56 protein-coding genes (1 of these 56 cut by a window edge) are annotated in these 57,308 nt (G+C 51.0%); 36 read left to right on the top strand and 20 right to left on the bottom strand.

The window, feature by feature from the left end; genetic code table 11:
* Window positions 1-360: the 3' portion of a DUF938 domain-containing protein gene (locus Q7T66_RS05370; RefSeq protein WP_304932285.1), read on the top strand. It extends 246 nt beyond the left edge of the window; 360 of the gene's 606 nt are visible here — the last part of the coding sequence; its start codon lies off the left edge, out of view; the stop codon is at window positions 358-360.
* Between the two features lie 6 nt (window positions 361-366).
* On the opposite strand, the gene Q7T66_RS05365 is transcribed toward Q7T66_RS05370, so the two are convergent.
* Complete coding sequence (locus tag Q7T66_RS05365) at window positions 367-1,056, bottom strand: YbaY family lipoprotein (RefSeq protein WP_304932284.1); 690 nt, start codon at window positions 1,054-1,056, stop codon at window positions 367-369.
* Between the two features lie 326 nt (window positions 1,057-1,382).
* Between Q7T66_RS05365 and Q7T66_RS05360 the strand changes: the two genes are divergently transcribed.
* Complete coding sequence (locus Q7T66_RS05360; RefSeq protein ID WP_304932283.1) at window positions 1,383-2,453, top strand: lipid A deacylase LpxR family protein; 1,071 nt, start codon at window positions 1,383-1,385, stop codon at window positions 2,451-2,453.
* An 83-nt stretch (window positions 2,454-2,536) separates the two neighbouring features.
* Here Q7T66_RS05360 and Q7T66_RS05355 read toward each other — a convergent pair whose 3' ends face one another.
* The 3 genes from Q7T66_RS05355 to Q7T66_RS05345 all read right to left on the bottom strand — a co-directional run bounded on the left by Q7T66_RS05355 (window position 2,537) and on the right by Q7T66_RS05345 (window position 4,557).
* The gene (locus tag Q7T66_RS05355; protein WP_304932282.1) at window positions 2,537-3,166 is read right to left on the bottom strand and encodes a carbonic anhydrase; all 630 of its coding nucleotides are present in this window, start codon (window positions 3,164-3,166) and stop codon (window positions 2,537-2,539) included.
* A gap of 330 nt (window positions 3,167-3,496) precedes the next feature.
* The gene (locus Q7T66_RS05350; RefSeq protein ID WP_304932281.1) at window positions 3,497-3,760 is read right to left on the bottom strand and encodes a zf-TFIIB domain-containing protein; all 264 of its coding nucleotides are present in this window, start codon (window positions 3,758-3,760) and stop codon (window positions 3,497-3,499) included.
* 113 nt (window positions 3,761-3,873) lie between these two features.
* Window positions 3,874-4,557, bottom strand: a complete 684-nt coding sequence (locus Q7T66_RS05345; RefSeq protein WP_304932280.1) for a Bax inhibitor-1/YccA family protein — start codon at window positions 4,555-4,557, stop codon at window positions 3,874-3,876.
* Window positions 4,558-4,760: 203 nt separating this feature from the next.
* Here Q7T66_RS05345 and nhaR point away from each other — a divergent pair, with 203 nt between their 5' ends.
* On the top strand, window positions 4,761-5,660 hold the full coding sequence (gene nhaR / locus Q7T66_RS05340; RefSeq protein ID WP_304932279.1) for a transcriptional activator NhaR: 900 nt from the start codon (window positions 4,761-4,763) through the stop codon (window positions 5,658-5,660).
* A gap of 66 nt (window positions 5,661-5,726) precedes the next feature.
* Here nhaR and Q7T66_RS05335 read toward each other — a convergent pair whose 3' ends face one another.
* On the bottom strand, window positions 5,727-6,638 hold the full coding sequence (locus Q7T66_RS05335; RefSeq protein WP_304932278.1) for a LysR family transcriptional regulator: 912 nt from the start codon (window positions 6,636-6,638) through the stop codon (window positions 5,727-5,729).
* Between the two features lie 110 nt (window positions 6,639-6,748).
* On the opposite strand from Q7T66_RS05335, the gene Q7T66_RS05330 reads away from it, so the two are divergent.
* A complete protein-coding gene (locus tag Q7T66_RS05330) occupies window positions 6,749-7,507 on the top strand; it encodes an SDR family NAD(P)-dependent oxidoreductase (protein WP_304932276.1) in 759 nt (252 codons plus the stop codon).
* Between the two features lie 229 nt (window positions 7,508-7,736).
* On the opposite strand, the gene Q7T66_RS05325 is transcribed toward Q7T66_RS05330, so the two are convergent.
* The 6 genes from Q7T66_RS05325 to xseA form a co-directional block, all read right to left on the bottom strand.
* On the bottom strand, window positions 7,737-7,931 hold the full coding sequence (locus Q7T66_RS05325; protein WP_304932275.1) for a hypothetical protein: 195 nt from the start codon (window positions 7,929-7,931) through the stop codon (window positions 7,737-7,739).
* Window positions 7,932-8,311: 380 nt separating this feature from the next.
* A complete protein-coding gene (gene cysW / locus Q7T66_RS05320; protein WP_304932274.1) occupies window positions 8,312-9,163 on the bottom strand; it encodes a sulfate ABC transporter permease subunit CysW in 852 nt (283 codons plus the stop codon).
* Between the two features lie 10 nt (window positions 9,164-9,173).
* A complete protein-coding gene (cysT, locus tag Q7T66_RS05315) occupies window positions 9,174-10,010 on the bottom strand; it encodes a sulfate ABC transporter permease subunit CysT (protein ID WP_304932273.1) in 837 nt (278 codons plus the stop codon).
* Window positions 10,011-10,203: 193 nt separating this feature from the next.
* Window positions 10,204-11,214 (bottom strand): thiosulfate ABC transporter substrate-binding protein CysP, encoded by a 1,011-nt coding sequence (gene cysP, locus Q7T66_RS05310; protein ID WP_304932272.1) that lies wholly within the window; start codon window positions 11,212-11,214, stop codon window positions 10,204-10,206.
* A 269-nt stretch (window positions 11,215-11,483) separates the two neighbouring features.
* Window positions 11,484-12,062: a superoxide dismutase [Fe] gene (sodB, locus tag Q7T66_RS05305; RefSeq protein ID WP_304932271.1), complete on the bottom strand. Its 579-nt coding sequence runs from the start codon at window positions 12,060-12,062 to the stop codon at window positions 11,484-11,486.
* A gap of 369 nt (window positions 12,063-12,431) precedes the next feature.
* Window positions 12,432-13,793 carry an exodeoxyribonuclease VII large subunit gene (gene xseA / locus Q7T66_RS05300; protein ID WP_304932270.1) on the bottom strand — a complete coding sequence of 454 codons (1,362 nt, stop codon included), beginning with the start codon at window positions 13,791-13,793 and terminating at the stop codon, window positions 12,432-12,434.
* Between the two features lie 292 nt (window positions 13,794-14,085).
* Here xseA and Q7T66_RS05295 point away from each other — a divergent pair, with 292 nt between their 5' ends.
* Window positions 14,086-15,774, top strand: coding sequence for a methyl-accepting chemotaxis protein (locus Q7T66_RS05295; protein ID WP_304932269.1), 1,689 nt, complete (start codon window positions 14,086-14,088; stop codon window positions 15,772-15,774).
* A 47-nt stretch (window positions 15,775-15,821) separates the two neighbouring features.
* On the opposite strand, the gene rarD is transcribed toward Q7T66_RS05295, so the two are convergent.
* Complete coding sequence (rarD, locus tag Q7T66_RS05290) at window positions 15,822-16,709, bottom strand: EamA family transporter RarD (protein ID WP_304932268.1); 888 nt, start codon at window positions 16,707-16,709, stop codon at window positions 15,822-15,824.
* Window positions 16,710-17,099: 390 nt separating this feature from the next.
* Between rarD and Q7T66_RS05285 the strand changes: the two genes are divergently transcribed.
* Window positions 17,100-18,725 (top strand): AAA family ATPase, encoded by a 1,626-nt coding sequence (locus Q7T66_RS05285; RefSeq protein WP_304932267.1) that lies wholly within the window; start codon window positions 17,100-17,102, stop codon window positions 18,723-18,725.
* Between the two features lie 59 nt (window positions 18,726-18,784).
* Here the strand turns inward: Q7T66_RS05285 and Q7T66_RS05280 are convergent, their stop codons facing one another.
* From Q7T66_RS05280 to Q7T66_RS05265, 4 genes are all read right to left on the bottom strand, one after another.
* Entirely contained in the window at window positions 18,785-20,494 is a 1,710-nt protein-coding gene (locus tag Q7T66_RS05280) for a carbon-nitrogen hydrolase family protein (RefSeq protein ID WP_304932266.1), read from the bottom strand.
* A gap of 146 nt (window positions 20,495-20,640) precedes the next feature.
* On the bottom strand, window positions 20,641-21,624 hold the full coding sequence (locus tag Q7T66_RS05275) for an ABC transporter substrate-binding protein (protein WP_304932265.1): 984 nt from the start codon (window positions 21,622-21,624) through the stop codon (window positions 20,641-20,643).
* A 27-nt stretch (window positions 21,625-21,651) separates the two neighbouring features.
* Window positions 21,652-22,437, bottom strand: coding sequence for an ABC transporter permease (locus tag Q7T66_RS05270; RefSeq protein ID WP_304932264.1), 786 nt, complete (start codon window positions 22,435-22,437; stop codon window positions 21,652-21,654).
* Complete coding sequence (locus Q7T66_RS05265; protein ID WP_304932263.1) at window positions 22,434-23,252, bottom strand: ABC transporter ATP-binding protein; 819 nt, start codon at window positions 23,250-23,252, stop codon at window positions 22,434-22,436. The genes Q7T66_RS05270 and Q7T66_RS05265 overlap by 4 nt, the downstream gene beginning before the upstream one ends.
* A 560-nt stretch (window positions 23,253-23,812) precedes the next feature.
* Here Q7T66_RS05265 and Q7T66_RS05260 point away from each other — a divergent pair.
* The 16 genes from Q7T66_RS05260 (at window position 23,813) to Q7T66_RS05185 (ending at window position 41,324) form a co-directional block, all read left to right on the top strand.
* Window positions 23,813-25,459 carry a sigma-54-dependent Fis family transcriptional regulator gene (locus tag Q7T66_RS05260; protein ID WP_304932262.1) on the top strand — a complete coding sequence of 549 codons (1,647 nt, stop codon included), beginning with the start codon at window positions 23,813-23,815 and terminating at the stop codon, window positions 25,457-25,459.
* 353 nt (window positions 25,460-25,812) lie between these two features.
* The gene (locus Q7T66_RS05255) at window positions 25,813-26,424 is read left to right on the top strand and encodes a MotA/TolQ/ExbB proton channel family protein (RefSeq protein WP_304932261.1); all 612 of its coding nucleotides are present in this window, start codon (window positions 25,813-25,815) and stop codon (window positions 26,422-26,424) included.
* A 31-nt stretch (window positions 26,425-26,455) separates the two neighbouring features.
* Complete coding sequence (locus Q7T66_RS05250; RefSeq protein WP_304932260.1) at window positions 26,456-26,890, top strand: biopolymer transporter ExbD; 435 nt, start codon at window positions 26,456-26,458, stop codon at window positions 26,888-26,890.
* A gap of 100 nt (window positions 26,891-26,990) precedes the next feature.
* Window positions 26,991-28,052, top strand: coding sequence for a tetraacyldisaccharide 4'-kinase (gene lpxK, locus Q7T66_RS05245; protein WP_304932259.1), 1,062 nt, complete (start codon window positions 26,991-26,993; stop codon window positions 28,050-28,052).
* A complete protein-coding gene (locus Q7T66_RS05240) occupies window positions 28,033-28,215 on the top strand; it encodes a Trm112 family protein (RefSeq protein WP_304932257.1) in 183 nt (60 codons plus the stop codon). Before lpxK ends, Q7T66_RS05240 begins: the two co-directional genes overlap by 20 nt.
* Before the next feature lie 29 nt (window positions 28,216-28,244).
* Window positions 28,245-28,997, top strand: coding sequence for a 3-deoxy-manno-octulosonate cytidylyltransferase (gene kdsB / locus Q7T66_RS05235; protein WP_304932256.1), 753 nt, complete (start codon window positions 28,245-28,247; stop codon window positions 28,995-28,997).
* Window positions 28,998-29,166: 169 nt separating this feature from the next.
* The gene (gene adk / locus Q7T66_RS05230; protein WP_304932255.1) at window positions 29,167-29,823 is read left to right on the top strand and encodes an adenylate kinase; all 657 of its coding nucleotides are present in this window, start codon (window positions 29,167-29,169) and stop codon (window positions 29,821-29,823) included.
* A 286-nt stretch (window positions 29,824-30,109) separates the two neighbouring features.
* Window positions 30,110-32,257: a sodium-translocating pyrophosphatase gene (locus tag Q7T66_RS05225; RefSeq protein WP_304932254.1), complete on the top strand. Its 2,148-nt coding sequence runs from the start codon at window positions 30,110-30,112 to the stop codon at window positions 32,255-32,257.
* Between the two features lie 156 nt (window positions 32,258-32,413).
* Window positions 32,414-34,201 carry a gamma-glutamyltransferase gene (gene ggt / locus Q7T66_RS05220; RefSeq protein WP_304932253.1) on the top strand — a complete coding sequence of 596 codons (1,788 nt, stop codon included), beginning with the start codon at window positions 32,414-32,416 and terminating at the stop codon, window positions 34,199-34,201.
* Between the two features lie 104 nt (window positions 34,202-34,305).
* Window positions 34,306-35,532: a patatin-like phospholipase family protein gene (locus Q7T66_RS05215; protein ID WP_304932252.1), complete on the top strand. Its 1,227-nt coding sequence runs from the start codon at window positions 34,306-34,308 to the stop codon at window positions 35,530-35,532.
* Between the two features lie 135 nt (window positions 35,533-35,667).
* Entirely contained in the window at window positions 35,668-36,042 is a 375-nt protein-coding gene (locus tag Q7T66_RS05210) for a ribonuclease domain-containing protein (protein WP_304932251.1), read from the top strand.
* Between the two features lie 69 nt (window positions 36,043-36,111).
* Window positions 36,112-36,510 (top strand): barstar family protein, encoded by a 399-nt coding sequence (locus tag Q7T66_RS05205; protein ID WP_304932250.1) that lies wholly within the window; start codon window positions 36,112-36,114, stop codon window positions 36,508-36,510.
* Between the two features lie 163 nt (window positions 36,511-36,673).
* Complete coding sequence (purN, locus tag Q7T66_RS05200) at window positions 36,674-37,303, top strand: phosphoribosylglycinamide formyltransferase (protein WP_304932249.1); 630 nt, start codon at window positions 36,674-36,676, stop codon at window positions 37,301-37,303.
* Window positions 37,304-37,388: 85 nt separating this feature from the next.
* Window positions 37,389-38,651: an RsmB/NOP family class I SAM-dependent RNA methyltransferase gene (locus tag Q7T66_RS05195; RefSeq protein WP_304932248.1), complete on the top strand. Its 1,263-nt coding sequence runs from the start codon at window positions 37,389-37,391 to the stop codon at window positions 38,649-38,651.
* 15 nt (window positions 38,652-38,666) lie between these two features.
* A complete protein-coding gene (locus Q7T66_RS05190; protein WP_304932247.1) occupies window positions 38,667-40,007 on the top strand; it encodes a mechanosensitive ion channel family protein in 1,341 nt (446 codons plus the stop codon).
* A 123-nt stretch (window positions 40,008-40,130) separates the two neighbouring features.
* Window positions 40,131-41,324, top strand: coding sequence for a fatty acid desaturase (locus Q7T66_RS05185; protein WP_304932246.1), 1,194 nt, complete (start codon window positions 40,131-40,133; stop codon window positions 41,322-41,324).
* Window positions 41,325-41,424: 100 nt separating this feature from the next.
* On the opposite strand, the gene Q7T66_RS05180 is transcribed toward Q7T66_RS05185, so the two are convergent.
* On the bottom strand, window positions 41,425-42,096 hold the full coding sequence (locus tag Q7T66_RS05180; protein ID WP_304932245.1) for a GntR family transcriptional regulator: 672 nt from the start codon (window positions 42,094-42,096) through the stop codon (window positions 41,425-41,427).
* Window positions 42,097-42,404: 308 nt separating this feature from the next.
* Between Q7T66_RS05180 and mdcA the strand changes: the two genes are divergently transcribed.
* Genes mdcA through Q7T66_RS05145 form a run of 7 tightly spaced genes read left to right on the top strand, consistent with a single transcriptional unit; the run spans window position 42,405 to window position 48,556 of the window.
* Window positions 42,405-44,072 carry a malonate decarboxylase subunit alpha gene (mdcA, locus tag Q7T66_RS05175; RefSeq protein ID WP_304932244.1) on the top strand — a complete coding sequence of 556 codons (1,668 nt, stop codon included), beginning with the start codon at window positions 42,405-42,407 and terminating at the stop codon, window positions 44,070-44,072.
* A gap of 8 nt (window positions 44,073-44,080) precedes the next feature.
* Window positions 44,081-44,395 (top strand): malonate decarboxylase acyl carrier protein, encoded by a 315-nt coding sequence (gene mdcC, locus Q7T66_RS05170; protein ID WP_304932243.1) that lies wholly within the window; start codon window positions 44,081-44,083, stop codon window positions 44,393-44,395.
* Entirely contained in the window at window positions 44,392-45,303 is a 912-nt protein-coding gene (locus Q7T66_RS05165) for a biotin-independent malonate decarboxylase subunit beta (RefSeq protein WP_304932242.1), read from the top strand. Before mdcC ends, Q7T66_RS05165 begins: the two co-directional genes overlap by 4 nt.
* Window positions 45,300-46,016 (top strand): biotin-independent malonate decarboxylase subunit gamma, encoded by a 717-nt coding sequence (gene mdcE / locus Q7T66_RS05160; protein WP_304932241.1) that lies wholly within the window; start codon window positions 45,300-45,302, stop codon window positions 46,014-46,016. The genes Q7T66_RS05165 and mdcE overlap by 4 nt, the downstream gene beginning before the upstream one ends.
* Window positions 46,000-46,665, top strand: a complete 666-nt coding sequence (gene mdcG, locus Q7T66_RS05155) for a malonate decarboxylase holo-[acyl-carrier-protein] synthase (protein ID WP_304932240.1) — start codon at window positions 46,000-46,002, stop codon at window positions 46,663-46,665. The genes mdcE and mdcG overlap by 17 nt, the downstream gene beginning before the upstream one ends.
* Complete coding sequence (gene mdcB, locus Q7T66_RS05150; protein ID WP_304932238.1) at window positions 46,662-47,570, top strand: triphosphoribosyl-dephospho-CoA synthase MdcB; 909 nt, start codon at window positions 46,662-46,664, stop codon at window positions 47,568-47,570. The genes mdcG and mdcB overlap by 4 nt, the downstream gene beginning before the upstream one ends.
* Window positions 47,571-47,611: 41 nt before the next feature.
* Window positions 47,612-48,556 (top strand): ACP S-malonyltransferase, encoded by a 945-nt coding sequence (locus tag Q7T66_RS05145; RefSeq protein ID WP_304932237.1) that lies wholly within the window; start codon window positions 47,612-47,614, stop codon window positions 48,554-48,556.
* Between the two features lie 111 nt (window positions 48,557-48,667).
* Here Q7T66_RS05145 and rpmG read toward each other — a convergent pair whose 3' ends face one another.
* The 3 genes from rpmG to radC form a co-directional block, all read right to left on the bottom strand.
* Window positions 48,668-48,835, bottom strand: a complete 168-nt coding sequence (gene rpmG / locus Q7T66_RS05140) for a 50S ribosomal protein L33 (RefSeq protein ID WP_009667251.1) — start codon at window positions 48,833-48,835, stop codon at window positions 48,668-48,670.
* A 23-nt stretch (window positions 48,836-48,858) separates the two neighbouring features.
* Complete coding sequence (rpmB, locus tag Q7T66_RS05135; protein WP_011871857.1) at window positions 48,859-49,095, bottom strand: 50S ribosomal protein L28; 237 nt, start codon at window positions 49,093-49,095, stop codon at window positions 48,859-48,861.
* Window positions 49,096-49,354: 259 nt separating this feature from the next.
* Window positions 49,355-50,029, bottom strand: a complete 675-nt coding sequence (gene radC / locus Q7T66_RS05130; RefSeq protein WP_304932235.1) for a DNA repair protein RadC — start codon at window positions 50,027-50,029, stop codon at window positions 49,355-49,357.
* A gap of 161 nt (window positions 50,030-50,190) precedes the next feature.
* Here radC and Q7T66_RS05125 point away from each other — a divergent pair, with 161 nt between their 5' ends.
* The 7 genes from Q7T66_RS05125 (at window position 50,191) to oxlT (ending at window position 57,279) form a co-directional block, all read left to right on the top strand.
* A complete protein-coding gene (locus Q7T66_RS05125; RefSeq protein ID WP_304932234.1) occupies window positions 50,191-50,646 on the top strand; it encodes a peptidylprolyl isomerase in 456 nt (151 codons plus the stop codon).
* A gap of 98 nt (window positions 50,647-50,744) precedes the next feature.
* A complete protein-coding gene (gene ispH / locus Q7T66_RS05120; protein WP_304932233.1) occupies window positions 50,745-51,674 on the top strand; it encodes a 4-hydroxy-3-methylbut-2-enyl diphosphate reductase in 930 nt (309 codons plus the stop codon).
* A 202-nt stretch (window positions 51,675-51,876) separates the two neighbouring features.
* On the top strand, window positions 51,877-52,806 hold the full coding sequence (locus Q7T66_RS05115) for a branched-chain amino acid ABC transporter permease (protein WP_304932232.1): 930 nt from the start codon (window positions 51,877-51,879) through the stop codon (window positions 52,804-52,806).
* Window positions 52,807-52,815: 9 nt separating this feature from the next.
* Window positions 52,816-54,030, top strand: a complete 1,215-nt coding sequence (locus Q7T66_RS05110) for an ABC transporter ATP-binding protein (RefSeq protein WP_304932231.1) — start codon at window positions 52,816-52,818, stop codon at window positions 54,028-54,030.
* 10 nt (window positions 54,031-54,040) lie between these two features.
* On the top strand, window positions 54,041-54,814 hold the full coding sequence (locus tag Q7T66_RS05105) for an ABC transporter ATP-binding protein (protein ID WP_304932230.1): 774 nt from the start codon (window positions 54,041-54,043) through the stop codon (window positions 54,812-54,814).
* Complete coding sequence (locus Q7T66_RS05100; protein ID WP_304932229.1) at window positions 54,814-55,539, top strand: ABC transporter ATP-binding protein; 726 nt, start codon at window positions 54,814-54,816, stop codon at window positions 55,537-55,539. Before Q7T66_RS05105 ends, Q7T66_RS05100 begins: the two co-directional genes overlap by 1 nt.
* Window positions 55,540-55,959: 420 nt before the next feature.
* Window positions 55,960-57,279 (top strand): oxalate/formate MFS antiporter, encoded by a 1,320-nt coding sequence (gene oxlT, locus Q7T66_RS05095; protein WP_304932228.1) that lies wholly within the window; start codon window positions 55,960-55,962, stop codon window positions 57,277-57,279.
* Window positions 57,280-57,308 lie beyond the last annotated feature (29 nt).

Genomic DNA, 57,308 nt, shown 5'->3' with positions numbered 1-57,308 from the left:
TTGGATATGTCGAAAGCCGCTTGGGAAACTGAGGTGCTCGATACAGGTATCGATGCCGTATTCACGGCGAACACTTGTCACATCATGGCGTGGAGCGAAGTCGAGCGGATGTTTGCTGGCCTTGCCCGCGTGCTGCATTCAGGCGGGAAATTATGTGTGTATGGCCCGTTCAATTACGACGGCCAATTCACGAGTGCGGGGAATGCGCAATTCGATGCAAGCTTGCGCGCGCAAGCGGCGCATATGGGGATACGTGATATCGAAGCAATGCAGAAACTGGCGGCGCAACATGGTTTTGTCATGCTGGCCGATCATGCGTTGCCAGCGAATAATCGCTTACTCGTATGGCAACGCAGCTGAGAATTTTTATTTGGCAGGCAGCGGATCAGTTTTGCAGCCTGTGTAGCTGACACCATTGAGTTCAAGTAGCGCGGTGTTGCCTTTGTTCCAGAAAGTATTGTTGCCATCGCTGTAACGCGCACCGGAACCTGAGACCACATGCGGCAATGTCAGGGTTCTGCCAGCCAATAGAATTTGCACTTGGTTGGCAGCAAATTTTGCAATAAATTCCAGTTCATCACATTTGAATGCCATACCGGTATTAACAGCAGGCGGTGCGATGGCATTCGGATTGATGGCACGTTGCAGCAGGATGGCGATCGGTTTTTCTGGCTCGTTGAACGAGATCGCAACGGGCTCTTCGGTGGCCCAGATCACGCCGTCTTGACTATCCAGTATGGATGCCGTGATGGCGTAGCGATGGCTGCGATCGATCGCTTCCGGGATGTAGCGCAAGTTGAAGGCGATAGGGACTTGGGTGCTGGGACGTATGTTTTGTTGGGCGACAAAGCTGCCGCTTTTGCCGCTGCGGGTCACGTCTTCCAGATTGACGATCACTTTTGCATCTGGCGGCAAGGCGATGCGTTCACGGTAAGCAACGGTGCCGCTGACATTGCCGGAGAGGGCGGGCAAGTTGTCTGATTTGAGTTTTTTTGCACAGCCGCTGGCGAGTACGCATACAGCGAGCAGTGCGATCAATGAATGACGAGATTTCATCTGGCGATCCTGAAAATGGTTGGATGGTCTAGTGTAACGTGCAGAACGCGTGCAAAACAAACAACGCCGACCGACATATTATTGGCTTACGTGCAGTTTATGTGCGCCAGCGCATAGATCAGCATATAAACTGAAATTAATGTGCAGCAGAGTAAATTAAAAGCAAAGTAGTAACAAAGTAATACAAGTAGTCAGGGAGTGGACAGCGCAGCGATATTTGCGTTCGATCCGATTTATATAAAAATGATTTCAAAGTTCTCTCAATGCCGATAGCTCGTCTTTCACATAAAAACTCGATACTCTTTTCTTTATCGCTATCCTGCCTGATGCTGAGTGCTGGCGCATTCGCAGAGGAGGCGATTGGTGATCTGAAAGCAGAGCTAAGCAAGCAGCCTATCGAGGACACCTGTGCCGCCAAGCCGGGCATACGTGAACTTAAAAATTATCCCGAGGTATTCAATCTCTATTACGAGAACGATCTGTTTGCCGGCACCGATAATAATTACACCAACGGTATAAAGCTGTCGTGGGTTTCGGCGAATCTGGCGGATTACATCAATGATCCGTGCTTGCCAAAATGGGTACGGCAGCTGAATCGTTTTTCTCAAGCCTTGCAACCAGGTGCGTTTGACTCGCGCAATATGGTCATCAGTTTTGGCCAGTCCATGTACACACCTACTGATAAATATCGCACTGATCTGATCAAGGATGACCGGCCTTATGCGGGTTGGTTGTACATGGGCTTTGCCTACAATGCGCGGACCGCAAACGTCATGGATACGGTCGAGATTGATGTCGGTGTGGTTGGCCCTGCGTCATTGGCTCGACAAACACAGAACACGATTCACGACTGGCGCGGGATTGATCGCTTCAACGGCTGGGACAATCAACTCAATGATGAGTTGGGGATTCAGTTTGTGAAGGAAAGAAAAAACAAGGTGCTGGTGATTAACAAGGCCGATGGTCCGAAGTTCGATGCGATCACGCACTATGGTTTCAGCCTGGGCAATGTGAAGACGTATCTGAACGCCGGTTTTGAGATGCGCCTCGGGACTTTTTTACCTGATGATTTTGGTACTTCGCCGATTCGTCCGGCCAGCGACAGCAACGCGCCCTTACCTATCAATGCGACGCGACGATTGTCCGGCGGTGGCATCCATACTTTTGTCGCAGTAGATGCACGCGCTGTCGCGCACAATATTTTCCTCGACGGAAATACCTTCTCGGATAGCCATAGCGTCGCCAAGGAATACTTTGTCGGTGATGTGTCAGCCGGTATCGCCTACCAATGGGCCGGCGGGAAAATAACTTATGCGCAGGTTTTGCGTAGCAAGGAATTCCGTCAGCAGAAGGATGCGCAGAGCTTTGGTTCGATTACGATTAGTCTGGAATATTGATTCCAGCAGTTCGCTTTAATGAGCGTGAAGATGATTGTGAGTGCTTAAGAAGAGCCGGCCTTGAGCAAGGCCGGCTTGGTGTTTCAGCTATTGCTCGGTAGGCCATCAAAAAATTCTACAGCGCCGGTTTCCAGCGAATACTCGGCACCAACCACCAGCAAGCCTTCATTTTGAATCAGGTTTTCGAGCAACTCGGAGCCATGACGCAAGTGATTAGCGGACGCTCGAATATTCGCACGTATTGATTGGTGTACCAATGCATCGTGGTCATGTTTCAAATCTGTTTCGAGCAAGGTTTCTACAGATGGGCGAATACGATCAACGATGGATTTCAAATTGCGCGATTGATTTTCATTCGGTCGCTTTAATTCTTCCAGTGTCGCCACAATCGCACCACATTTCGAATGCCCAAGTACAACTACCAATTTTGTCTTGAACTGAGCCGCTGCGAATTCGACGCTACCAACTTGCGACGGTGCCACGATATTGCCGGCGACGCGAATCACAAACAAGTCGCCTAAGCCCTGATCAAACACCATTTCTGCCGGTACGCGTGAGTCTGAGCAACCGAGAATAATCGCAAATGGCTCTTGTCCATCCGCCACTTCTTTGCGGCGCGCGAGCGCAGATTGATTTTCATCGTTACGGGTATCGGCGACGAAACGGCGGTTACCTTCGCGCAGACGTTCCAGTGCTTCTTTTGCTGTAGTCATTGTTTTTCCCTTACGTTTTGATTCTTTTTCCGCATGGTTGATACAGAAAAAGTGGCGCTTGCGGCCGGACGTTCGCTACTTTAAAGCATTCGCTGAAGGTTTGCAGGGCTAAAGTTTTCAAGTGAAATGGGAAGTTCAAGCTGGCGTAAGCACCTGCAAATGCACCTTTCAACGAGATTTCATTGGATGTAAGGGCGGTGTTGCTAAGGGAAAATGAGAGAGAAGACGGAGATCTAAATGCAGTAAAGTAGTGCGAATGCCTCAAATTAAAACGGCCGCAACTTGTTGAGTTTGCGGCCATTTTGCATCTATTGCATGAGAATTCAGAGATTAATAGTCGAATAACTCGCCTATTAAATCCTTTTTATTTTTCTGGCCGTACCCTTCTTTGCTGTAGCCATGCAACTTCTGTTTTCCATCGCCGTTTTGTTTAGGTGGGGCATCACCTACCAATGCCGTGGCGGAACGCTCTATCAATTTGTCGAACTCGCCTCTATCCAGCCAGACGCCGCGACATAGCGGGCAGTAATCGATTTCAATTCCATGCCGATCGGACATAATAAGATGCATATCGGTACAGATTGGGCATTTCATGTTTGCGCCTTGGATGTAGACGCGCCATCCGAAGATGGCGCGGAGCTTACTTGAACGTCATAAGAACATCAGGGAAACAATCCGACCTAGCTTGGCCGGTTTTCAACTAGTGCTTAGTCGTTGCTATTCACGAAGCCCAGCAATTGCAACAGGCTGACGAACAGATTGAAAATCGCCACGAACAAGGTGACGGTCGCCATCACATAATTGGTTTCTCCACCGTGGATGATTTCACTGGTTTCGTACAGGATCAGACCCGACATCAGCAGCACGAACGCAGCAGAAACCGCCAGCGACAAGGCCTGGATTTCAAAGAAGTAAGCGCCCAGCGAAGCCAAAAATGCAACCAGAATGCCGGCTGTCAAAAAGCCGCCCATGTAGTTGAAGTTCTTGCGGCTAGTGAGTGCGTAAGCCGACAGCGCGATGAAGATTGCAGCGGTTGCGCCGAACGCCATCATTACAGTCTGACCACCATTCGGCAAGCCAAGATACATATTCAACAAAGGTCCGATGGTGTAACCCATGAAGCCTGTCAGTGCGAACACGCAAGCGATGCCCAAGCCCTGATTGCGGAATTTATTAGTCAGGAACAGCAAGCCGAAATAGCCAACCATCGTGATGATGAAACCAGGTGGTGGCAGATTCAACGCCATCGTGGCACCGGCTGTCATCGCGCTGAACAGCAAGGTCAGGGAAAGCAATAAATACGTATTGCGAATGACCTTGTTGGTCGATAGAACGGACGTCGAGAAACCTGCCGTTTGTGGGGAACTGCGTAGTTGGTCAACTGGGTTCATGTTAGCTACTCCTCAAGTGTGTGTGTACTGCCATCATGCTGGTCACGCAAAGTAAGATGCATTTATGCGTCTGCAGTTCTACTTTGTCTGGTTTTATTTACCGTGTTCCAATATGAGGCAGTTTAAATGTACAGGCTTTTTATTCTATTGAAAATTCGAATATAATCAATTTTTGGTTCGTAAAAACTGAGTATAAAAACGCCATGAGCACAATGAATTACAAGCATTTGCATTATTTTTGGGTGGTTGCCAAAGCAGGGGGCATAGGCCGCGCCAGCGAGCGTTTGCATCTTACGCCGCAAACCATCAGCGGTCAGATCACCTTGTTTGAAGATGTGCTCGGATACAAATTATTCAACCGTGTTGGTCGACGTCTTGAGCTCAACGATGCCGGGCGCGTGGTGTTGGGTTATGCGGATGAAATTTTTACGCTGGGCGAAGAGTTGCAAGAGGTTTTGCGTTTCCGTCCGGGCGGATGGCCTTTGCAATTCAGAGTTGGTGTAGCTGATGCGGTGCCAAAAGCAATTGCGTATCTGCTGCTGGAGCCGGCGATGGAATTGCCCGAGTCCTTGCGTATCGTTTGTCGCGAAGGCAAGTTGACCAGCCTGCTGGCCGATTTGGCGGTGCACAGATTGGATATTGTGATTGCCGATAGCCCGATGCCTGCGAATATCGATGTGCGCGGCTATAACCATTTGCTGGGCGAGTGCGGCGTGACTTTCTTTGCAACGGATGAACTGGCGAAAGAATACGAGAAGGGTTTTCCGAAAAGTCTGGATGGAGCACCTTTCTTGATGCCGGGTGAAGATGCAGCAGTCAGACCGCGTTTGATACGCTGGTTTGAAAAAGAAAAAGTCCGTCCACGCATCATTGGTGAATTTGACGATGGCGCGTTGCTGCAAGCTTTCGGCGCAGCGGGCAAAGGTATTTTTGCCGCACCATCGGCGGTGGCGGAGCAAATCAAGAAGCAATATGGCGTAACCGAAATTGGTCGCACGACTTTGGTCACCGAACAGTTTTATGCTATCTCGGTAGAGCGCCAGTTGTCGCATCCTGCGGTGGTAGCGATCAGTTCAGCAGCGCGTGAAAGTCTGATTCGATAAGTAGATTTAAATCAAGCAAAGAATAAAAAGAGAGCGACGAATCTTATTCTTTTATCGTTCTCTTTTTTATTGGAACGGATAATGCCGTTCCATCAAGTCGGCCAGCCAATCCATAAAAATCCGCACGCGTTGCGGCAGATGACGTCGATGTGAATAGAGCAGTGAGACTGTCATGGGCGCTGGCAGATATTGCGGCAAGATGCTGACCAGCCGACCTTGCTTAATATGATCGCGCAAGCCGGATAGCGGCGACTGTACGATCCCTAATCCACCTAAACACGCTGCTTCGTAGGCTTCGATATTGTTTACGCTGACGGCGCCTGACATCGCGATCGCGATGGTTTTGCCATCGACAACGTATTCAAAACCAGATGAACGCATACCGAGTACCGGCGTGTAATGCACGAGTTGATGCGAAGCTAAATCTTCCAGCGATTGAGGTGTGCCATATTGCTTCAGGTAGGCCGGGCTGGCGCAATTGACCATCTGAAACGCGCCCAACTTGCGCGCAATCAGAGAAGGATCAACGGTATCGCCAACGCGCAACACACAATCAAATCCTTCGCGCACGACATCGACACGCCTGTCGGCGCTGCTGATCTCGATTTGTACGTGCGGGTACTGCGCTACAAATTCTGCCAGATGCGGCATGACGACTTTATGCGCCACCGCGGTCGGCATATCCACCCGCAAACGTCCCGTCAATGCAGCGCCATCACGGCGAAACATGCCCTCCAAATCATCCATATCGGATAACAAATCCTTGCAACGTTCGAACAGTGCAATGCCGTCATGCGTGGGTTGAACCTTGCGCGTCGTGCGGTGTAAAAGTCGCGCGCCAACCAGTTCTTCCAGCGCTCGCACATGCTCAGAAACGCTGGCCTTTTGCAAGCCAAGACTGCTAGCTGCCTGGGTAAAACTGCCGACTTCAGTTACGCGTACAAAGCTTCTTAAAAGGTCAAATTTGTTAGCTGCCATGGCGATCTATTGGTTTGTTTAGTCCGAACAGTATATTCATATTATTGCTATTTATCTGCAATTGGCCGAACAATATACTTCGTTCATCCATTAACCAAAGAGGAAATGACATGACACAGAAAATCGCCATCATCACCGGAGCAAGCCGCGGTCTGGGTAAAAATACGGCACTGCATCTTGCCGCACAAGGCGTCGCCATCATCGGCACGTATCACAGCAATACGGTGGAGGCAGATGCCTTGATCAAGGAGATCGAAAGCAAGGGCGGACGTGCTGCAATGTTAAAACTTGACGTAGGCAATAGCGGGTCGTTTGGGTCTTTTGTCACCGCGCTGAAAGATGTCTTGCATACCAAATTCAATGCGGAAGACTTCGACTATTTGGTGAATAACGCAGGCATCGGTCTGGGCGCCAGCATTGCGGAGACAACGGAAGAGCAGTTCGATCAGTTGATGAATATCCATTTGAAAGGGCCGTTTTTCCTGACGCAAAAACTGTTACCCGTGATCGCGGATGGCGGCCGCATCGTCAACATATCGACTGGCCTGACGCGCTTTAGCTTTCCTGATTATGCCGCTTACGCAATGATGAAAGGCGGGGTCGAAGTGATGACACGTTATATGGCAAAAGAGTTTGGCGCACGCGGTATTGTCGTCAATACACTGGCACCAGGCGCGATCGAAACAGATTTCCGTGGCGGCGCCGTGCGTGACAACGCGCAAATCAACGGGCACATCGCGGCCATGACTGCATTGGGCCGCGTCGGCCTGCCTGATGATATCGGTGGTGCGATTGTAGCTCTGCTGTCAGATGGTAGTCGTTGGGTCAACGCACAGCGCATAGAAGTGTCAGGCGGAATGTTTATTTAAGCGCGTGCTGGCACCCTCGTGAGGGAACAAGATCGTGATGAAAAATTGCGTTCTGTTTAATGAGGGAATGCAGCATCAGCTTTTGCGATGATGCAAAAACGACGGTGGGAAAATTTACGGAAGAGTGTGAAGCAGAGTGGGGATCAGTTTTGCGCAATCTAGCTACTAAGGTAGTAACTAGGTTTATAGCGAGGCTATAAGGCGCAAAGCTGATCCGACTTAAATAATTTTATTGAAACGAGCCGACCTTGGTCGTGCTGAATGGAACTGTGGTGATATGCGCAGGATCTGCATCTTCTTCCAACTCGGTCGATGCATTATCGTTATTATCCTGGTCATCAGCCTGGAATTTAAAGGCATCCGGAATAGGGCGAACGTGCGTCAGGAAATATGGATTGTTGATCTCGTCGTGATTGCTGTACATATCGTTTTCCTTATTTAAGGCGGCTTGCAGAATTGCCAAGCTGCTGGTTGATATCGCATGCCGCGTATTTACTCTTTGGCAAATTGTGTTTGCGACCTGAGTTGCGAGAATAGATGAGCCATCCGTGAATAGCGATCAGAAATCATCCCAAAAGTTTGTAGGAATGCACTGACGTTGTGACAGACATATTCGTTTTTTACGACGGGGTGCAATGAGCGCGCGAGGCGCCTTGCGAACGAGGTCAAAACTAAAAGTTTTAACTAAGTGGAAATGCTGGCCGCAAGCTGTTCTGCAGCGCAGCGCGATGATAGTGGATTTTGGGGAGGGGAAGGGCGGCAGCGCGAAATTAACTCCGAATACTGCACATCCCGAAATATTATTTAGCTTGTGACAACATCTTGTGATTCTGCTTCGCGTCTTTCCTGACGCCATTCCATGATGGTTTTCAGGATCAGCGTCAGCAAGGCCATACACGCCAGCAAGGCGGCCGCGGTGAAGGCTGCAGCGGTCTTGTAATCGTTATTCAATTGCTCGACCAGCAGAGGCAGCGTCAGGGTTTGATTCATGATGGTGCCGGATACCACGGCCACCGCGCCGAATTCGCCGACTGCACGCGCATTAGTGATGACCGCGCCGTACAACAAAGCCCATTTGATATTCGGCAAAGTCACACGCCAGAAAATCAGCCAGCCAGTCGCGCCCAAAGACAAGGCAGCGATTTCTTCTTCTGTGCCCTGTTTTTGCATTAATGGCATCAGGATGCGCGCGATATAAGGCGCAGTAATAAACAGGGTGACCATGATGATACCCGGCCACGCAAACATCAATTGCACGTCATGTGCATACAACCACTTGCCGATAGCGCCTTCGAGTCCATACACCACCAGATAGCAGAAGCCGGCAACCACAGGTGAGGTTGCATATGGAATTTCCACCAGTGTGATCAACAAGCGTCGGCCGAAAAAATCGTAGTGCGTGACGCACCAAGCGAGCAGAATGCCGAACACCAGATTGATAGGTACCGTCATCACTGCTGCCAGCAGCGTCAAGCCAAACGCATGCCGCATGTAATCTTCATTCAGGTTTTGCCACAGCAGCTGCAAGCCGCCGCTGAATGCCTGCGTAAAAATCAGGACTAGAGGGACGATCAGTAACAGGATCGTCATCGTGATGCCGAGACCGATCAAGATCCATTGATGTGGTTCTGAAGGACGTTTGATTGCTTTTGCCATGATGATGTCCTTAGCCTTTCTTGAAGAAACGGCTCTGCACAATTTGCAGCAGGAACAGCAGTGTCAACGAGGCCAACAGCACGACCGATGCAATTGCAGCCGCAGCAGGGTAGTTATATTCCTGCAGGCGGACGAACAACATCAGTGAGGTGACTTCGGTCTGGAATGGAATGTTCCCGGCGATCATGATGACCGCGCCGAACTCACCGAGGCTGCGGATGAAGGCTTGCGACGAGCCGGTGATCAAGGCGGGGATCAGCGTCGGTAAAATCACGCGCCAAAATATTTGCCATTTATTTGCACCTAGCATCAGCGCGGCTTCTTCCAGTTCCTTTTCCATGTCTTCGAGTACAGGTTGTACTGAACGCACGATGAAGGGCAGGCTGGTAAAGATCATTGCCACGACAATGCCGGGAAATGCATAAGAGATTTTGATGCCGAATATTTCAAACCACTGACCCAGCCAGCCGGTAGGCATGAACAAGACCGACAGCGTTACGCCAGCGACCGAGGTTGGCAGCGCAAACGGTAAATCAACCAGTGAATCAATCAGGCGACGTCCAGGGAAGTCGTAGCGCGTAATAATCCACGCCAGCAGAAAGCCGATGAAGGTCACGATCACGGTGGAATAAAACGCACCCAAGGCGGTGACTTTGTAACTCTGCAGCACGCGCGCATCAGTAATCGCAAACCAGTATTGATCCCAGCTCATGCCGCTGACATAGACCAGCAATGCCGAGATCGGTAGCAGAATAACCAGACTGATATACAGCGTCGAGAAACCGAAGCTTAAAGAAAAGCCCGGCAAGATCGGTGTACTGCGGAAGAAGCGGAGAGACAGATTCACAATAGGTGCGGGTTCAGAGGCAGTGCGGCGCCACTGCAAAACGTTATGCCACAAAAACAAACGACCATCCAGTTACAGATGGTCGCATGGATGGCGGCATTGTAAACCACCCGTCCAGAATGACAAAGACGATGCTGACGAAGGTTAAATTCTGAAGCTTGAATTTGCGTCGTCAGCGATCTTGATCAACTACTTAGTTACGTTGACCCAGCAATTGATCCAGTGTCGCGCCGCTCGCAAAATGCGCCGCTTGAATTTGATCCCATGTGCCGAGTACTTTGGTTGGATCGATCAAACGCACTTTAGGATAGCGGTCAGCAACAACTTTCGCGATATCAGGGTGATGTACGCGATAGTTGAAGGTGGTCAGCAGCAATTGGATTTCGCGTGAATATTCATAGTTCAAATAAGCAGTAGCGACTTTGCGTGTGCCTTTTTCATCAACGACTTTATCGACCACAGCAACCGGGAACTCAGCCAAGACTGAAACTGGTGGGGTAACGACTTCGTAAGCACCGGATTTGAATTCATCGCTCTTGGAAATATTGATCACTTCCGATTCAAAAGTCAGCAATGCATCGCCTTGATTGTTTTGAGCAAATGCAACCGTTGCACCGCGACCGCCGGTAGGGAAGTTCACAACATTGCGCAGCAGCTTGCCAACGAATGCCTTGGTTTGCGCTTGGTCGCCTTTGTATTTTTCATTCGCATACAACCATGCGCCCAGGTAGGTGTAACGTGCGTTGCCCGAAGTTTTTGGATTAGGGAACACAACTTTTACGTCGTCACGTACCAGGTCATCCCAGGTTTTAATGTTCTTTGGATTGCCTTTGCGCACCAGGAAAGAAATGGTGCTGTAGTAAGGCGATGCATTATTGGGAAAGGCTTTTTGCCAGTCTTTGCGTATCAGGCCGCGTTGCGCCAGGATGTCGATGTCGGTCACTTGATTGAAGGTGACCGTATCTACTTTTTTACCCTGGATGATGTCTTGTGCTTGACGTGAAGTACCGGCAAAAGATTGATCGATCTTCAGATCCTGGCCGGTTTCGGCTTTCCATTTAGCCTGGAATTTAGGATTGATCGCAGCGAACACTTCACGCGCAACGTCGTACGACGCATTCAGAATCGGTTTGTCTTGAGCTTGTGCCGCACCCGATAGCAGGGTGGCAGCAACGGCTGAGAGTAAAACAACTTTTTTAAACATAACTACTCCATGTTTTCGTAAAAATTCGAGGATGCGGTGCAGTGCGTGGCTCAAAGCAACTGAGTGCAATTAAGTAACTTACCGAATGGAAAGGAATATATCAAAATTCCTTATGCGATCAAACGATACTTTTCACATGTGTACATGCGGAAAACGAATAAGGAAGAATGCAGTACTAATATGACAATATATATCGCGTTCTGCAAATAAAAAAACGCCCCGAATAAATCGAGGCGTTTTTATTAATACTTGGTGCTACTCAAAATAAATTAAGCCAAGTTTTTCGCAACGAAATCCCAGTTCACCAACGCCCAGAACGACTCAACATACTTCGGACGCGCATTGCGGTAGTCGATGTAGTAAGCGTGTTCCCAAACGTCGCAGGTCAACAATGGTTTGTCAGTGCCGGTCAAAGGGCAGCCTGCATTTGAAGTGTTAGCCAGATCGAGCGAGCCGTCAGCTTTTTTAACCAACCATGTCCAGCCGGAGCCGAAGTTGGTTACGCATGATTTGGTGAATTCTTCTTTGAACTTGTCGAACGAACCCCACTTGGCGTTGATCGCGTCAGCTACGGCACCAGTTGGTGCGCCGCCGCCTGCTGGCTTCAAACCGTTCCAGTAGAAGGTGTGGTTCCAGACTTGAGCTGCATTGTTGAATACGCCGCCTGAAGATTTTTTGATGATTTCTTCGAGGGATGCGTTTTCGAATTCGGTACCTTTGATCAGGTTGTTCAAATTCGTCACATAGGTTTGGTGATGCTTACCGTAATGGAATTCAAGAGTCTCTTTCGAGATGTGTGGAGCAAGTGCATCCAACGCATAGGGCAGTGCCGGCAGGGTATGTTCCATGGTCGTCCTTTGTGAAGTTAAAAATAAAATATTCTTTTTGAAGGGCTTATTGTAAAGCGGTTAAGCATTGCTTGCACACGACGTAGGTCAATTTATGCGAGCCTAAATAATAAAGTAACGATAGGCCGGAGAGCTAATGTTCATCAGCATCTTGAGAATTTGATGAATATATTTTTAATGCGAATTGTTCTCATTATTATTGGTGGCATGACGCGTCTGAACGGATGCCTGATGGTGAGCGCAAAATTCGGATAGCCAGATCATCTGCAAGTTGAAACGCAATGCGCAAGCATCAAGATGATTTGAATTTACGCGACAAGTTCTGATATTGGATGGCTTGACGCATGAAATGCAGTCTCATCCAAATATTTAATCCAGAGTTTGCTGGACGGTGGCAATTCCAATTTGCGCGGAGCCTTCTGCCAAGCGCACTGTCACATTTTTCTGTGGACGAAGTTCTTGCGGCGCGCGCACGATTTCCCCTTTTTCATTCGTCACAATCGCGTAACCACGTTCCAGCGTGCGTTGCGGATTGAGCATTTCCAGTTGCGCAGAAAGCGCATGCAGGTTTTGACGTTGTGTGGCGATGCGCGTATTCATTTGATGTGTCAGACGGCGCGCGTGATTAACCAAGTTGGATTGATGTACGCGTGTATCCGGCAATTGCGCGACCCAGCGATTACGCAAATGGGCGAGCGCAAATTGTGCTTTGCTTAATGGAATACGCGTCGCATGGCCGAGCCGGGTTTGCAGCGCTTGCAACTTCATTCGTTCATGTCCGATGTAAGCCGCAGGGCTGATCAAACGGCGCGATAGCCAATCCAGTGTTTGGGTTGTATCCGACAATTGGCGCTTCATCGCGCGGCGCATGTCTTCCGCTTGTCCAGACAGTTGCGCGAGCCAATCTGCACGCGGCAGGGTCGCCAGTTCTGCCGCAGCAGTCGGTGTCGGCGCACGTAAGTCAGCGGCGAAATCAGCAATCGTGAAATCGGTTTCATGACCAACGCCAACAATCACTGGCATGTCGCATCCGACGATGGTGCGCGCTACCAGCTCATGATTGAATGACCACAGATCTTCAATACTGCCGCCACCGCGACATACCAACAGCACATCGCATTCGGCACGCGCTGAAGCGGTGGCGATTGCCTGCGCTATTTTCATCGCTGAACCTTCGCCTTGTACTGGCGTTGGGTACAGCACGACACGCACATGCGGCGCACGACGTTTTAGCGTAGTCAAAATGTCACGCAAGGCTGCTGCTTGCGGACTAGTGACGATACCGATGGTGCGCACGAAGCTTGGTAGCTGGCGCTTACGATCTGGATCGAACAAACCTTCTGCCGCCAGCTTTTCCTTCAACTGCAAAAACGCTTCATACAAATTGCCGACGCCGGCACGCCGTATTGCTTCCACACTTAACTGATAGTCACCACGCGGCGCGTACAGCGTGACGAGTGCACGCACTTCAACCTTGTCACCTTCGCGTGGCATGAAATCTGCGTATTGAGCACGACCGCGGAACATCACGGCACGTACCTGAGCTGCATCATCTTTCAGTGTGAAGTACCAATGTCCCGAGGCTGCGCGCGTGCAGTTTGAGATCTCGCCGGATATCCAGGACAAAGGAAAGCTGCGCTCCAGCATGCGCGATACCGCTTGGTTCAAAGCAGAAACGCTAAGAACAGTCGGCGCGGATGATGTATTTGCGAGTGGGCGATCAGAGGGCATCGTTGTGTTTTTTAAAACAGTGCATGGTGCAAGGTAGTACAAAAAAGGTGCGCGTGTCGTGCTTGCCCGTCAGAAATTGGTGCGTATCAATGATGTGTAAACGTAAGTGCTTGGTTTGCACATCAGTAGTGCGCGGCAATTCGAGCAGCAAAGAATAGATGGTAATGGAAATACGCTTTGAAATGCGGCGACTGGTGAAATCTGCAAGAAATTTCACACGAATGAGTGTTAACCATCTCGTCGGAAAAATATCGTCGAAATAAGCATCAGAATTTTGTTGAGGAATAGAAAAATGAATATCAAAAATTTAAAAATTGGAACACGTTTGGGTCTGGGCTTTGGGCTGGTCTTTGTATTGATGGCGATCTTGATTTCGCTGGCCCTGGCGCGCTTTGACGGCATAGGAAAAATCAATAGCGAAATGATAGACACGGATTGGGTCAAGGCCGAAGCGGTATCGACCATAGGCGCAACCATGCGCGCCAACGCACGTCGTAATATGGAATTGTTCATTGAAAGCGATCCAGCCAAAGTCGCGGTTTTATTTGAAGAAATCAAAAATAATAAAAAAATCATTGATGACGAAGTGGTCGTGCTGGATAAACTGATCAAAAGCGACGCGGGCAAATCCCTGATGGTGGAGTTCAAGGATTTGCGCGGCAAATATGTCGCCTCGTTTGGCAAAGTCGGAAAAATGGTTTCCGCCAATGAGCGCGACGAAGCGATCAAGGTCATGTTGAATGAAACTCTGCCTGCACTTGATCGCGTGCAAAAGACAGTTGCCGATTTAGCGGACCTTCAAAAGAAAATAGTTGAACAAAGCGGTGCACAAGCGAAAGCGCATATCGATTCAGCGACAGCTTTGATGGTTGGTCTGGGTATCGCCGCTGTGATTCTTGGCGTTGGCTTTGCGTGGTGGATCACGCATTCAATCACCAAGCCTATGAACGAGGCAGTCAAGATTGCGCAGACGGTTGCCAGCGGCGATTTGAGCAGTGTCATCGAGATCAAATCGAAAGATGAAACCGGTCAGTTGTTGCAAGCTTTGAAAGACATGAATACCAGCCTGGTCCGCATAGTCGGCGAAGTGCGTTTCAGCACCGAAGCGATCGCTACTGCGTCAACCCAGATCGCCAGCGGCAATCTCGATTTATCTTCGCGTACTGAAGAGCAAGCCAGTTCGCTGGAAGAAACGGCGTCGTCGATGGAAGAGTTGAACAGCACGGTTAAACAAAACGCAGACAACGCACGTCAAGCTAATCAGTTGGCATTGACCGCATCGGAAGTCGCGATGAAAGGCGGTAACGTCGTTTCGCAAGTGGTGGAAACCATGGGCTCGATTAACGATTCCTCCAAAAAGATAGTCGACATCATCGGTGTGATTGATGGCATCGCTTTCCAAACCAATATCCTTGCATTGAATGCTGCGGTAGAAGCTGCACGCGCTGGCGAGCAAGGTCGCGGCTTTGCGGTTGTGGCCGCAGAGGTGCGCACGCTGGCACAACGTTCAGCTGCGGCCGCGAAGGAAATCAAACATCTGATTGGCGATTCTGTCAGCAAGGTCAACGACGGCGCACGTTTGGTCGATGATGCAGGCGCAACGATGAAGGAAGTGGTTGCCAGCGTACGTCGCGTGACGGATATCATGGGCGAAATTACTGCGGCTGGACATGAGCAAACTGCCGGCATCGAACAGATTCATCAAGCCGTGATGCAAATGGATCAAGTCACACAACAAAATGCCGCGCTGGTGGAAGAGGCTGCAGCCGCTGCCGAATCATTGCAAGATCAGGCGCGTAACCTGGTGCAGGTCGTCAGCGTGTTCAAATTGGACGATGCGAATACCTTGCAGCGTGGTGCATCGACGGCATTGCCAGCGACCAAAAAACCGGCGCTCGCGCAGCCAGCGAACAAGCAAATGACATCGAACCAAAGAAATGTCGCGCTGGCCGGTGTAGGCGCGGAGTGGGAACAGTTCTAGATTGTTGTGATGCCTTGTAGTTCTTCCTCATGCGAGGAAGAACTACTTCAAGATCTGCGATCAGCTTTTGAATAAACAGACAGCGATCCTTCTATGATCAGCAAAAAGACGGCCATCCAGATTGGAATATAGGTCAACCATTCGTGGCTCTTGATTTGTTCGCCCAGCAGTAAAGCAACGAACACCAGCAATACTGGCTCCACATATCCGAGCAAACCAAACAGACTCAAACTCAGGGTTTGGCTCGCGACCATATAAAAGATCAAAGCTGCCGCACTTAAAATTCCCAGCAAAGGAATCAGTAAATAAAGCGCTGCATGATCATCTATGCCTGCAAAGCCGACTGTGCCCGCGTACACAAACCATACGCCCGCAGGCAGCAGCAAAGCCATATCAAACCAAAGTCCGCCTAGATTGTTGCTGCCAATTTTCTGCCGCAAAACAAAATATCCCGGATAGCCGAACGCGACCAACATGGTTTCCCACGAGAAGCTGCCGACCTGAACCAACTCATTGGCCACACCAAATGCAGCGCAGATCGCAGCCAGATTTTGCCAGCGTGATAAACGTTCTTTGTAAACGATGCGACCGGTCAGCAACATGGTCAGGGGCAGCAAAAAATAACCTAGCGAAACCTGCAAAGCGCGACCATGCAAAGGCGCCCACATGAAGAGCCACAACTGCACGCCGAGAAATGCGGAGGTCGCCAGTGCGCCAACAATGAGTAAAGGCCGCTGACGCATTCTTTGCGCCCACACGTGTACGTGCTGCCACTGATTACTGCGCCAGATAAATACTGTGAGGAAGGGAATCGTCAGCAGCGTGCGCCAGCCGAATATTTCTTCGCCATTCAGCGGCACCAGCAGCGTGGAATAAAAATAGAGAGTCGCAAACAGCACGGAGCTGATGACTGAAAATAAAACGCCCTTGGACACTACGACTCCGTCATGAATGATTTGCGTGGTCGGCTAGTATAAGGACTTCCTTGTCATCACGAGATTATTCGGTAAGTTGCCAGCAATAGCCTTAACAAAACAGCGGGTTTTGCTGCGATGTCCGGATTTGCATCTAGTATGGCCGGATATGCACGTCGCCTGTCCGTATGGCGGGGTGGCCGCGGCTTCACATGATCAGATTATTGCTTTATGATGGCCGGAGAACCAGGAGACGATCTCGCCAAAAAAGCAGAGAGCTGCTTTTGACGAAGATGCATGTAGGAATGGCCGCCAAGTATCGATTCCGGCCGTGGTCACCAATAGATATGCGGCTTCCAGAGATGGAGGCCGTTTTCATTTGCGACGGTACGAAATTAGCATGGAGTTGTGATGGATTTTGAAATACCTGAATCACTGGTAACCGTTTTGCTCGGCATGATAGAAGCCAACTCGCCGCTGGCAAACCGGCTCAATGAGCATGGCGTTTGTCACGGCAAAATGCTGGTTCCTAGCCGCCTGTTCGATGCCGCGGCTTTGAACACTTTGTACGATTTGTGCAAGGCACAAGACGAGCGCGCGTTGATGTTCCAGATGCTAGCGCAAGACAATATTCTTGGTGCGCCGCAAGCGCGCAAAATCCCTAGCCTCGATATGTTGGTGCCTGGTTTGGCTGCTTATTTCTCGCGTGATGTCATCGACGGCTGGCTCTACAAGCGCAATAAAGATGGCGTGTTGTTGCCGTGGCTGGTGCATAGATTGCGTCACATCGTGCCCGATCAAGGCGCGCCGTATGTCGTCATCGATCTGTTGGCAAATACCATGCAGGCCGCCAGCAAAGAGGCGTCGCCAGATCACCGCATGCGTCGCTCCGGCATGACCAATGCGATCGTGATCAACGCCAACGATATTGCGAATCGTACGATTCCCGAACTGCTGATCGACCAGGGCTACTTTAAAGAGTGCGCTGAATTCAAGCAGGAATACGAAGAACAGTCTAAACGCTTCCTCAAATATCAAGCTCAGTTCGGCGCGCAGTTTATTGCGCGCAAGTCGGCTTTCATCATGGATGAAAAGTCGCGCTTCAATCTGATCCGCATCAAGGATGGCGTGATTGCGAAATGCGTCAACGATGAAGAAAATCTGGATCGTCGTTTTGAAATGAGCGCCGATGCGACGTTCTGGCGCGAGAGTGGTTTTGAAGTCGGCTTCGAAAAAATTCCGCTGCACTGCTATATGTACATGTTCCATCTGGAACTGCATCAAGACATCTGGGTACATGTACAGAATCTGAGCGAATATCAATACAAGCCGGAACTACGCGATAAGCTGATCTTGCCCGAGCATCATCGCGATCTGATCGACATCTTGACCGCTGACATGACGGTCTTGATGGAAGATATCGTCGAAGGTAAATCCGGCGGCACCACGATTCTGTGTAAAGGCGCGCCGGGTTTGGGCAAGACGCTGACAGCAGAAGTGTATTCAGAAGTTGTCGGAAAACCTTTATATCGAGTGCATTCCGGCCAGCTCGGCATTACGGCGGAATCGGTAGAGCAAAATCTGTCACAGATATTGCAGCGCGCTGCGCGTTGGGATGCGATTCTGTTGCTGGATGAGGCTGACGTTTACATTCGCTGCCGCGATAACGACTTGCAGCACAATGCGATCGTGGCTGAATTCCTGCGTACGCTGGAATATTTCAACGGCTTGTTGTTCATGACGACCAACCGTATTCAAGACGTGGACGATGCGATTCTGTCGCGTTGCATCGCGACGATACAGTATGAAACGCCATCCAAAGAAGATGCCGTGCGCTTGTGGAAATCCTTGGCAACCCAATTCAACATCGATCTGTCAGATGAGTTGATCGATTCTCTGAGCAACACGTATTCAAAATCGAGCGGACGTGACATCAAGGAATTGTTGAAGCTCACGTCCAAATTCTGCAAGAGCAAAAAGATCCCGTACTCTGAAGAGACCTTCAGACAATGTGCGATGTTCCGCGGGATTAATTAAAGCGTTCTTCATTCAATTGAGCGGTGGCATTGCAGTTGCAATGCCACCGCTTTTTTCGTTTACGCGGCTACTTTTACTGCGTCAGTGCTGATTCCTGTGGTCGATGTAATCGGTTCGTAGCTGGACACGATACGGTTGCGCAGCATATTCACTTTCGGAATCATGAATTTTTGGCGACTGAGTGCCAGATTCATGAAGCCCGGCATGACAGCACCGTGACGACCGGTAGCGGGTGCGGCAAGATCCAGATTCCATTGCGGGAAGCCGTTAGGCGGTACGATGAAAGAGCCACCTGGATACGGGCAATCACTGCGATTGGCCGCGATCAGGAATATGCGATTGTCTTCTGCTTTAGGCACAGTCAACAATGCGCGATCATGTGGGCGACGCCATGTACTGCACCATGCAATCATGTCGGCACCTTGTAGCGCGAGCACGCGGCTGGTTTCGGGGAACATGCCGTCGTAACCCAGCAAGACGCCGATGCGACCGAAGGGCGTATCGAATACCGGCAGCAGGTCGCCGGGCACACACCAGGCTTTCATTTCTGGCTCGACATGGGTTTGCTGATAGCGACCCAGCAGTTCGCCATCGGTGCCGATAATCACTGCCGCGGCGCTTATCTTGCTGCTTTTTGCTTCCAGTACTGGCAAAACGATTACGCAGCCATATTGTTTGGCGATAGCCGATATGCGTTTGATATGCGCATCGGTATGCTGCGCTTCTGCATGTGCTTCGGCCAGACTAGGCAGCCATGTCGAACAACCAAAATGCTGCGGCACCACTATGACTTTTACACCGAGTTTGGCGGTGTGATCAATCATGTCGTAGGCATCTTCCAGACTATTGAGCTCTTGTGTTGCATGGGCTTGCACGGCAGCTGCTTTGGCGACAGTTTTTTCAGGGATCAATGGCTGATCTAGGATCGCGGCCAGTGGTGTTTCGCTGACCGGTTTGCCTATAAGTTGATACAGGTCAGGGCGTCTATCCAGCACGCGATCGCCTTCGTGATGCCATGATTTATTTTGGGCACGTGTCACATCGATTTCGGCAGTGACGACACCATGCGTGTCATAGGGGATTTTCGCAACGACATTGCCGTCTGGCGCAACGATCATGCTGCCGCCTGGATAATAGATGCTGCGCTCGACGCCGGCTTTCGTCGCAGCGACAAACCACAAGCCATTTTCGTAGGCGCGTGCTGGTACCCACATGTCGGCTTGATCCATCGCAAAGAAGTTCGCCATGTCGACGATGATTTCCGCGCCTTGCAAAGCAAGGCTACGCGTGATTTCCGGGATGCGACCGTCGAAGCAGATCAGCAAACCTATGCGTCCCAGTTCTGTATCGACGACGGGACATCCATTTTCGCCAAGTTCAAACCAGTTTTGATCGTGGGTCGCGAGGAATTGCTTGTGATAGTGGACGATGATGTCGCCCTTGGGATCAAGTAGCAGGCCGGTGTTGAAGATCTTGTTTTTCTCTTCGTTTTTTTCGGTAAAACCGCTGGCGATAAAAATATTATATTCGCGACACAGGTCGGCCATCGCTTGCACAAAACGGCCGTTGACCGGCTCTGCCAATTCGGCGCAATGCTCGGCCGAGTCGAATAGATAACCGGTGTTCATGCATTCAGGGAAAACGACCAGGCGTGCACCTTGGCGCACCGCTTCTTCGGTATAGCTGCGCAACAGGCCGATGTTGATGTCGAGGTCGCCGAGTGTGGCGAGGGTTTGAACGACCGCAGCGCGGAATGGTTTGGTTGTCATGCGATTACTCCTTCAATTAAATTTGGACAATGCAGCGGCCCGGGGAGGCTATGCCATCGCGTTTTTCTACACTGTGTGAACTTGTCCCCGACGCCGGGGGGTATGCTTACGATGCGCGCCACTCAAGGCGCGCATCGATTACGTCGTTATTTGAAATCGGTCGGTTTCAACATAAGCTTTTGCACATCGAAAGGTGCTTTCAAGACGCCTTCTTTTTCAAACACATTGACCAGTGCTTGATAGGATTTGATGTCAGTCGCGGTCAGATCCTTGTTGGCGCGCAGATAAGGTTGCGCAACGTATTGCACCTGATCCGCTTGAATCGCGGTGTACTTGGCGATGATAGGACGGTACTTGTCAAAATTCTCGTTCGCCATCTTGGTGGCCTGATCCAATACTTCAACCACTTTTTTGGCGACGGCTGGGCGCTCTTTCATGAACTTGGTTGAGAGCACCGATACGCCCGAGTAAAACGGATCAGCGATAAACGTCGCCACCGGATTCGTCATCGCACGCTTGGCTTCTTTCGATGCGACGGCGATCGAGCCTACCGGTTCCAGTGACAGTGTTGCATCGACAGTACCTGCGACAACAGATGGAATGTGCATAGGAACCGCAATCTCATTGATCTGTACATCCTTGTCTGGATCGAGACCATTTTGACGAATGATGTAGCGCGTAATGGTCTTCCATTGAATGCCCGGCAAGGTGCCTATGCTTTTGCCTTTCAGATCCTTGAAGGATGTGATCGTCGATGCATTCGATACGATCAAACCATCGTTGATCATGCCAGCCTTGATGCCGCCACCTTGCAAGCCGAATACTTTGAAAGTGCCTGGATAGCGTGATTCAGCCAGCACCGTGATACCTGCAGCAGCGCCCGGTGGACCGAAGTCGGCTTGACCGGAAACAAGTGAGTCAATGATTTGATTTGGATTTTGAAATTTAACCGAGTTGATTTCAATCCCGGCTTTCTCAAACAGTTTTTCTTCCAGCGCCACGTAGTACGCCATCGTCTGCATGATAGGCAGCCAGGATGCGGTTACTTTTTCCATTTTTGCCTGCGCCATTGCGACTGTTGTGTTGAGCAACAGACCGCCGACCAGGGATGCCAATACGAGTTTCTTCATGTGATTCTCCAAAGATAAAGTTAAGCCTTAGCGGCCTGCCCAATGCACTACCCATTTTTCCAGTGCGATGAATAAAACGTTGAAGCCGTAACCGACACCGCCGGTCATCAGGATCGACGCATACATCTGCTGCAAATCGAATACTTGTTGCGCATCGATGATGCGATGGCCCATGCCATTCATGGAGCCGATAAACATTTCGGCGACGATGATGACCACCAATGCCAGCGAGACCGCCATACGCAATCCGACGAAGGTTTGCGGCAGCGATTCGAAGAACAGCACATCGCGGAATACACGCCATCTGGATGCGCCCATTACCTTTGCCGCCAGAATGCGTGTCTTGCGTGAATTCATGACGCCGTAGGCAACGTTGAACACGACCACTAACCATGCGGAGAAACCTGCGACAGCAATCTTGGCGAAATCACCTATGCCGAAAATCAAAAGGAACAGCGGGAACATCGCGGTCGCTGGTGTGGAGCGGAAGAAATCAACCAGAAATTCCACCGAGCGATAGATGCGATCGTTGGAGCCGAGTGCGATGCCGACTGGTATCCCGAATATTGCGGCCAAGCTAAAGGCATACAGCGTGCGATACAAAGTCGCGCCCAGATCTTTCATCATCGAGCCGGATACGATGCTGTCCCACAGCGAACCGAAAGTTGCGAACGGGCTAGGCAGCAATTTGTTGCTGACCCATTCCGAATCGTTGGCCAGCCACCAGATACCGATCAAGGCAACCGGTCCGATCAACGAACGGCCTATGCGCATTGCAGTTGGTGCAAGCGAAGGAAAAGTAGCGGCGCTCATCGACGTACCTCTTTCTGAAAAATATCAAGACAGCGCGCCTTGGTTTGTACAAATGCATCGCTGGATAAGGTCGCGATGTCGCGTGGTCGTACCGCGTCGAATACAACGGTGTCGGCCACGCGCGTCGGGCGCTTGGTCAATAAAAGTATGTTGTCGGCCAGATAAACCGCTTCTTCCAAATCGTGCGACACCACGATCATGGTCACGCCGGTCGCCTGAAAAATTTCCTGCAATTTCTCGCGTATGAACAATGTCATTTCGTAATCGAGAGCAGAGAAGGGCTCATCCAGAAATAGCACTTCCGGATGTGGGGCCAACGCGCGCATGATGGAAATCAGTTGTTGCTGACCACCAGAGAATTCATACGGATAGCGATTCAAATCGAATTGCACATCGAAGGATGCAATCAGTTCCTGCACACGTGCATCGCAATCCGCTTTGCTCATGCCCATGATTTCCAATGGATATTTGATGTTGTCGATGGCGCGCATCCAAGGGAAGAGTGCTTCGCGATAATTCTGAAAGACATAGCCGATGGTTGTTTGCTTCAAGGTTTTGCCATCGAACAGAATGTCGCCTTCGTCATAAGGAACCAAGCCTGCAATCATGTTGATCAAGGTCGATTTGCCGCAACCATTTGGACCGAATACGCAGGTCACTTTTCCTTTCGGCAGATCAAGATTGAAATTTGAATAGACCGGTACGCCGCCAAATGTTTTCGTCAAGCCACGCACGGTGATGTGCGTGCGCTGCGGCGCTGCCTGGTCCCTTACTTCTTCGCGTAGCTGCGAAGAAAAATCGACGACTGAATTCATTCTGGTTTCCTTGTGATGGCTTTTTGTCCAGTTGCTGGATCGAAAGCGAACTGCAAATTACTTGCTAACGACCCTCATAACGCAATTGATGTGCCAGCAAAAAATCCGAGCAGATTTTGATAATTAGAATTTTCAGAAATCAGATGAAATTCATGTAGGGATACGCGTTCGGATAAATCATATTTTTCATAGGAGAATTCATTTATAAAAGACGAAGGAACAGTAATTTTTGAATGATGAAAATCGCAACAAATCCCGCGATTTTGAGATGGAATTTGAGCCTGACTTGGGGTGTTAAGTGCGCGAATCAAACGCGCATAGTGTTAACAAAATTGTTAACAATGGTCGGCTTTGTCAACACGCCCCTAAATTGTTCTTTGATGGAAATGTTGTGTTTTTGATGCCTTGGTTTAGCGCAAAGCACGAATGATTTCCATATAACAAGCTGGTTTTGCACGAGCATGGCGCAAATGCTTGCTGCTCTACAAATGATGATGCTGAATTCTGTTGGCAGGGACATTGCTTACACATTGTCAAATGTGTAGCGATGCGAGGTGGTTATGAAAGCAGAATCAAAAGAGCAGGGCATAGTCGGCGAGCGACTAAGACCTTCGACTGCGCAAGCCGAGTTGCAGAAGAACGTACACGGCATTGTCGATTGGTCCGAAGCGCAACTGTTTGTCACGCGCGAAATATCCAAGCAGATCGGCAAGAGCATTGATCCAGCGGTGGCGATTCGTAACATGCTGCATTTGCTGTCGGAATTTCTTGGCCTGAATCGTGGCCGGCTTTTTCTATTTGAACCACAGAAGCAGCGGCTGGTGATTCGATATTCCTACGGGCTTAGTGAGGAAGAAATCAAGCGTGGTGTATTTCGTCCAGGCGAGGGTGTCACCGGCAAGGTTTTTCAATCAGGTGAAATGGCGATCATTCAAGACATTGATGCGGAGCCGAATTATCTGGCGCGTACCGTTGATCGCGATACGCTGCCGAAAGGCATCATCTCGATGTTCGCTTTGCCCATCATCGTCAACGGTACGGTGCGTGGTGTATTAGCTATTAATCGTTTCCGCGGATTGCATAGACCGCTCAGCGATGATCTGGTCACGGTCAGATTGGTCGCGGCGCAAATTGCACAGTTATTGCGTATTGAACATCTGGTTAATGAACAGGTAGAGCGACGCACCGCTGCGTTGACTGTGGAAAATCGCGAGCTGAAAAAAGCCCTGAGTCAACACGCACAGAGCGGCGGCATTATCGGCGAGTCGGTGGCATCGCGCGCAGCTCTGCGTCAGATCACTCAAGTTGCACGGACCGTCGCTACCGTTTTATTACTGGGCGAATCAGGGACCGGCAAAGAACTCTTTGCACGCGCGTTGCACATGGCGAGTGACAGACGCGACGCACCTTTCGTTAAGGTGAATTGCGGCGCGATTCCAGAAAATCTTTTTGAGTCTGAATTATTCGGCCATGAAAAAGGTTCGTTCACCGGTGCCCATGCCACCAAGCCGGGACGTTTTGAAGATGCGGACGGCGGCACACTTTTCCTGGATGAGGTAGGCGACTTGCCTATGCTGATGCAGGTCAAGTTGCTGCGGGCTTTGCAAGAGCATCAAATCCAGCGCGTCGGTGGACGCAAGGAGTTGCCGGTGAATGTGCGCATCGTTGCAGCCACCAATCGCGATCTGCAGCAGTTAGTTGCGGCAGGGCGTTTCCGTCTCGATCTGTTTTATCGGTTGAATGTGGTGCCGGTCAAATTGCCGGCACTGCGCGCGCGGCCCGAAGATATTCCAGCCTTGGCGCGTCATTTTATTCATCTGGCGAATGAGACCTTTCAACGTCATGCCAGTTTGACCGCTGGCGCGATGGAGAAACTGCTCAAGTTTCAATGGCCGGGCAATATCCGCCAGCTGCAAAATATCATCGAACGTCTGGTCTTGTTGGCTGAGCAGCCCGAGATTGAAGCCGACCATGTAGTAGCGGTGCTGGAGTCAGAGCGCGCTGTCGATGCTGCATTGTCTAGTCTGCATGTAGAGTCGCGGGCCGTAAGAACCACGCAGCCGGTGCGATCAGACGAGCGTGAACAAATCGTTGCCGCGCTGGCCGAATGCGGTAATAACAAATCGCGTTCTGCGCAGTTACTCGGTTTGACGCTACGCCAACTCAACTACCGCATCAAGATACTGAAGATCGATCTTGTTACTTGAGCGAATATTCAATTTCGATGGATATCTTCAGGCTGGTTTGTCTGGAAGCGCAAGATGTGCACAGCCTCATTTGTATGCAGTGAAAAAATCTTCTTTGAAATCAAGCGCTTTGATCACTTAAACACAGTTGCACACAATGTTATCCACAGAAATTGTGCACAACCTTTGGTCCCCACATCGCACATAAGCCAAAGATTTTCCGGGCGTCTTGCCGATGCCGGTTAACATTGAGCATAGTCATCTTGTGAATACTGGCTAAAGCGTGACAGGCGAATGCAGGCATAACTTGCTCTCCCTGCGCCAAACCGTTACATTCTCCATCCATCATCATTGAACCAAAGAAGGAGCTTACTTTGCTCGCCATTATTCAAGCAGCAGGCTGGCCAATCTGGCTGTTGCTGATCGCATCTGTTATTGCTCTGACCCTGATTATTGAACGTTCTATCTACTTGCGTCGCGCCCGTATTTTGCCGCCCAAGCTGCTGGACGAAGTCGTGCGGGTTTATCACAACGGCAAGATCGATGCGAATGTGATCAATACGCTGGAACAGAATTCGCCGCTGGGACGTGTACTGGCAGCAGGTTTGCGCAACGTCGATGCACCGCGTGATGTGATGAAAGAATCGATAGAAGAAGCGGGTCGCGGCACGGCGCATGAGCTGGAACGCTTCCTGACCACGCTCGGTACGATCGCTACGCTGGCACCGTTGATGGGTTTGTTCGGCACCGTGGTCGGCATGATTGAAATCTTCGGATCGCAAAACGCGACTGGCACAGGCGCGAATCCTACGCAACTGGCGCATGGTATTTCGATTGCCTTGTACAACACCGGTTTCGGTCTGGCGATCGCGATGCCTTCGCTGGTTTTCTATCGTCACTTCCGCGCGCTGGTTGATAGCTTCATCATCGACATGGAACAGCAAGCTGTGAAGTTCGTCGACATCGTGCACGGCGCACGCAAGTAAGTCCCTGAAAAATCACTGAAAGAAGCCTCTCATGAATTTTCGCAAAGGGCAGGGTCGCGAAGATCCCGAAATCAATCTGATCGCCTTCATCGACGTCTTGTTGGTGATCCTGATTTTTTTGATGGTCTCGACCAGCTATAGCAAGTTCACTGCGCTGCAAATTACCTTGCCGACTGCGGATGCAGAAAAGGCGATGGAGCGGCCATTTGAAATCAACGTCATCGTTGATGCGCAAGGTCGTTATGCGATCAATAACACGCGTGTTGCGGTACAAAATCCGGAAGCCTTGGCTGCCGAATTGATTGCGGCTGCAGCGGCATCCGGCAAAGCCAATGTTGACCCTGTTGTGATCATTGCAGCTGAGGCGACTGCCACGCATCAAACCGTGATTAATGTGTTGGAAGCGGCGCGCATCGCCGGTTATTCCAAGGTGACATTCGCAGCGCAAACCAGCGGCAAGAAATAGTTTTATAGCAGCGAAGTTTTATCTCAAAGTAAGCGCGTAATGGCGCGGTGTTTGATCGCCGCGTCTTTCCTGCAACACCTTCATACACGGAAGCTGGCTCTTGGCTGAACGTTCCTCTCTAGAAGATTTTCTGACACGAACATGGACGCATCGCGGCTGGTCTGCGCGCATGCTGTTGCCAATCTCCTGGCTATTTGGCGGATTGGCTGGTGTGCGTCGCTGGTCTTATCGTGTCGGTATTTCCAAAGCGCAGCGCGTTCCTGTTCCGGTTGTGATCGTCGGCAATATTTTTGTTGGGGGCACTGGTAAAACCCCATTGACGATCTGGTTGGTGCAAACCTTGCAGCAAGCTGGCTATACACCGGGTGTGATTTCGCGCGGTTATGGCGGCAAGAATTCGTTGCCGCAAGAAGTGACGGCATCATCGCTGGCGCAAGATGTGGGTGACGAACCCTTATTGATTACATACAGAGCGCAGTGCCCGGTGGTGGTGGGACGTGATCGCATCGCTGCGGCGACGGCATTGCTGGCGGCACATCCGCAAGTCAATGTGATCGTTTCAGATGACGGCTTGCAGCACTACCGTTTGGCGCGCGATATCGAGATCGTTTTGTTTGATGCGCGTGGTGTTGGGAATGGCTGGTTGCTGCCGGCTGGACCATTGCGCGAACCTGCATCGCGTCGCCGTGATTTCACCGTGCTGAATGGCTCTGCAGAAAAAACACGCATGCCTGCTGATGTTTTTCAAATGCATTTGTCGGGCGTGATGGCCGAACCTTTGGCTACCTCCAGCACTGAAGAAGGCCACGCCTTGTCGCGCGCGCTGCGATCGTTTTCTGCCGCGACTACCGGTTTTTCTCCTGCGCGCATTCTGGCAGCGGCTGGGATCGGTAATCCCAAGCGATTTTTCACGCAACTAAGCGATGCCGGATTGCAGTTCGAAGAGATGCCTTTGCCTGATCATTACGATTACCTCGATAATCCATTTACCGATGTCGCCGCAGACGTGATTCTGATCACGGAAAAGGATGCAGTAAAATGTCGGCAGAATGATGCAATAAGAAACGACCCGCGTATCTGGGTCGTACCCGTAACGGCGCATCTTGATAACCCGTTTGCCAAAAGAATTGTGGAGAAACTCCGTGGACACTCGCCTGCTTGATATTCTGGTTTGCCCGATTTGCAAAGGGCCGCTGGAGCACGACAAAAAAGCGCAAGAACTGATTTGTAACGCCGACAAACTCGCTTATCCGATACGCGATGGCATCCCTATCATGTGGGCTGACCAAGCACGCGATCTGCAAGCACCACCTTCAGTCGGCTAAGGCCGGCCGCGCTTTTCCGGAATCCACTGATGTCCTTCACTGTCATTATTCCTGCCCGTCTCGCATCCACTCGCTTACCGAACAAACCGCTGGCAGATCTCGGCGGCAAGCCGATGATCGTGCGCGTGGCTGAGCGTGCGATGCAATCAGGCGCATCTCAGGTCATTGTTGCTACCGATCATGCGGATATTTTTTCTGCGTGTACGCAAAATAATATTGCGGTGCAAATGACACGCGCCGATCATCCATCCGGTACTGATCGTATTGCCGAAGTAGCGGCTGCGCTCGGCTTGTCGGCTGATACGGTGGTGGTCAATGTGCAGGGCGATGAACCTTTGATTGATCCATCGCTGATTGCTGCGACCGCGCGTTTGATCGCGCATGATGTGCCGATGTCGACTGCCGCGCATGCGTTAACCGACATGGCAGAAGCATTCAATCCGAATGTGGTGAAAGTAGTGCTGGATAAATCCGGACGCGCCCTTTATTTTTCGCGGGCGACGATTCCTTGGCATCGCGATGGATTTGCACAAAGCAAGGATGTGATGCCGGCTGCTTATGCACCGCTGCGCCATATCGGTATCTACGCTTACCGTAACGATTTTCTGCAAGAATATCCGCAACTGGCGGTTTCGCCTTTGGAGCAAGTCGAAGCGTTGGAACAATTACGCGTGTTGTGGCATGGCGTGCCGATTGCGGTGCACGTCACGCCGCATGCGCCTGCCGCGGGTGTGGATACGCCGGAAGATTTGGAGCGTGTGCGTCGTTATTTCGGTCAATGATGATGATTTGTGCTGCGACGCAGCATCGGCAAAGCATCGATTTGATATAATTTTGTGGTAAGTTTCGTGCAAAGTTAATAGCTTATATCTGTAGATCAAGACTATCCCCGGTGCCGCTTTTGCGCCCTTCGGTAATAGAATTCAAAAACTCGTTTTAGGAAAATTATTCATGCGCCTCATCCTTTTAGGAGCGCCTGGTGCCGGTAAAGGCACGCAAGCTGGTTTCATCAAAGAAAAATTCAACATTCCACAAATTTCGACCGGCGACATGTTGCGCGCTGCGGTCAAGGCTGGCACGCCATTAGGTATTGCCGCTAAGAAAATCATGGACGAAGGCGGCCTGGTTTCTGATGACATCATCATTGGCCTGGTTAAAGACAGATTGAAAAATCCTGATTGCGCGCATGGTTATCTGTTCGACGGTTTCCCCCGCACCATTCCGCAAGCAGACGCGATGAAGGATGCTGGTGTGACTATCGATTACGTTCTGGAAATCGATGTGCCGGATGAAGCAATTGTTGAGCGCATGAGCGGTCGCCGCGTGCATCCTGCGTCGGGTCGTACTTATCACGTCAAATTCAATCCGCCAAAAGCGGAAGGCCGCGATGACATCACCGGTGAAGAATTGATCCAGCGTGATGACGACAAGGAAGAAACCGTCAAAAAGCGTTTGTCGGTTTATCACGATCAAACAGAAGTGCTGGTTGGCTACTACAACCAATGGGCAGCATCCGGCAAACCGGGCGCGCCTAAGTATCGCAAGATCGCCGGTGTCGGCCCAGTCGATCAAATTCGCGACAGCGCTTTTAAAGCGTTGGAAGGCTAAAGAAAAAAAGCGGACCATGTGTCCGCTTTTTTCATGTTCGCGATTCGCATTTGTAACGAGTTTTGTATTACGTTTTTATCCCAGTTTTGCACCACTTGTTCTTGCTCTCGTATCGCTATAGCATGAACATATATTGATGGCAGCATCAGACTCAGCCAGCCCTGGCATCCAAAAATAAAAAGGGCGACGGAAAGTTTTGCAGTACGCAGTTCGTAAGGCATTTTTTAATGTCTGTCGTAAATGTCGTAGTGATTAACTAAGTCGGTAAAAAATTGGAGGAGTCGATATGGCATCAAGCATCTGGTTCGCCATTGCATGCGGCGTCATTGCCGTCATCTATGGTTTGATCTCACGTAGCTGGATCCTGAAACAGGATGCCGGCAATCCCCGAATGCAGGAAATCGCCAGCGCAATTCAACAAGGCGCAGCTGCATACTTGGCACGTCAGTACCGCACGATTGCGATTGTCGGTGCGGTGCTATTCGTCATCATTGCCATCGTGCCTGGTCTGGGCTTGAAAACTGCGATTGGATTTTTAATCGGTGCAGTGTTATCCGGCGCTTGCGGATTTATCGGCATGAATGTTTCGGTGCGGGCAAATGTACGTACCGCGCAAGCCGCCACCAAAGGCATGAACGAGGCGCTCGATGTCGCATTCAAGGGCGGGGCAATTACCGGCATGCTGGTAGTTGGGCTGGGCTTGCTCGGCGTTACAATTTTCTACGTGTATCTGATCACCTACGGCGCAGGCAACGCGGCGACCATGCATGATGCAATCACACCCATGATAGGTCTTGCGTTTGGTGCGTCGCTGATTTCGATTTTCGCGCGACTGGGTGGCGGTATCTTCACTAAAGGTGCAGACGTCGGTGCCGATCTGGTCGGTAAAGTTGAAGCAGGAATTCCAGAAGACGATCCACGTAATCCTGCAGTGATCGCCGATAACGTAGGCGATAACGTTGGCGATTGCGCAGGTATGGCAGCAGATTTGTTCGAGACGTATGTCGTGACGTTGATAGCGACGATGTTGCTCGGCTCGCTGATGTTGAAGGGGATGGAACTGCAAGCCGCAATCTATCCCTTGTTGCTGGGCGGCGTATCGATACTTGCATCCATCATCGGTTGCACGATGGTGAAAGCCAAGCCGGGCAAAAAAATCATGTCTGCTTTGTACACCGGTTTATGGTGGGCCGCGATTTTGTCCCTGATCGGTTTTGCGATCGTGACGTGGCTCGTCATGCCGCCTGAATTACGCGTTGCGATGATGGGCTCGGCAGTGGTTGGTATCGTGCTGACTGGTTTGATGGTCTACATCACCGAGTATTACACCGGCACCGATTTCAAACCAGTACAACATGTCGCGCAGGCATCGACCACCGGTCACGGCACCAACATCATCGCGGGCCTCGGCGTGTCTATGCGTTCAACTGCGTGGCCGGTGGTTTCTGTCTGCGGCGCGATCCTCGCTTCGTATTGGCTAGGTGGTTTGTACGGCATTGCGATTGCGGCGACCTCGATGCTATCTATGGCCGGCATCATCGTCGCACTCGATGCGTATGGTCCGATTACCGATAATGCTGGCGGCATTGCAGAAATGTCCGGCATGCCGGAATCGGTGCGCGCGATTACCGATCCGCTCGATGCAGTAGGCAACACCACCAAAGCCGTGACCAAAGGTTATGCAATCGGCTCTGCTGGTTTAGCGGCGCTGGTGCTGTTTGCCGATTACACGCATGCGCTGGATTCGGTCGGTAAAAGCACGGCCTTCGATTTATCGAATCCTTTGGTGATCGTCGGCCTCTTCATCGGTGGTTTGATTCCGTATCTGTTCGGTGCGATGGCGATGGAGGCAGTAGGGCGCGCAGCCGGCGCCGTGGTGATGGAAGTGCGCCGCCAGTTCCGCGACATCAAAGGCATCATGGATGGCACCGGCAAGCCGGAGTATGACAAAGCCGTCGATATGCTGACGACAGCGGCAATCAAGGAAATGATTATTCCATCCTTGTTGCCAGTCGTGATACCGATTCTGGTTGGCATGATCCTCGGACCAGCCGCGCTAGGCGGTTTGTTGATGGGCGCAATCGTGACCGGTATCTTCGTGGCGATCTCGATGACGACCGGTGGCGGCGCTTGGGACAATGCGAAAAAGTATATTGAAGACGGCCATCATGGCGGCAAAGGTTCCGACGCGCACAAGGCAGCGGTGACCGGTGATACCGTTGGTGATCCCTACAAGGACACTGCTGGCCCTGCGGTGAACCCTTTGATCAAGATCATCAATATCGTGGCCTTGCTGATCGTGCCTTTGTTGCCAGCTACCGGATTGCAGGTAGTCGCTCAGCCGAGCGTGACTGAAGTGACGATTGTTCAACCTGCGACGACTATCGTTGTACCGGTCGAGAGAATAGTAGTTCCCTTGCCTGAAAAACCTTAGTGCAACTATTGGTAAAAATAAAAGGCAGCTGTGGCTGCCTTTTTTATTGCCTGAAATGTTCTATTCATTTTAAGCAGCTCTTATTGCGGCGCGACAGCAGAGCGCAAGCGGTTTACACTGGACCAGTCAGTCCCGCTTCCGTATAAGGAATTCTGCATGATTAAATCGCCTGCCATTATTTTCCTCATCACCACTTTGCTTGCTGCTTGCAGCACTGCGCCTGTTACTACATCCATTACCAAGCCGGTTCCTATTGAACCCGAAGGCAGTAGTGGATATACCGAAAAGAATGGTTGGGTTGCGCAACGCTTTATGGTGGCGGCTGCGAATCCGCTGGCAGTCGATGCCGGATATCAAATGTTGAAGGCGGGTGGTTCCGCACTGGATGCGGCGATTGCAACGCAAATGGTGTTGGGTCTGGTTGAGCCACAATCCTCAGGCATAGGCGGTGGTGCGTTCATGTTGTATTTCGATGGCGCAAAGATACAAGCTTTTGATGGACGCGAAACTGCTCCTGCCAGCGCCGATGAAAAATTATTTTTAAATGCCGACGGCAAGGCGATGCCTTTTCATGAAGCAGTAGTCGGTGGTCGTTCGGTGGGCGTACCAGGCGTGTTGCGCATGTTGGAGCTTGCGCACAAGCAATACGGCAAGTTGCCGTGGGCTACTTTGTTTGAACCTGCGATCAAACTTGCGCGCGATGGATTTTCCGTCAGTCCGCGCTTGGCAATCTTGCTGGAAGCAGAAACTTATTTGAAAACCGATCCGGTAGCCGCTGCGTATTTTTACGACGCGAATGGCAAGCCACGACCAGTCGGCTATATATTAAAAAATCCTGCGCTGGCCGCAACACTGCAAAAAGTTGCTATCGAAGGTGCCGATGCTTTTTATACGGGCAAAATCGCACAAGACATCGCACGCAAGGTGACGCAGCATCCGACCAATCCCGGCGGTTTGACCGTGCAGGATCTGGTCGCCTATCAGGCGAAAATGCGTACCGCGATTTGCAGTGACTATCGCGCATGGACCGTGTGCGGCATGCCACCACCTTCATCCGGCGGCATCGCGGTTGCGCAGATGCTAGGCATATTGGAAACGAAAGACATGCGCGCACTTGCACCTATCGATGGTGTGTTGAATGCGGATGCGGTGCATCTGTTTACTGAAGCAGGTCGCCTGGCGTATGCCGATCGCAATCGCTATATCGCCGATCCCGATTTTGTTCCGCTGCCGAGGGATGGCGTGCGTGCAATGCTGGATAAAAAATATCTGGCTCAGCGTGCGGCATTGATCAGCGAAAAATCGATGGGTCGCGCGAATGCCGGCATGCCATTTACGCAGCAACTTGCATGGGGTACGGATGTCTCGCCTGAGCTGCCATCAACCTCGCATATTTCCATCGTCGATAGCAGCGGCAATGCGCTGGCGATGACAACCACGATAGAAAACGGTTTCGGCTCGCGTCAGATGGTCAATGGCTTCTTGTTGAATAACGAATTGACGGATTTTTCTGCAGCAGCAGTTGATGCTGATGGCCCGATTGCTAATCGCGTGCAGCCAGGAAAACGTCCACGCAGTTCGATGTCGCCCACGTTGGTGTTTGAAAAAGAGTCGAAGAAACTGGTGCTGTCGGTAGGCTCTCCCGGTGGTTCGGCCATCATCAACTACGTAGGCAAGACACTGATAGGCATGATGGATTGGGGACTGAACGTGCAGCAGGCGATTAACTTGCCGAACATCGGTAGCCGCAATGGCCCGACTGAATTGGAGCAGGGGCGTTTGTCGGATAGCTTGATTACGCAACTCAAAGCCAAAGGTCATGAGGTAGAAGTGGTAGAACAGACCTCAGGTTTGCACGGCATCATGCGTTTATCTGTGCACGGCGAAGAGGTCTGGTTCGGCGGCGCAGATCCGCGACGCGAAGGCATAGCCAAAGGTGATTGAAGCCGATTCGCAAAGTGTATTCGTCAGCTAGGTTGTTCATCGCTAGCGATAACAACAAGCGCGAGACTTGCCCGAAACATCAAACGCCCTAATAATTGGTTTCTATGCAAAATCAAAAGAAAATCGGCTTGGTACTGACAGGCGGCGGTGCTCGTGCGGCTTACCAAGTGGGTGTGCTGCAGGCGGTATCCCAGATACTGTTGCAAGCAGGCTGGGCTCCGGAGCGTAATCCCTACGACATTATTTGCGGGACGTCGGCTGGTGCGATCAACGCGACTGCGCTTGCTTGTCATGCCGATGACTTTACTGCTGGCCTGACCAAGGTCGTCAATGTGTGGGAAAACTTCACAGCCGAGCAAGTGTATAGAGCCGATTCGCTGGGTGTGTTGCGCTCGGGTGCGCGTTGGTTGTCGCTGTTGTCCTTCGGTTGGTTGATGCGTCAATGGCGCGCAAATCCACCCAACTCTTTGCTCGACAACACACCACTCGTCAGCCTGTTGAATCGGATGCTGAATCTGCCGCGTCTGGATGCCGCGCTGCTAGATGGCAAATTGCACGCATTGGCGGTGACTGCGTCTTCTTACACTGCCGGCAAGCACATCACCTTTTATCAAAGTGAAGCCGATATCGAACCATGGGTGCGTACGCAGCGCGTCGCTGTGCGTAGTCAGATCGGTGTCGAACATTTGCTGGCATCGTCAGCGATTCCTTTGATTTTTCCAGCGACGCCGATTTTTTGCGAAGGCCGCCGCGAATATTTTGGCGATGGCTCGATGCGGCAGATGGCGCCGATTTCACCGGCAATTCATCTGGGCGCAGACAAAGTGTTGGTGGTCGGTGCCGGACGTCTGATGGAGCCGGCCATCGATTCCTCTATCAATGCGCAATACCCAAGTCTGGCGCAGATCGCCGGTCATGCAATGTCGAGTATTTTTCTCGATAGTATTGCAGGCGATATTGAACGACTGAATCGCATCAACCAGACTTTGTCCCTGTTGACGGATGAACAGAAGGCGAAAACACCCTTGCGTCCAGTCGAGATGCTGACCATCGCACCGTCACAACGTCTGGATACGATCGCCAGCCAACATATCGGCAGTTTGCCGCGCCCGGTACGCATGTTGCTGGCTGGCATAGGTGCGACTGAGGTGCGCGGCGCAGCGCTGGCGTCCTACCTTTTGTTTGAAAAAAGCTACACCTGCGAGTTGATTGCCTTGGGGCGAAAAGATGCGATGGCGCACAAAACTGAAATTCTGGCCTTCTTTGCAACTCAGACTCAGGACGAGAGCAAAACAGCAAGGCTGCAAAGTACCAGTAGCAATCCGGTGTAGCCAGTCGCTTAACCGGCCGCATCGCCAACGTTTACGGGTTGATTCCGCAAACGCAACACGTTACTCTCATGTTGTCGGTGAGACAGATATGTCACCTAATCGCCATGAATTGATCGTATTTACTAAGGAATATCGGTGAAAGTTAAATTAATCACACGTTTTTTCCTGTTTTTCGCTACATTATTACTTTCTTACAATGCTATTGCCTTCGATTCCGGCGTGCTTGGCACCATACAAGCCAGGGATTTACCAGCTGAGGCACGGCAAACCATCGTATTGATTCAACAGGGCGGCCCTTTCCCGTATGAGAAAGATGGCTCTGTGTTTGGAAATTACGAAAAGATTTTGCCGCAGAAAAAGCGCGGGTATTATCGCGAATTCACTGTGAAAACGCCGTATGCACGCAATCGTGGCACAAGAAGGTTGATTACCGGCGGAGAGAAAAGCAGGCCGCACGAATATTATTACACCGCCGATCACTATAGAAGCTTCAAGCGGGTTATCGATTAACTAAGCGATTAGCTGAGCGATTGAAGTTGAGTTTGACGTTAATAATAAATTGCTGGAGATGAGGGAACAATGAGTTTGTTTAAAACCGTGCCGTCAAATGTAGTGCAATCGATCCGGGCTTTCCGCGTGGCCGATCTGCAAGCGGAGGCCGCACAGCTTGGGCAGCATTTTCTGTACGCGCACTGCGCGCATGCGACGACCAAACAACAGGTGCTCGCCGCCATTGCTGAATCGTTTCAGTTTCCCCGGCATTTCGGCAAAAATTTCGATGCCTTGTCAGATTGCCTGACCAGCCTCGCGCACAAGTCAGGGCCGCAACCAGGTTTTCTGGTGGTACTAGAACAATTGCCGAATACACCAAAGTTCGACAAGGAAGCGCGCGAAACATTGCTGGACGTGTTCCGTGATGCCGCAGATTTTTGGGCGGATAAAAAAGTCGCCTTCCGCGTGTTTTACTCTTTTCAGTAATTTTCCCTGATTCGGCCGCGCTAGCTCGCGGCTGATCTGTCTGCTTCATTCCTCGGCTTTGCCCGATTTAACTGATTTCACCGCCTATATTTTGGATGGTTTTTCTCCGCTTGATCAATGCGGATGAAATCCCGCATGCCCGCGGTACGGTACAATGCGCGCCATGAGAACAATCGTCATTTTGATTTCGGGGCGTGGTAGCAACATGCAAGCCATCATCCAGGCTGCGCAAAATGAAAAATGGCCAGTGAAGATTGCGGCAGTTATCAGCAATCGGGCTGACGCCAGCGGTTTGCATCATGCTACGGCACAGGGTATTCCGGCGATTGTCGTTCCGCATAAAGACTATACAACGCGGGAAGCGTTTGACGCCGCGCTGCAAAGCAGGATCGACGAGTTTGCGCCTGATCTGGTTGTGCTGGCCGGCTTCATGCGTGTGCTGACTGCGCGTTTTGTCGCGCAGTACGCGGGGCGGATGTTGAATATCCATCCTTCCTTATTGCCTAGTTTTATCGGTTTGGCGACACACAGGCAAGCCTTGGCCGCAGGTGTGAAAATTCATGGCGCCACTGTGCATTTTGTGACCGCCGATCTCGATCATGGTCCTATCGTGGCGCAAGCAACTGTGCCGGTATTGCCAGACGATACGGAAGAAACCTTGGCCGCGCGCGTGTTGGAGCAGGAACACCTCATTTATCCGCAAGCAGTTCGCAGCTTTATCGAAGGGCGCTTGTCGCTCATTGATGGCATTGCTTGCATCGCTATAGACAAAGTTGAGCTGCCGGTCCAATAACCGCTGGCTCACTAAATTAAACAGCTTGCTCAAGCAGCTTAGCTAAGCAGAATCATCTGCAAGAATATTTTATGAAGGAATTTTTATGAGATTGCCTCCCGCGATCATTAACAACACGGAAGAAGTATTGCGTGAAATTTTGCGTTTTACTGGCCCCGCTGACGGTACCTTGTCGCGCTATTTCCGCGATCATCCACGCCTCGGTTCGCGTGAACGCGGCGTCGTCGCTGAAGCTATTTATGGCTTGCTGCGCAATAAAGCTGTCTATACAAGTTTTGCCGAATCCGGCAATGGTCCGACCATGCGTCGCATGACCTTGCTCGGTTTGGCGGATGCGGTCGGCGTTGATTCGCTCGCTGGTTTGACCGAAGAAGAAACTGAATGGCTGAATCACGTGATGCAAATTGATCGCACTTTGTTGCCTTCATTGTTGCGTGCGAATTTGCCCGAATGGCTGTTCGATAAATTGGTGGCTCGCGATGGCGAAGCCGCTACGCTGGAACTCGCGCACGCGATGAATCAACCCGCGCCGCTGGATCTGCGTGTCAATGCAATCAAGGCGACGCGTGACGACGTTGTCAAGGAATTGGCCGAAGCGCCGATTCTGTGCGAGTTCACACCATTTGCGCCACTAGGTATTCGCATTATCAAGAAACCAACTTTGCAAAATCTCCCCTTGTTTAAAAGTGGTGCGATTGAAGTTCAAGATGAAGGCAGCCAATTGTTGTCGCAAATCGTCGGTGCCAAACGTGGCGAAATGGTCGTCGATTTTTGCGCGGGCGCTGGTGGCAAAACCTTATCGCTGGGCGCCACGATGCGCAACACCGGTCGCTTGTACGCATTCGATATTTCTGAAAAACGTTTGGCCAAATTGAAGCCGCGCCTCGCACGTAGTGGATTGTCGAATGTGCATCCGGTATTGATCGCGCATGAAAACGATACCAAGGTAAAACGTTTGGCTGGCAAGATCGACCGCGTATTGGTTGATGCGCCTTGCAGTGGATTAGGAACCTTGCGTCGCAATCCGGATGTTAAATGGCGTCAGACGCCGCAATCGATCATTGAATTGAACGAGAAGCAGACTTCGATTTTGGCAGCGGCTGCGCGTTTGGTAAAAGGCGGTGGTCGTTTGGTGTATGCGACTTGCAGTATTCTGAACGAAGAGAATGAAGCGATCGTCGAACAATTTCTGGCGTCGCGTGATGACTTTGCTTTAGTACCTATGAGTGATGTGTTGGCCGAACAAAAAATTGATTTGACGATGGATGCTTATTTGAAATTGTCGCCTTCTCAGCACCATACGGATGGCTTCTTTGCCGCAGTGCTGGAACGTAAAGTGCCAGCGTAAAATCTGAACGGAACAATGAATCAAAACCTGCTTTCCAATCTTTGGGCTGACTTCTCGACGGAAATGGGCGTGCCAGCCTTGCGCTGGCAAATACTCGCCCTGATCCTTTGTTTTGTATTGGGTTGGGCATTGGCCCGCTTCGCGCGTAGCGTCATTGCGGCACGCGAAGAAGAAGTCAATCCTATGCGTCGACTGGGGCTGGAAAGTTTTACCCGCGTCTTGTGGCCATTGCTGACATTGTTGTTGCTTGTCGTCGCCAAGCCGATGTTGCTACGTTGGGGCGGTGGCGTTGATCTGATCCGTATTGCGATTCCACTGGTAGGTTCATTTGCGCTCATCCGCGTGCTTTCGTATGTCATGCAGAGAGCATTTGCGCACGGTGGTCGCTTGGGCGGGTTCGTTTTACTGACCAGCAAAGGCTTTGCCTTGTTGATCTGGATCGTGGTCGCGATGCATATCACCGGCCTGTTGCCTGATCTTGTCGCTCTGCTTGAAAACACCACCATCCCGCTTGGTCGCAACAAGACATCCATCTTGATGGTGCTGCAGGGCTTGCTGTCGGTTTGCATCACCTTGGTGATTGCCTTGTGGGCATCGGCCATGCTGGAAGAACGCTTGATGGGCGTCGAATCGATTCACTCTTCTATGCGTGTTGTGTTGTCGCGCATGGGTAGAGCTTTGTTGATTTTGATCGGCTTGTTGTTGAGCCTGTCCATGGTCGGTATCGACTTGACCGTGCTGTCGGTTTTTGGTGGCGCGCTCGGTGTTGGTTTGGGTTTGGGTTTGCAGAAAATCGCCAGCAGCTATGTATCCGGCTTTGTGATTTTGCTGGAACGCAGTTTGACGATAGGCGACACGGTGACGCTGGATAAATTTTCCGGACGTGTGGCGCAAATCAATACGCGTTACACAGTGTTGCGCGGCGGTGATGGTACCGATACGGTAGTGCCGAACGAGATGTTTGTTTCCAGCGCGGTGCAGAATTTTTCGCTGACCGATAGCGTGGTGCAAGTTTCCACGCGCATCACTGTCGATTACCGTACCGATATCGATCTTGCTTTACGTTTGCTGCAAGAAGCAGCGCTCAGTGTGGAACGTGTGCGCAAGGGACCTGATCGCACGCCGGGTGCTACCTTGGCGGCATTTGGTGCCGATGGCATCGATCTGCAATTGGGTTTCTGGGTAAATGATCCGGAAGGTCGCGGCGGTGTACTTTCCGATGTCAATCGTGCAATCTGGCGTTCATTTCAAGAGCATAAAATCAACGTTCCTTTTCCTCGTAGGGAAATAAGGTTGGTCGATGAGCAATATAGCTCCGTAAAACAGCGTCTAAATTCATCACAAAGCCCCGACTAGCCTGATTCTCGCCCTTAAAAAGGGTACAATTCTCCTCGAATTTTCAGTTGCCCCTCGTTTTTTGTGCGAAGGGACACCATATATGTTATCCCTGTCTTTGCCATTCACAATGGAGCCTCAACGATGTTAGATGCAGTACTCGATTTTCTGTCCAACGGCCTTACCCGCGCGAGCGGCTGGGAAGTGTTTTTCTATGCGCTAGCTGTTACACACATCACTATTGCCGCAGTGACGATCTATCTGCATCGCTGCGCAACACATCGGGGTCTGGATCTGCATCCGATTCCCGCTCACTTTTTCCGTTTCTGGTTGTGGATGACATCGGGCATGGTCACCAAAGAATGGGTAGCGATTCATCGCAAGCATCACGCCAAATGTGAAACCGAAGAAGATCCGCACAGCCCGGTAACGCGTGGTATCAAGAAAGTGTTTTTTGAAGGTTCGGAGTTGTATCGTGCCGAAGCAAAAAACATGGAAACCATCGAAAAGTACGGTTACGGTACGCCTGACGACTGGCTCGAACGTAATCTTTACACTGGCCGCAGCGCGACCGGTATCGTCTTGATGATGATCATCAACGTCATGTTGTTTGGCGTGATCGGTGTTGCGGTATGGGCTTTGCAAATGGCCTGGATTCCAATTACTGCTGCCGGCATCATCAACGGTATCGGCCATTACTGGGGTTATCGCAATTACGAATGCAGTGATGCAGCGACCAACATTTTCCCTATCGGTATTTTGATTGGTGGCGAAGAACTGCATAACAATCATCACACCTTCGGTACGTCAGCCAAGCTGTCGTCGAAATGGTATGAGTTCGATATCGGCTGGATGTATATTCGCATACTCGAAACATTCGGCTTGGCTACTGTTAAAAAAGTGGCGCCTGAACCGAAGTTCGAACATGGCAAATTGCATATGGATTTCAACACGCTGCAATCGGTGATTTCGAATCGCTACGATGTGACAGCCAAGTATGCAAAGTCCTTGAAGCTGGCATGGCACGATGAGATTGAGCATCTGAAAGAAAAAGCCAAGCTGGAATCAAGTTTCTTGAAATCAGCTAAAAAGCTTTTGCATCGTGAGCCAACCAAGTTGGAAGAACCGCACAAAGAACAGTTGACGCAGTTGTTCGCACACAGCAAAGCATTGAAAACGATGCACGAAATGCGCGTAGAACTCGGTGCGATCTGGGAGCGTTCACACGCCAGCCGCGATCAGTTGCTGCATCAGTTGCAGGATTGGTGTGTACGCGCTGAAGCGTCGGGCATCACCGCGCTGCGTGACTTCTCTTTACGTCTTCGCAGCTACGCTTAAGACATTCAAGTTGTAATAAAAAAAGCCCGGTTATCCGGGCTTTTTTTATGTGCGTTTGCTTTAGCGTTATTGATATCACGGCTCGCGAGTCTTTACTGTTTCATTGCTCTTTATTCAGTAGCGAAAGGGATGCAATCAAGTCGCTAAAGCGTTGCCCTTGAATCTTGACGTGCTTACGCAGTAATTCAGCAGCGAGTTCGCCTTTGCCTTCGATGATGGCGTCGACTACTGCACCGTGCTCATCAAAAGAATTTTTTACGCGATCACGCACGCGTAGTTGCAGGCGACGATATGGGCGCAAGCGGCGTTGTAGCGCGCGCGCCTGTTCGGCCAGGAATGTATTTTGGCTACCTATATAGATCTGTTGATGGAAGGCTTCGTTCTTGTAAAAGTAGACGTCTGAATCAGCGCTATCGCGTGCTTCCTGACAGGCTAGATGCGTGGCCATTAGTATTGCGTGTTCTGCTGGCGTCATGCGCCGTGCCGCCAGTAGCGCGCACATCGCTTCGAATTCGGCCATCACTTCGAACATTTCTATCAACTGCTGCGGGCCGATCTCGGCCACGATGGCGCCGCGCCGCGGGCGGATGACGATAATTCCCATCGATGCCAATTGGATTAATGCTTCCCTGATCGGGGTGCGCGAAACGCCAAATTTCTCAGCCAGTACGGTTTCATCCAGATGTCGCCCTGGCTTTAATTTGCCTACGGCAATCATTTCTTCTATCTGTTCACGCAAGGTTTCGGAGCGTGTTTGGATGGTGTCCGTCATTTTAATGTTGGTCCATAAATCGTGAATGATCGGCTGGCGTGCTGATTTTTATGCTTGACAATGTATGCACGCTGTAAGATCTTGTATACAAAAAAGACTATAAAAATCAAAAAATTGCCACTTATCTATTCTAACTAGTAGACAGACATGACATCACAGAAACGCAAAACTATTTTGAGCGCAGCTGTAGCGAACGCTTTTCTAGGTTTGAATATGCCTTCATGGATGCAAAACAACTGCCACTAAAATTTCCCAATTCCCTGGTGGGACCATCTATGACCGACGATATGTTAATGGGAGCAAAATAAATGCAAGGTAGTAAACGCGAATGGGATCATCACCAGAAAAACCGCACTGCGCGCTTGCAGCGTGCAGCCGGTGTTCTGGGAAGCGCGTTAAGCGGCAAGCTGGTGTCAACAGATCGGATAGTCGAGCTGCTGCACAGCGTGATCGAATCGGGTGACAGGGTTTGTCTCGAGGGCAATAACCAGAAGCAGGCTGATTTCCTCGCGACTGCCTTGTGCAAATTGGACCCGGCGCAAGTGCATGATCTGCACATGTTGTTGTCGGTACTGGCTTTGCCTGAACATCTTGATCTGTTCGAAAAAGGTATCGCTTCCAAACTGGATTTCTCTTTCTCGGGCCCGCAAGGTGCTCAACTCGCGAGATTGGTCGCCGCTGGAAAAATCAATATAGGCGCGATCCATACCTATCTTGAATTGTTCGGCCGCTACTTTATCGATCTGACTCCACGCGTATCGCTGATCGCGGCGCAAGCTGCCGATCGACAAGGCAATTTGTATACCGGGCCTAATACCGAAGACACGCCAGCTATCGTCGAAGCGACTGCCTTCAAAAACGGTATCGTGATTGCGCAAGTGAATGAAATCGTTGATGTCTTGCCGCGTGTGGACGTGCCCGCAGACTGGATAGATTTTGTGGTGCAGGCACCGACCCCGCATTACATCGAACCTTTGTTCACGCGCGATCCTGCATTGATCTCCGAAGTACAGGTATTAATGGCGATGATGGCGATCAAGGGCATCTACGCCGAGTACGGCGTAGAGCGCATCAATCACGGGATTGGTTTTGATACCGCCGCGATTGAATTGATATTGCCGACTTACGCAGAGTCACTTGGCCTGAAAGGAAAAATAGGCCGACACTGGGCTTTGAATCCGCATCCGGCATTGATCCCTGCGATTGAAGCCGGCTTTGTTGAATCGGTGTATTCCTTCGGTTCTGAATTGGGCATGGAGCGTTACATCGAATCGCGCCCTGATGTATTTTTTGTTGGACGTGATGGATCGATGCGCAGCAACCGCGCGATGTGCCAGGTCGCCGGACATTACGCCTGCGATATGTTTATTGGCTCAACCTTGCAGATTGATTTGCAGGGCAATTCATCGACTGCAACCTTGGGACGTATCGCCGGTTTTGGCGGCGCGCCGAATATGGGCTCTGATGCACGTGGACGACGTCATTCCAGTCCAGCATGGTTGAAGGCCGGGCAGCAAGCACAGCACGGCACCAAGAAAATTCCGCGCGGCCAAAAGCTGGTGGTGCAAATCGTCGAGACTTTCCGCGAACATATGCAACCGGCTTTTGTAGAAGAACTCGATGCATGGCAAGTCGCCGAACAAGCCAAGCTGGAGATCCCGCCAGTCATGATTTACGGCGACGATGTCACGCACATCCTGACCGAAGAAGGTATCGCCAATCTGCTTTTGTGTCGCTCTGAAGAAGAGCGCGAACAAGCGATACGCGGTGTCGCTGGTTACACCGCAGTCGGCATGGCACGTGATCGAAAAATGGTCGAAAACTTGCGCGATCGTGGCGTCATTTTGCGCGCAGAAGACATGGGCATAGACAAGCGCATGGCGACGCGCGATTTGCTCGCAGCAAAAAACATGAAAGACCTGGTGCGTGCATCCGGCGGTTTGTACGTTCCGCCCAAGCGTTTCAGAAACTGGTAAGGCTAAGTATGGAAACTTTGAATTTTCGTTTTGAAAAAGGCTGTAAGCACTTGGCGTTGCCGGCCAATATGGTCGGCGTCGTCAGCTCCGGTAATCTGGAAGTCTTGATCGAATCAGCCGAGTTGAATGGTGCGTGTGAAGTTGAAGTCAAAACTGCCGCAGTCGGCTTTGGCGCGATATGGCAAGCGGTGATTGCCGACTTCCATCTACGCTGGTCGCTGGCAAACGTGCGCATCCTGATCAACGATGCAGGAGCGACACCCGCCGTCGTCAGTCTGCGTCTGGATCAAGCGGTGGAATCGGTAATGGGAGCGGTAGCATGAGTAGCCACATAAGCAGCTATCTGGAAGCAAACGCGCGCCAGCGTATCCATGCTTTGCTCGATCCCGGCTCGTTTGAAGAATTTTTGCCACCCAGCTTGCGCATCATCAGTCCGCATCTGGCGCAACTGGATACGCCAGCTTCATTTGATGATGGTGTCGTGATTGGTAGTGGCCTTTTGCAGGGACGCAAGGTGCTTGCGGCAGCGCAGGAAGGTGGCTTCATGGGCGGCGCAGTCGGTGAAGTCCATGGCGCGAAGCTAGTCGGTTTATTGAAGCGTGCTATCGCTGAACGCGTTGATGGCGTGATCCTGTTATTGGAAACTGGCGGCGTCCGTTTGCATGAAGCGAATGCAGGCTTGATCGCCGTATCGGAAGTGATGCGTGCCGTACTCGATACACGTGCTGCAAATATTCCTGTGATCGTTTTGGTCGGTGGTGCAAATGGTTGTTTCGGCGGTATGGGGATCGTCGCTTGCTGCGCGAATGACATCCTGATGTCGGAAGAAGGTCGCTTGGCAATGTCGGGACCGGAAGTGATTGAAACCACACACGGCGTGGAAGAATTCGATTCGCGTGATCGCGCGCTGGTGTGGCGCACATCAGGCGGCAAGCACCGTTACTTGCTCGGCGATTGCAGCGCAGTCTTGCCGGATGATATCGCCGCGTTCCGCCAAGCAGCGTTTGAAACATTGATGACTTACCAAAATAAATCCGCCGAATCGACCTTGGCTGATCTGGAGTCTGAACATCATTTGTTGAGCAAGCGTGTGCAAGAGTTTGGTCATTTTTCCGAGCCTATGGATATCTGGTCCAAGCTGGGTGTTGCCGAGCCCGCAGTGTTGCCGATGTTGGAAGCGCAGGCTTTCATGCAGCAAGTCGCCGGTTGCCGCGCAGGAGAACAATCATGAAATGGCAGATACTCGCGACACAGTTATTCCCGCAAGGACATGACATTGTTGAGCACAACTATTTTTTGTGCGGCACTGCCAAAGTAGCTGAGCAAACTGTTGCCGTCATCGGTACTACTGGTCATACACCGATAGGCGTTGAAATCGCACTGGCGCAGGCCAATGCGATTCTCGATACGCTGCGCAATTTTCATGCTCGCCCCATCGTGATTCTGGTCGATACGCAAGGTCAGCGTCTGCGTTACCGGGATGAGATGTTGGGCATCAACCGCTATATGGCGCATCTCGGTAAATGCATAGATGTCGCACGCCGTCGTGGTCATCGCGTGATTGGTTTGGTCTACGACCAAGCGCTGTCAGGTGGTTTCATCACCAGCGGCTTGATGGCCGATGCTTGCTATGCATTGCCCGAAGCGGAAATCCGCGTGATGGGTTTAGCTGCAATGTCGCGCATCACCAAGGTGCCTCTAGAACGCATGACAGAACTGGCCGCATCGAATCCGGTGTTTGCTCCAGGTGCGGAAAATTATTTGAACATGGGCGGCCTCGAAGCGATCTGGGATGGTGATCTGGAGCAGTGCTTAGCTCGCGCCTTACAACAGGCCGACAGCATCGATCATCGTAGTGCGCGCGGCTTGGAACGAGGTGGCCGCAAGATGTCATTGCCGGTCACTGAACTCGTATTGGGAACGCGGGATGTTATACCGACATAACAGAGTTTGGCTGAGCAGCAGTGGATGGCAGCGTGCATGTGCAGCAGCGAGTCCGGCACATTTATCCGCGCTGCAACATTGGGCTGCGAATGACTGGCCGCTGGTTGTGCGCCGCAGTGAATCTGTTCTGCCAGCGGATAGCCTTGGGCTTGGTCTGGCATTGCCGCCAGATGCGCAGACTGGTGTGAAGACGAGAATCCCACTGACGGTTACTCTGAATGAAATTACGCAGCATGAGCCAGCGCTGGCTTTTTCTGCCGTCGCGAATGCTGTGCCGTCGGCATGGCAAGCTGCCTATGTTGATTTGATTCATGAGTTGGACGCCGCGCAATTAAAGTTGCATGTTTATGGCTCACTCGCATTGCAAGCCATCACTGGTTTGCCTTATCTCACCGCGAAATCGGATATCGATGTGCTGTTCTCTCCGCACACGCATGTCCAACTGCAACAAGGTCTTCAAATTTTGCAAACCTACTCGCAACAATTGCCGCTGGATGGTGAAATTGTATTTCCGTCCGGCCGTGCAGTGGCATGGAAAGAGTGGGCGAACGCCGCCAACAGTTCGCACAAGGTTATGGCAAAGAGCATGACAACTTTGAATCTGATGAATGTTGACGACTTGCTGTTTGGGCTGGAACAGCAATCGTGAAACAAATTGATAGAGTATTGAATGTTCGTTCTAGCGTTGCTCGTGAAAGTGCGCAAATAGGGACTTCTCTACGCGCTTCATGTTTGCACACAGCCTTGTGCGCAATCCGCAGCCTGCATGCCGAACTTGTGCTCCATCCCAAACCGGGATTGGTTTCGCTAGTAGACAATGGCAGTCACGCGGATATGGATGCCGCTATGTTCATGCGCAGCCTGTTCTCCTTGCGTCATTACTTTATTCAGATGGCGCAAGCAGGCGCGCAAGATGCATCGTTCGATGTATTAAAAGAATATGGCATGCAGGCAGAGCGACGCATGCTGATCGCAACCAATGGAATCAATACGCACAGGGGCGCGATTTTTTCGCTTGGCATGCTGAGTGCGGCAGCGGGATATTGTCATGCTCGCTCGCTGCCTTTGGCGGCCAACAATCTGCGTCGTGTATTGCTGCAGCAATGGGGCGCAGCTCTACTCGCGCATGCCAATCCTGCCGTCGCTAAAGTATCCAATGGTCTGCGTGCAACGCATCTGTATGCGGTCAACGGTGCGCGTGCCGAAGGCGCGCAGGGTTTCCCTGCCGTGTTTGAAATCGGCTTTCCGCAGTTATTGAAATCTTTAGCAAGAGGCGCGCAGGCGTCCGACGCACAAGTCGATAGCTTGTTCAGCCTGATGGCGCAGATGACCGATACAAATATTTATCATAGAGGCGGTGCTGACGCCGCTGCAATGGTTAGTCAGGCGGCTGGAAAATTCATGCAGTCTGGTGGTACTTCGCAAACGGATTGGCAGAGCAGGGCGCTGGAATGCCATCATCTATTCGTTCATCATAATTTGTCGCCGGGCGGCGCAGCAGATATGCTGTCTGCCAGCTGGTTTGTGTATCAACTCACGCAAACTGTTGAATAGCATTACAGTGTTTGTCTGCTGGGTTTATATGCCGAATTTATATGAGTAGTCGCATTGCAATTTTGTGTTCCGGTCAGGCAGGTCAACATGCCGGCATGTTCAATCTCGCGCGTGAAGATGCGCGTGTAGTGCAGTTGTTGCAGTCATGGCCGCTGGAAGAACTATGCGGACATCCCTTAGAACAAATTTTAGCGGATGACAAACTGCTGTTTGCCAATCCGATTGCGCAGCCACTGGTGGTCGCCGCCATCCTGGCAAATTGGGAGGCGATCAAAACACTGATTCCCAAACCGGTAGTCGTCGCTGGTTACAGCATCGGCGAGCTGGCATCCTGGGCCGTCGCAGGCGCACTCAATGCGGAAGAAGCAATCAGGCTGGCAAGCATGCGCGCGAAATTCCTGCAAGCGTGTATCACCGCCGATCAGCCGCAAGTGATGCTGGCAATTTCACTGTCTCAAACACTGACGCAAATGACCGAGATACAGCCACTGTTGCAGTCACATGGTTTTTATGTCGGGATTGATGTGGCTGAAGATGCGGTGATTGCCGGTGGTTTGTTAAAGCAAGCCGACGCATTGGAGGCAGCACTCAGCAATGCGGGTGGCAAGGTCACGCGTTTGCCGATAGAGATTGCGTCGCATACGCCGTGGATGCAGGCTGCCGTTCAGCCATTTGAACAGGCCGTCGAAGCCAGTAATATCCAGCCTCCCTTGTTCCCCGTGCTGGCAGGAATTTCCGGTGCGCGCTTGCATGATAAAACGGCAGCGGCTGCCAACTTGTCGCGCCAACTGGCTGAGCCGATTCGTTGGCAAGCGTTGATGGATGGTTTGGATGAAGCTGGTGTGACGATGGTGATTGAACTTGGGCCGGGCACAGCGTTGGCCAGAATGTTGAAGGCGCGTCATCCACATATTCAGTGCCGTTCAATTGAAGAGTTCAGATCGCTGGCAGGTTTGAAAAAATGGGTGGAGCAGTATGCAGATTGATGAGCCAACAGCAATAAACTGAAGCAATGAGTTCGTAATAATTCCGACGAAAAATTTGGACGAAAAAAAGCCGCTTCAATGAAGCGGCTTTTTTGTAGAACAAAAAATCGATTACTTGATCTTTGTTTCTTTGTATTCAACGTGCTTACGGACTTTTGGATCAAACTTCATGATCGACATTTTTTCCGGAGTAGTACGCTTGTTTTTGGTAGTCGTGTAGAAGTGACCCGTACCTGCGGTCGATTCCAACTTGATTTTGTCGCGGCCAGATTTCGCCATGATGGTTCCTTATATTCTGCTAGTTAGACTTTTTCGCCACGAGCACGCATGTCGACTAACACGGCATCGATGCCGATTTTGTCGATGACGCGCAGACCGGCGTTGGACAGGCGCAGGGAAACCCAGCGATTTTCCGACTCAACGAAAATGCGGCGATTTTGCAAGTTAGGCAAAAAACGACGTTTCGTTTTGTTGTTTGCATGGGAAACATTGTTGCCGACCATCGGCCCCTTCCCAGTGACTTGGCATACACGTGCCATATTTGTGCTCCTAAAGATTTCCGGAATTGGAAAAAACGTGAGTATAGCCAAAAAATCGAGATTATTCAACGACTTGCGTAAATTAATTGTGTCTTATTGATTAAATAAATTTAACAATTTGAGCATTCCATAATTCACACTCTGTCAAAGCGAAGGCCGCCAAGGCTTTCCGCGCTATCTCCGCATGGGGAAACGACAGTTATTTGGTGGCGCGTTGTTGTGTGAATAAAACCGGCATTGATTAAAACTTAGCCGTCTTCTATAGCTGCCCGTGTTCAGTAAACGAGTAAACATGTTTGCCCGCCACGACAAAATGATCCAGTACGCGCACATCTATCAAGGCCAGCGCCTGCTTCAGTGCTTGCGTCAGGGTGTGATCTGCCGCGCTGGGCTCAGGCGCACCCGAAGGATGATTGTGAGCCAGGATTACGGAAGCGGCATTGTGCGCGAGCGCCACTTTGACTATTTCTCGTGGATAAACAGACGTGTGCGTGAGCGTTCCGCGGAATAGTTCTTCGCAAGCGATCAGTCGATTTTTGACGTCTAAAAACAAAACTGCGAACGACTCGTACGCTTTGCCGCCCAATAACAATTGCAGATATTGCTTCACTGCTTGAGGCGAACTAAGCGTCACGCCAGCCTGCAATTCTTCAGATAGTGAGCGCTTCGCCAGCTCCAGCACTGCTTGCAACTGCGCATATTTTGCCGGGCCCAGTCCGTTTAATTTGGAGAAGTCGTTGAGCGAGGCGGCAAACAAACCGTTCAATGAGCCAAAGTGTTGCACCATATCGCGCGCTAGATCGACCGCACTTTTGCCAGCCACACCGACCCGCAGGAACACTGCCAGCAACTCGGAGTCAGACAAAATCGCAGCACCATGCTTGATCAAGCGCTCGCGTGGGCGCTGTTCTTCCGGCCAGTCGGTAATCGCCATATTGCTTTCTCAGAGAGTGGGGAATGCTGGATACATGGCGCTAGCTGCGCCTGCGTTTGTTTTAATTTGTTTTATTCTTCAGCAGTCCCGCATGGCCGAATGCTTAACGCAGTCTGGCAACGTAGCTTAAAATAGCGGCTACTGTGCAATACGGAATTTTAATGTCAAATTTACCACATCCTGTTGTTACCGAAACCGCCTATTTGACGCTGCACTATCGTCTGGCATCGGTCACCGGCACCAATATTGTCAGCACGTTTGCGGATAATCCTGCCACGCTGCAAATGGGCAAGGGACAGTTGGCGCCTTTTCTGGAAGCGTGTCTGATCGGTTTGGAAGAGGGCGTGCATCAGACCTTTGAGCTACCGCCTGAGCGCGCATTCGGTCCGCGCAATCCAGAACTGATTCGCCCTGTGTCTATCGCCACGTTGGAACAGAATTCCGGCCCGACCGAAGATTACGCAATTGGTGATTTGGTGGAATTTGCAGCGCCTGGCGGTGGTCAGTTTGCCGGCGTATTACGTGAGATCAATCATGAAAACGCCGTGTTTGATTTTAATCATCCTCTGGCAGGCCAATCGCTGCAGTTTGAAGTCAAAATCATCGGCATAATGTAAGGCACTAAAAAATACTTAGAGGCGAGATGCGCTTTGTCTCGCTGGCATCACTGATTTATACAAGCTGGCACACAGCTGCAGGGCATCAAAGGATAAAGATGGAAACGGAAATTTTACTGGCTCAACCACGCGGCTTTTGCGCTGGTGTTGATCGTGCGATTGAAATCGTCGAACGTGCGCTGACCGAGTTCGGCGCGCCGATTTATGTGCGACACGAAATCGTACATAACGCCTATGTCGTTTCTGATTTGCGTAACAAGGGCGCTATCTTCATCGAAGAGTTGGCAGATGTCCCTGCCGGCAACACAGTGGTGTTTTCTGCGCATGGTGTTTCGAAAGCAGTGCAGGCAGAAGCTGAGCAACGTGGTTTGCGCGTGTTCGACGCGACTTGTCCGCTGGTCACCAAAGTCCACATCGAAGTAGAAAAAATGCGCCGCGACGGTCGCGAGATTGTCATGATCGGCCACGATGGTCATCCTGAAGTTGAAGGCACGATGGGGCAGACCGAAGACGGTATGCATCTGGTCGAAACAGTCGACGATGTAGAAAAGCTGCAGGTCAAGAATCCGGATCTGATCTCTTACGTCACGCAAACGACTTTGTCGATTGATGACACAGCCGATGTCATTGCTGCGCTGAAAAGCAGATTCCCAAATATCTCCGAGCCGAAAAAAGCTGACATCTGCTACGCGACAACTAACCGCCAGGAAGCGGTCAAGTTCATGGCGCCGCAAGTTGATGTGGTGATTGTGGTCGGTAGCCCCAACAGTTCCAATTCCAATCGCTTGCGTGAAGTCGCCCGTAAGAAAAATGTACCTGCCTATATGGTCGATAACGCATCGCAGATCGATCCTGATTGGGTGCAAGGCAAGTTGCGCATTGGCTTGACGGCTGGCGCGTCGGCACCAGAAGTATTGGTACAAGCCGTCATCGACAAGTTGAAAGAGTATGGCGCGAAGAGTGTGCGCACCTTGGAAGGCGTGGAAGAGCACGTAATTTTCCCGCTGCCTAAGGGTTTGAAGCGCTAATTGCATGACAGTCTGATTTGCGGCACCCATGATGGGGTGCCGTTTTTATTTGGCGGGAACGATTATTGCGATGCAGGTATCGCAGTCATGGTTTGAAATGCCGTAGTAAAACGCTGGCAGCAATACGCGAAGCAAGATTTCAATCATCGTCGACGTAATCAGTCGGCAAATACTGATACACGATTCAGGAGAGCAAGCATCCATGGATACTTTTATCCAGCAAATCATCAACGGCCTGGTGCTGGGCAGCATGTATGCGCTAGTCGCGCTCGGCTACACGATGGTGTATGGCGTCCTCAACCTGATCAACTTTGCGCATGGCGACGTCTTGATGATAGGCGCGATGGCGGGCCTGACAATACTCAAGATGGTCAACACAGTCGCGCCGGATTTGCCCGGCATCGTCAAATTGATGATCGCGATTCTCGGTGCGATTCCGGTCTGTGTTGCGGTCAATGTATTGATCGAACGCGTCGCTTACAGACGCTTGCGCAATGCGCCGCGTCTCGCCCCTTTGATCACCGCGATCGGCGTGTCCATATTGCTGCAAACGTTTGCCATGATGATCTGGGGCCGAAGCCCGATTCCTTTTCCACAAGTGATGCCGGGTGAATCGCTGCACATCATGGGCGCACTGATTTCTCCGGTGCAGGTGATGTTGCTGGTACTCGCTGCGATTGCTATGGGCTTGCTAGTGTTATTGATTGAAAAAACCAAGATGGGTCGCGCAATGCGCGCAACCGCAGAGAATCCGCGCGTCGCCGGGTTGATGGGCGTGGATTCCAATCGCGTCATCGTGATGACTTTTGTGATCGGCGCAACACTCGCCGCGATTGCGGGCGTGATGTGGGCTGCCAATTATTCATCGGCACAATTTGCGATGGGATTTGTACCTGGCTTGAAAGCGTTTTCAGCTGCAGTGTTGGGCGGTATCGGCAATATCTATGGCGCAATGCTCGGTGGTATTTTGCTGGGCTTGATTGAAAGTCTGGGCGCAGGTTATATCGGCGATTTGACTGGCGGTTTTCTCGGCAGTCATTACCAGGATATCTTTGCCTTCGTCGTCCTCATCATTGTGCTAACGCTAAGGCCGTCCGGCATCATGGGCGAACGCGTGCCGGATCGGGCGTAAGGGTCAATCATGTCCAATTACTTCGACGTTAAAAACAATCCGCGCAAAGCCTATTCCGGCTTGCTCCTCATCCTGGCGATTGCGCTGGTCTTCCCATTCATCGCGCAAAATTTCGGCAACTCATGGGTGCGCATCATGGACTTCGCGCTGCTCTACATCATGCTGGCACTGGGCTTGAATGTCGTAGTAGGAATGGCAGGTCTGCTCGATCTAGGTTATATCGCATTCTATGCAATCGGCGCGTATTTGACGGCCTTATTGGCATCGCCGCAATTTGCAGTCGTGCTGGAATCTTTCGTTAATCAATATCCGGCGATAGGCGCGACGTTGATGTGGATTTTCGGTCCGGAGATTGCACAGAACGGCATTCATTTATCGTTGTGGGTGATCGTGCCATTGGCAGCATTAGTGGCTGGATTTTTCGGCGCACTGCTAGGCGCACCCACGCTGAAATTACGAGGTGATTATCTTGCCATCGTTACTTTGGGATTTGGCGAAATCATCCGCATCTTCATGAATAACCTGAATGGTCCGGTCAATATTACCAACGGTCCGCAAGGTATCAACCTGATTGATCCAATTCGTATTTTTGGCGTATCGCTGAACGGGGAAGAAGGATCAGCATCGACTGTCATGCTAGGCAATTACGCGATGCCATCGGTGAATGCCTATTACTTTTTATTCCTGGCTTTATGTATCGCGATTATTTTCATCTCGGTACGTTTGCAGAACTCGCGTTTGGGTCGCGCCTTTGTCGCGATTCGTGAAGATGAAATCGCGGCGAAAGCGATGGGCATCAATACACGCAACGTCAAATTACTGGCCTTCGCAATGGGCGCATCTTTCGGTGGTGTGGCCGGTGCGATGTTCGCGTCGTTCCAGGGTTTTGTATCGCCCGAATCTTTCTCTTTGACCGAATCGATCGCGGTATTGGCGATGGTTGTACTAGGCGGCATGGGACACATTCCCGGCGTGGTACTTGGTGGAATTTTGCTGGCCGCCTTGCCAGAGATTCTGCGTCACGTGGTCGAACCATTGCAGCAATCCTTGTTCGGCGAAGTGTTGGTCGATGCAGAAATCCTGCGTCAATTGTTATACGGCTTTGCGATGGTATTGATCATGCTGATACGTCCGGCTGGTTTGTGGCCAGCGCCAAAGAGCGAAGACCGTCCAACCTCGGATACCGACACTGCGGCGAAATCCACAGATGTCGTCGCGGTGTGAGGGAGAAATGATGAACAGCCCACAAACCATTCTCAACATCGCAAATGTCAGCAAGCGCTTCGGCGGCTTGCAAGCGCTAACCGACGTCAACGTCAAGATCATGCAAGGTCAGATCTATGGTTTGATCGGACCCAACGGCGCAGGTAAAACAACGTTCTTCAATGTGATTACCGGTTTGTATCAAGCTGATACGGGCAGTTTTGAATTAGCTGGAAAGCCGTATTCGCCATCCGCTCCGCATGAAGTTGCGAAGGCAGGCATCGCACGTACCTTTCAAAACATTCGCTTGTTTGGCGAGATGAACGCGCTGGAAAACGTCATGGTTGGCCGTCATGTGCGCACCCATCAGGGTTTGTTTGGCGCAGTCTTCCATCACAAGGCAGCACGCCGCGAAGAAGCTGAAATTCGTATGCGTGCAATGGAGTTGCTCGATTTCGTCGGCATCGCAAAATTTGCCGAGCGCACGGCACGTCATTTGTCGTACGGCGATCAACGCCGTCTGGAAATCGCACGCGCCTTGGCAACCGATCCGCAATTGCTGGCATTGGATGAACCGGCGGCAGGGATGAACGCCACCGAAAAGCTGGGTCTGCGGGAATTGCTGGTGAAGATCAAGGCAGAAGGCAAAACCATTTTGTTAATCGAACATGACGTCAAATTGGTCATGGGTTTATGCGATCGCATTACGGTGCTGGATTACGGCAAGCCGATTGCCGAAGGTATACCTGCTGACGTGCAAAAAAATCCAGCAGTGATAGAAGCTTATTTGGGAGGCGGCCAATAATGGCTGATAACGTACTTAAAATCACCGGCTTGAAAGTCGCGTATGGCGGCATTCAAGCAGTTAAAGGCGTCGATCTCGAAGTCAACAAGGGCGAGCTGATTACCCTGATCGGTGCCAATGGCGCTGGCAAAACGACGATTTTGAAAGCGATAACAGGTACCTTGCCGGATTGCCGCGTCGAAGGTCATATCGAATATGCTGGTCATCCAATCAAGGGCTTGCATTCGTTTGAGCTGGTCAGGAAAAAACTGGCGATGGTGCCGGAAGGGCGCGGCGTTTTTACGCGCATGTCCATCCACGAAAATTTATTGATGGGCGCTTTCACGCGTAATGATCAGGCAGAGATTGATGCCGATATCGAAAAATGGTTTAGCGTTTTCCCTCGCTTGAAAGAACGTGCAGCGCAAATGGCCGGCACCTTGTCTGGCGGTGAGCAGCAAATGTTGGCGATGGCGCGTGCCTTGATGAGTCACCCGGAATTGTTGTTGCTGGATGAACCGTCGATGGGCTTATCTCCGATCATGGTTGAAAAGATTTTTGAAGTTATCCGGTCCGTGTCTGATCAAGGCATCACGGTTTTGCTGGTGGAGCAGAACGCGAAGTTGGCATTGCAAGCTGCGAATCGCGCGTATGTGATGGAATCGGGCTTGGTCACCATGCAGGGCGATGCACAACAGATGTTGAATGATCCCAAAGTGAAAGAAGCCTATTTGGGTGAGGGCTGATCGCGGTATTCGATTTTTCTACTGCCCGATGCGGGCAGACAGCGCGGTTCCTCTCTTATTTTGTTATCTAATGTTGGGGCGAATCAGCTAAATTTTGCATCTGGCTCGCCTCCATTGATCATTTCACGCACCAAAAACGGGCGCCGTGCGCTTCGCCTCTACCTCTTTCCCCGGCAAATCATTCACTGACATGTTACTAAGTGTGCGGTGGTACTTCTGCGTTCCACTGGCTAATTGGCATCAAGTTTGCTTAAGTTGAAATAGATGAAGATGTTTCGTATTTTTGTAAAAAGACATCACTGATTTGCTAAATCCTTGACAGTTGTAATTACTGAGCTTAACTTACGATTAAAACTGACATGTCAGTAAAAGACATGCGTAAATTGAGTTTGATTTCGATAATTACACTGGAGACAAATAATGAATCAATTAAATACTTCCACTGCTAGCGATAGCAGAGCCAGATGGTGGCAATTATTTTTCGGCATAGTGGCGATGATGGCCATTTCCAGCCCGCAGTATGTGTGGGCACTGTTCACGACTGAACTGACGGCATCGCTGGGCGCAACACTGACAGAGGTTCAGATCACGTTTGCAATCTTGATTGTCGCGCAGACTTTCCTATCGCCATTCCAGGGTTATCTGGTTGATAAATTTGGCCCGCGCATGTTGCTGTCTGCAGGTGCGATTTTGACGGCGCTTAGTTGGATCTTGGCTTCTACGGTATCCAGCGTATGGGGTTTGTATTTGACCTACGGTTTGTTGGGTGGCGTTGGCACTGGCATTATTTATGTTGGTGTAGTCGGCTTGATGGTGCAATGGTTTCCGGATAAGCGCGGCTTCGCTGTCGGCATGGTTGCGGCCGGTTATGGCTTTGGCGCGATCCTGACAACCTTTGCTATTTCATCCCATATTAAATCGGCGGGCGTATCCAATACGCTGATGCTGTTCGGTTTGATCATCGGCATTGTTGGCTTCCTGGCTGCACAAGGCATGCGTCGTCCAAAGCCGGAAGAAATTGCCGAGCTGAGCATTCGTCATCAAGCGAGTAATCCGAATCGCGATACTGGTCACGGTTACGAGCCGGCGCAAATGCTGAAGAAGCCAGTGTTCTGGTTGATGTTCATCATGATGACCATGATGTCGACATCGGGTCTGATGGTGATTTCACAAATGGGTGCATTCGCCAAGGATTTTGGCGTACATGACGCAATGGTGTTTGGCATGGCGGCCTTGCCACTAGCATTGACGATTGATAGATTTGCGAATGGTTTGACCCGTCCCTTCTTCGGCTGGGTGTCTGATCGCATCGGCCGTGAAAATACAATGTTCATCGCTTTCGGTATGGAAGGCGTAGCCATGACTTTGTGGTTGATGACTACTGACAATCCTGTGTTGTTCGTGCTGTTGTCGGGTGTGGTGTTCTTTGGTTGGGGTGAAATTTTTTCGCTGTTCCCATCGATCCTGACCGATACCTTTGGCACCAAGCATGCAACCACCAACTACGGCTTTCTGTATATGGCGCAAGGCGTGGGTTCTGTATTGGGTGGGCCGCTGGCGGCAATGATGCATGAGGCAACTGGCTCTTGGACACCAGTGTTCGCAACGGTTATCTGCATGGACTTCTTCACCGCGTTTTTGGCTATCGTTATTTTGAAACCTATGCGCCGCAAGTTTCTAGCGCAGACCAAGCAGCAGGTTTTGGATAGCGAAAACTCAGCTTTACCTGCTTACAAGTAGGTGAAAGCATTACAGTAACGGCTTCAAGA

It is taken from the genome of Herminiimonas sp. (assembly GCF_030655415.1).
Note: the sequence above shows the minus strand (reverse complement) of the source record. Positions and strands in the feature narration are given on the sequence as shown.

Excerpts from the sequence above, each read along its gene's own strand:
- Q7T66_RS05365 (WP_304932284.1), bottom strand. The coding sequence starts at position 1,056 with ATGAAATCTCGTCATTCATTGATCGCACTGCTCGCTGTATGCGTACTC.
- Q7T66_RS05360 (WP_304932283.1), top strand. The coding sequence starts at position 1,383 with ATGCTGAGTGCTGGCGCATTCGCAGAGGAGGCGATTGGTGATCTGAAA.
- Q7T66_RS05355 (WP_304932282.1), bottom strand. The coding sequence starts at position 3,166 with ATGACTACAGCAAAAGAAGCACTGGAACGTCTGCGCGAAGGTAACCGC.
- Q7T66_RS05350 (WP_304932281.1), bottom strand. The coding sequence starts at position 3,760 with ATGAAATGCCCAATCTGTACCGATATGCATCTTATTATGTCCGATCGG.
- Q7T66_RS05345 (WP_304932280.1), bottom strand. The coding sequence starts at position 4,557 with ATGAACCCAGTTGACCAACTACGCAGTTCCCCACAAACGGCAGGTTTC.
- nhaR (WP_304932279.1), top strand. The coding sequence starts at position 4,761 with ATGAGCACAATGAATTACAAGCATTTGCATTATTTTTGGGTGGTTGCC.
- Q7T66_RS05335 (WP_304932278.1), bottom strand. The coding sequence starts at position 6,638 with ATGGCAGCTAACAAATTTGACCTTTTAAGAAGCTTTGTACGCGTAACT.
- Q7T66_RS05330 (WP_304932276.1), top strand. The coding sequence starts at position 6,749 with ATGACACAGAAAATCGCCATCATCACCGGAGCAAGCCGCGGTCTGGGT.
- Q7T66_RS05325 (WP_304932275.1), bottom strand. The coding sequence starts at position 7,931 with ATGTACAGCAATCACGACGAGATCAACAATCCATATTTCCTGACGCAC.
- cysW (WP_304932274.1), bottom strand. The coding sequence starts at position 9,163 with ATGGCAAAAGCAATCAAACGTCCTTCAGAACCACATCAATGGATCTTG.
- cysP (WP_304932272.1), bottom strand. The coding sequence starts at position 11,214 with ATGTTTAAAAAAGTTGTTTTACTCTCAGCCGTTGCTGCCACCCTGCTA.
- sodB (WP_304932271.1), bottom strand. The coding sequence starts at position 12,062 with ATGGAACATACCCTGCCGGCACTGCCCTATGCGTTGGATGCACTTGCT.
- xseA (WP_304932270.1), bottom strand. The coding sequence starts at position 13,793 with ATGCCCTCTGATCGCCCACTCGCAAATACATCATCCGCGCCGACTGTT.
- Q7T66_RS05295 (WP_304932269.1), top strand. The coding sequence starts at position 14,086 with ATGAATATCAAAAATTTAAAAATTGGAACACGTTTGGGTCTGGGCTTT.
- Q7T66_RS05285 (WP_304932267.1), top strand. The coding sequence starts at position 17,100 with ATGGATTTTGAAATACCTGAATCACTGGTAACCGTTTTGCTCGGCATG.
- Q7T66_RS05280 (WP_304932266.1), bottom strand. The coding sequence starts at position 20,494 with ATGACAACCAAACCATTCCGCGCTGCGGTCGTTCAAACCCTCGCCACA.
- Q7T66_RS05275 (WP_304932265.1), bottom strand. The coding sequence starts at position 21,624 with ATGAAGAAACTCGTATTGGCATCCCTGGTCGGCGGTCTGTTGCTCAAC.
- Q7T66_RS05270 (WP_304932264.1), bottom strand. The coding sequence starts at position 22,437 with ATGAGCGCCGCTACTTTTCCTTCGCTTGCACCAACTGCAATGCGCATA.
- Q7T66_RS05265 (WP_304932263.1), bottom strand. The coding sequence starts at position 23,252 with ATGAATTCAGTCGTCGATTTTTCTTCGCAGCTACGCGAAGAAGTAAGG.
- Q7T66_RS05260 (WP_304932262.1), top strand. The coding sequence starts at position 23,813 with ATGAAAGCAGAATCAAAAGAGCAGGGCATAGTCGGCGAGCGACTAAGA.
- Q7T66_RS05250 (WP_304932260.1), top strand. The coding sequence starts at position 26,456 with ATGAATTTTCGCAAAGGGCAGGGTCGCGAAGATCCCGAAATCAATCTG.
- kdsB (WP_304932256.1), top strand. The coding sequence starts at position 28,245 with ATGTCCTTCACTGTCATTATTCCTGCCCGTCTCGCATCCACTCGCTTA.
- adk (WP_304932255.1), top strand. The coding sequence starts at position 29,167 with ATGCGCCTCATCCTTTTAGGAGCGCCTGGTGCCGGTAAAGGCACGCAA.
- Q7T66_RS05225 (WP_304932254.1), top strand. The coding sequence starts at position 30,110 with ATGGCATCAAGCATCTGGTTCGCCATTGCATGCGGCGTCATTGCCGTC.
- ggt (WP_304932253.1), top strand. The coding sequence starts at position 32,414 with ATGATTAAATCGCCTGCCATTATTTTCCTCATCACCACTTTGCTTGCT.
- Q7T66_RS05215 (WP_304932252.1), top strand. The coding sequence starts at position 34,306 with ATGCAAAATCAAAAGAAAATCGGCTTGGTACTGACAGGCGGCGGTGCT.
- Q7T66_RS05205 (WP_304932250.1), top strand. The coding sequence starts at position 36,112 with ATGAGTTTGTTTAAAACCGTGCCGTCAAATGTAGTGCAATCGATCCGG.
- purN (WP_304932249.1), top strand. The coding sequence starts at position 36,674 with ATGAGAACAATCGTCATTTTGATTTCGGGGCGTGGTAGCAACATGCAA.
- Q7T66_RS05195 (WP_304932248.1), top strand. The coding sequence starts at position 37,389 with ATGAGATTGCCTCCCGCGATCATTAACAACACGGAAGAAGTATTGCGT.
- Q7T66_RS05190 (WP_304932247.1), top strand. The coding sequence starts at position 38,667 with ATGAATCAAAACCTGCTTTCCAATCTTTGGGCTGACTTCTCGACGGAA.
- Q7T66_RS05185 (WP_304932246.1), top strand. The coding sequence starts at position 40,131 with ATGTTAGATGCAGTACTCGATTTTCTGTCCAACGGCCTTACCCGCGCG.
- Q7T66_RS05180 (WP_304932245.1), bottom strand. The coding sequence starts at position 42,096 with ATGACGGACACCATCCAAACACGCTCCGAAACCTTGCGTGAACAGATA.
- mdcA (WP_304932244.1), top strand. The coding sequence starts at position 42,405 with ATGCAAGGTAGTAAACGCGAATGGGATCATCACCAGAAAAACCGCACT.
- mdcC (WP_304932243.1), top strand. The coding sequence starts at position 44,081 with ATGGAAACTTTGAATTTTCGTTTTGAAAAAGGCTGTAAGCACTTGGCG.
- Q7T66_RS05165 (WP_304932242.1), top strand. The coding sequence starts at position 44,392 with ATGAGTAGCCACATAAGCAGCTATCTGGAAGCAAACGCGCGCCAGCGT.
- mdcE (WP_304932241.1), top strand. The coding sequence starts at position 45,300 with ATGAAATGGCAGATACTCGCGACACAGTTATTCCCGCAAGGACATGAC.
- mdcG (WP_304932240.1), top strand. The coding sequence starts at position 46,000 with ATGTTATACCGACATAACAGAGTTTGGCTGAGCAGCAGTGGATGGCAG.
- Q7T66_RS05145 (WP_304932237.1), top strand. The coding sequence starts at position 47,612 with ATGAGTAGTCGCATTGCAATTTTGTGTTCCGGTCAGGCAGGTCAACAT.
- rpmG (WP_009667251.1), bottom strand. The coding sequence starts at position 48,835 with ATGGCGAAATCTGGCCGCGACAAAATCAAGTTGGAATCGACCGCAGGT.
- rpmB (WP_011871857.1), bottom strand. The coding sequence starts at position 49,095 with ATGGCACGTGTATGCCAAGTCACTGGGAAGGGGCCGATGGTCGGCAAC.
- radC (WP_304932235.1), bottom strand. The coding sequence starts at position 50,029 with ATGGCGATTACCGACTGGCCGGAAGAACAGCGCCCACGCGAGCGCTTG.
- Q7T66_RS05125 (WP_304932234.1), top strand. The coding sequence starts at position 50,191 with ATGTCAAATTTACCACATCCTGTTGTTACCGAAACCGCCTATTTGACG.
- ispH (WP_304932233.1), top strand. The coding sequence starts at position 50,745 with ATGGAAACGGAAATTTTACTGGCTCAACCACGCGGCTTTTGCGCTGGT.
- Q7T66_RS05115 (WP_304932232.1), top strand. The coding sequence starts at position 51,877 with ATGGATACTTTTATCCAGCAAATCATCAACGGCCTGGTGCTGGGCAGC.
- Q7T66_RS05110 (WP_304932231.1), top strand. The coding sequence starts at position 52,816 with ATGTCCAATTACTTCGACGTTAAAAACAATCCGCGCAAAGCCTATTCC.
- Q7T66_RS05105 (WP_304932230.1), top strand. The coding sequence starts at position 54,041 with ATGAACAGCCCACAAACCATTCTCAACATCGCAAATGTCAGCAAGCGC.
- Q7T66_RS05100 (WP_304932229.1), top strand. The coding sequence starts at position 54,814 with ATGGCTGATAACGTACTTAAAATCACCGGCTTGAAAGTCGCGTATGGC.
- oxlT (WP_304932228.1), top strand. The coding sequence starts at position 55,960 with ATGAATCAATTAAATACTTCCACTGCTAGCGATAGCAGAGCCAGATGG.